Source organism: Aetokthonos hydrillicola CCALA 1050, from assembly GCF_017591665.1.
Lineage (GTDB): Bacteria > Cyanobacteriota > Cyanobacteriia > Cyanobacteriales > Nostocaceae > Aetokthonos > Aetokthonos hydrillicola.
Genome location: NZ_JAAKGC010000036.1, coordinates 1 through 57,671, shown reverse-complemented (window position 1 = coordinate 57,671; position 57,671 = coordinate 1). Strand labels below are relative to the sequence as shown.

45 protein-coding genes, 1 tRNA gene and 1 other annotated feature (1 of these 47 running past the window's edge) are annotated in these 57,671 nt (G+C 41.9%); of the genes, 23 read left to right on the top strand and 23 right to left on the bottom strand.

Annotation, left to right across the window (positions count from 1 at the left end):
- The 3 genes from ppsA to G4P69_RS18975 form a co-directional block, all read left to right on the top strand.
- Nucleotides 1-147, top strand: the final stretch of a protein-coding gene (gene ppsA, locus G4P69_RS18985; protein ID WP_208350857.1) for a phosphoenolpyruvate synthase. It extends 2,292 nt beyond the left edge of the window; 147 of the gene's 2,439 nt are visible here — the last part of the coding sequence; its start codon lies beyond the left edge, outside the window; it ends in the stop codon at nt 145-147.
- Nucleotides 148-353: 206 nt separating this feature from the next.
- Complete coding sequence (locus tag G4P69_RS18980; protein WP_208350855.1) at nt 354-1,520, top strand: FIST signal transduction protein; 1,167 nt, start codon at nt 354-356, stop codon at nt 1,518-1,520.
- A gap of 6 nt (nt 1,521-1,526) precedes the next feature.
- On the top strand, nt 1,527-2,636 hold the full coding sequence (locus tag G4P69_RS18975) for a sensor histidine kinase (protein ID WP_208350853.1): 1,110 nt from the start codon (nt 1,527-1,529) through the stop codon (nt 2,634-2,636).
- Here G4P69_RS18975 and G4P69_RS18970 read toward each other — a convergent pair.
- Nucleotides 2,623-3,366, bottom strand: coding sequence for a copper chaperone (locus tag G4P69_RS18970; protein ID WP_208350851.1), 744 nt, complete (start codon nt 3,364-3,366; stop codon nt 2,623-2,625). The two genes, G4P69_RS18975 and G4P69_RS18970, sit on opposite strands and share 14 nt — an antisense overlap.
- A 15-nt stretch (nt 3,367-3,381) precedes the next feature.
- Nucleotides 3,382-5,043 carry a tyrosinase family protein gene (locus G4P69_RS18965; RefSeq protein ID WP_208350849.1) on the bottom strand — a complete coding sequence of 554 codons (1,662 nt, stop codon included), beginning with the start codon at nt 5,041-5,043 and terminating at the stop codon, nt 3,382-3,384.
- A 431-nt stretch (nt 5,044-5,474) separates the two neighbouring features.
- Between G4P69_RS18965 and G4P69_RS18960 the strand changes: the two genes are divergently transcribed.
- Complete coding sequence (locus G4P69_RS18960; RefSeq protein ID WP_208345786.1) at nt 5,475-5,843, top strand: tautomerase family protein; 369 nt, start codon at nt 5,475-5,477, stop codon at nt 5,841-5,843.
- 67 nt (nt 5,844-5,910) lie between these two features.
- Here the strand turns inward: G4P69_RS18960 and G4P69_RS18955 are convergent, their stop codons facing one another.
- Nucleotides 5,911-6,564, bottom strand: a complete 654-nt coding sequence (locus G4P69_RS18955) for a PAP/fibrillin family protein (RefSeq protein WP_208345788.1) — start codon at nt 6,562-6,564, stop codon at nt 5,911-5,913.
- A gap of 75 nt (nt 6,565-6,639) precedes the next feature.
- The gene (locus G4P69_RS18950) at nt 6,640-7,149 is read right to left on the bottom strand and encodes a hypothetical protein (RefSeq protein ID WP_208350847.1); all 510 of its coding nucleotides are present in this window, start codon (nt 7,147-7,149) and stop codon (nt 6,640-6,642) included.
- A 1,060-nt stretch (nt 7,150-8,209) separates the two neighbouring features.
- Here G4P69_RS18950 and G4P69_RS18945 point away from each other — a divergent pair.
- A complete protein-coding gene (locus tag G4P69_RS18945) occupies nt 8,210-10,624 on the top strand; it encodes a TIM-barrel domain-containing protein (protein WP_243902988.1) in 2,415 nt (804 codons plus the stop codon).
- 24 nt (nt 10,625-10,648) lie between these two features.
- Here G4P69_RS18945 and G4P69_RS18940 read toward each other — a convergent pair whose 3' ends face one another.
- Together G4P69_RS18940 and G4P69_RS18935 are read right to left on the bottom strand one after the other, a co-directional pair.
- A complete protein-coding gene (locus tag G4P69_RS18940) occupies nt 10,649-11,260 on the bottom strand; it encodes a YtxH domain-containing protein (RefSeq protein ID WP_208344132.1) in 612 nt (203 codons plus the stop codon).
- Between the two features lie 251 nt (nt 11,261-11,511).
- Nucleotides 11,512-12,384, bottom strand: a complete 873-nt coding sequence (locus G4P69_RS18935; RefSeq protein WP_208350845.1) for a hypothetical protein — start codon at nt 12,382-12,384, stop codon at nt 11,512-11,514.
- A 1,620-nt stretch (nt 12,385-14,004) separates the two neighbouring features.
- On the opposite strand from G4P69_RS18935, the gene G4P69_RS18930 reads away from it, so the two are divergent.
- Nucleotides 14,005-15,009: a hypothetical protein gene (locus G4P69_RS18930; protein ID WP_208344134.1), complete on the top strand. Its 1,005-nt coding sequence runs from the start codon at nt 14,005-14,007 to the stop codon at nt 15,007-15,009.
- Between the two features lie 105 nt (nt 15,010-15,114).
- Nucleotides 15,115-16,728 carry a DUF4114 domain-containing protein gene (locus tag G4P69_RS18925; RefSeq protein WP_208344135.1) on the top strand — a complete coding sequence of 538 codons (1,614 nt, stop codon included), beginning with the start codon at nt 15,115-15,117 and terminating at the stop codon, nt 16,726-16,728.
- Nucleotides 16,729-17,049: 321 nt separating this feature from the next.
- Here the strand turns inward: G4P69_RS18925 and G4P69_RS18920 are convergent, their stop codons facing one another.
- From G4P69_RS18920 to G4P69_RS18905, 4 genes are all read right to left on the bottom strand, one after another.
- A complete protein-coding gene (locus tag G4P69_RS18920) occupies nt 17,050-18,138 on the bottom strand; it encodes an ATP-dependent 6-phosphofructokinase (RefSeq protein ID WP_208344136.1) in 1,089 nt (362 codons plus the stop codon).
- A 165-nt stretch (nt 18,139-18,303) separates the two neighbouring features.
- Nucleotides 18,304-19,335 carry a dihydroorotate dehydrogenase-like protein gene (locus G4P69_RS18915; RefSeq protein WP_208344137.1) on the bottom strand — a complete coding sequence of 344 codons (1,032 nt, stop codon included), beginning with the start codon at nt 19,333-19,335 and terminating at the stop codon, nt 18,304-18,306.
- A 131-nt stretch (nt 19,336-19,466) separates the two neighbouring features.
- Nucleotides 19,467-23,057, bottom strand: a complete 3,591-nt coding sequence (gene nifJ / locus G4P69_RS18910) for a pyruvate:ferredoxin (flavodoxin) oxidoreductase (protein ID WP_208344138.1) — start codon at nt 23,055-23,057, stop codon at nt 19,467-19,469.
- A gap of 480 nt (nt 23,058-23,537) precedes the next feature.
- Nucleotides 23,538-24,155 carry a DUF1003 domain-containing protein gene (locus tag G4P69_RS18905; RefSeq protein ID WP_208344139.1) on the bottom strand — a complete coding sequence of 206 codons (618 nt, stop codon included), beginning with the start codon at nt 24,153-24,155 and terminating at the stop codon, nt 23,538-23,540.
- Nucleotides 24,156-24,230: 75 nt separating this feature from the next.
- On the opposite strand from G4P69_RS18905, the gene G4P69_RS18900 reads away from it, so the two are divergent.
- Nucleotides 24,231-24,464: a hypothetical protein gene (locus G4P69_RS18900; RefSeq protein ID WP_208344140.1), complete on the top strand. Its 234-nt coding sequence runs from the start codon at nt 24,231-24,233 to the stop codon at nt 24,462-24,464.
- 96 nt (nt 24,465-24,560) lie between these two features.
- Here the strand turns inward: G4P69_RS18900 and G4P69_RS18895 are convergent, their stop codons facing one another.
- Nucleotides 24,561-24,815, bottom strand: coding sequence for a hypothetical protein (locus tag G4P69_RS18895; protein ID WP_208344141.1), 255 nt, complete (start codon nt 24,813-24,815; stop codon nt 24,561-24,563).
- A 2-nt stretch (nt 24,816-24,817) separates the two neighbouring features.
- Between G4P69_RS18895 and G4P69_RS18890 the strand changes: the two genes are divergently transcribed.
- From G4P69_RS18890 to G4P69_RS18880, 3 genes are all read left to right on the top strand, one after another.
- Entirely contained in the window at nt 24,818-26,707 is a 1,890-nt protein-coding gene (locus G4P69_RS18890) for a pentapeptide repeat-containing protein (protein WP_310834383.1), read from the top strand.
- A 314-nt stretch (nt 26,708-27,021) separates the two neighbouring features.
- Nucleotides 27,022-28,068 carry a CHAT domain-containing protein gene (locus tag G4P69_RS18885; RefSeq protein WP_208345296.1) on the top strand — a complete coding sequence of 349 codons (1,047 nt, stop codon included), beginning with the start codon at nt 27,022-27,024 and terminating at the stop codon, nt 28,066-28,068.
- A 229-nt stretch (nt 28,069-28,297) separates the two neighbouring features.
- Nucleotides 28,298-32,620: a trifunctional serine/threonine-protein kinase/ATP-binding protein/sensor histidine kinase gene (locus G4P69_RS18880; protein WP_208350844.1), complete on the top strand. Its 4,323-nt coding sequence runs from the start codon at nt 28,298-28,300 to the stop codon at nt 32,618-32,620.
- Nucleotides 32,621-32,733: 113 nt separating this feature from the next.
- Here the strand turns inward: G4P69_RS18880 and G4P69_RS18875 are convergent, their stop codons facing one another.
- From G4P69_RS18875 to G4P69_RS18830, 11 genes are all read right to left on the bottom strand, one after another.
- Entirely contained in the window at nt 32,734-34,002 is a 1,269-nt protein-coding gene (locus G4P69_RS18875) for a sensor histidine kinase (RefSeq protein ID WP_208342989.1), read from the bottom strand.
- A gap of 17 nt (nt 34,003-34,019) precedes the next feature.
- On the bottom strand, nt 34,020-35,639 hold the full coding sequence (locus tag G4P69_RS18870) for an ATP-binding protein (RefSeq protein ID WP_208342987.1): 1,620 nt from the start codon (nt 35,637-35,639) through the stop codon (nt 34,020-34,022).
- 7 nt (nt 35,640-35,646) lie between these two features.
- Nucleotides 35,647-36,804 (bottom strand): FIST signal transduction protein, encoded by a 1,158-nt coding sequence (locus G4P69_RS18865; RefSeq protein WP_208350843.1) that lies wholly within the window; start codon nt 36,802-36,804, stop codon nt 35,647-35,649.
- A 140-nt stretch (nt 36,805-36,944) separates the two neighbouring features.
- On the bottom strand, nt 36,945-41,480 hold the full coding sequence (locus tag G4P69_RS18860; protein WP_208342981.1) for an nSTAND1 domain-containing NTPase: 4,536 nt from the start codon (nt 41,478-41,480) through the stop codon (nt 36,945-36,947).
- Between the two features lie 316 nt (nt 41,481-41,796).
- Nucleotides 41,797-42,117, bottom strand: a complete 321-nt coding sequence (locus tag G4P69_RS39315; protein ID WP_208350841.1) for a transposase — start codon at nt 42,115-42,117, stop codon at nt 41,797-41,799.
- Nucleotides 42,077-42,325 carry a transposase gene (locus G4P69_RS39975; RefSeq protein WP_310834390.1) on the bottom strand — a complete coding sequence of 83 codons (249 nt, stop codon included), beginning with the start codon at nt 42,323-42,325 and terminating at the stop codon, nt 42,077-42,079. The genes G4P69_RS39315 and G4P69_RS39975 overlap by 41 nt, the downstream gene beginning before the upstream one ends.
- Before the next feature lie 48 nt (nt 42,326-42,373).
- The gene (locus G4P69_RS18845; protein ID WP_208342975.1) at nt 42,374-42,595 is read right to left on the bottom strand and encodes a hypothetical protein; all 222 of its coding nucleotides are present in this window, start codon (nt 42,593-42,595) and stop codon (nt 42,374-42,376) included.
- Between the two features lie 11 nt (nt 42,596-42,606).
- Nucleotides 42,607-42,798, bottom strand: a complete 192-nt coding sequence (locus G4P69_RS18840) for a hypothetical protein (protein WP_208342974.1) — start codon at nt 42,796-42,798, stop codon at nt 42,607-42,609.
- 65 nt (nt 42,799-42,863) lie between these two features.
- Nucleotides 42,864-43,088 carry a hypothetical protein gene (locus G4P69_RS39310; protein ID WP_243902475.1) on the bottom strand — a complete coding sequence of 75 codons (225 nt, stop codon included), beginning with the start codon at nt 43,086-43,088 and terminating at the stop codon, nt 42,864-42,866.
- A gap of 1 nt (nt 43,089) precedes the next feature.
- The gene (locus tag G4P69_RS18835) at nt 43,090-44,277 is read right to left on the bottom strand and encodes a caspase family protein (protein WP_243902474.1); all 1,188 of its coding nucleotides are present in this window, start codon (nt 44,275-44,277) and stop codon (nt 43,090-43,092) included.
- Between the two features lie 245 nt (nt 44,278-44,522).
- Nucleotides 44,523-45,404, bottom strand: coding sequence for an aminoglycoside phosphotransferase family protein (locus G4P69_RS18830; protein WP_208342972.1), 882 nt, complete (start codon nt 45,402-45,404; stop codon nt 44,523-44,525).
- A gap of 505 nt (nt 45,405-45,909) precedes the next feature.
- On the opposite strand from G4P69_RS18830, the gene G4P69_RS18825 reads away from it, so the two are divergent.
- The 12 genes from G4P69_RS18825 to G4P69_RS18770 all read left to right on the top strand — a co-directional run bounded on the left by G4P69_RS18825 (nt 45,910) and on the right by G4P69_RS18770 (nt 57,507).
- Nucleotides 45,910-46,110: a hypothetical protein gene (locus G4P69_RS18825; RefSeq protein WP_208342969.1), complete on the top strand. Its 201-nt coding sequence runs from the start codon at nt 45,910-45,912 to the stop codon at nt 46,108-46,110.
- A 136-nt stretch (nt 46,111-46,246) separates the two neighbouring features.
- A complete protein-coding gene (locus G4P69_RS18820) occupies nt 46,247-46,972 on the top strand; it encodes a hypothetical protein (protein WP_208342967.1) in 726 nt (241 codons plus the stop codon).
- 32 nt (nt 46,973-47,004) lie between these two features.
- Nucleotides 47,005-47,074: transfer RNA gene (locus G4P69_RS18815), tRNA-Ser, on the top strand.
- A gap of 190 nt (nt 47,075-47,264) precedes the next feature.
- Nucleotides 47,265-48,698: a VWA domain-containing protein gene (locus tag G4P69_RS18810; RefSeq protein ID WP_208342965.1), complete on the top strand. Its 1,434-nt coding sequence runs from the start codon at nt 47,265-47,267 to the stop codon at nt 48,696-48,698.
- Between the two features lie 242 nt (nt 48,699-48,940).
- Nucleotides 48,941-48,996, top strand: a sequence feature (23S ribosomal RNA rRNA prediction is too short).
- 93 nt (nt 48,997-49,089) lie between these two features.
- Nucleotides 49,090-49,917 carry a hypothetical protein gene (locus G4P69_RS18805; RefSeq protein WP_208342962.1) on the top strand — a complete coding sequence of 276 codons (828 nt, stop codon included), beginning with the start codon at nt 49,090-49,092 and terminating at the stop codon, nt 49,915-49,917.
- A 128-nt stretch (nt 49,918-50,045) separates the two neighbouring features.
- Nucleotides 50,046-50,726, top strand: a complete 681-nt coding sequence (locus G4P69_RS18800) for a HesA/MoeB/ThiF family protein (RefSeq protein WP_208342960.1) — start codon at nt 50,046-50,048, stop codon at nt 50,724-50,726.
- A gap of 174 nt (nt 50,727-50,900) precedes the next feature.
- Nucleotides 50,901-51,200: a type II toxin-antitoxin system HigB family toxin gene (locus tag G4P69_RS18795; RefSeq protein ID WP_208342958.1), complete on the top strand. Its 300-nt coding sequence runs from the start codon at nt 50,901-50,903 to the stop codon at nt 51,198-51,200.
- Nucleotides 51,184-51,621 (top strand): helix-turn-helix domain-containing protein, encoded by a 438-nt coding sequence (locus G4P69_RS18790; protein ID WP_208342957.1) that lies wholly within the window; start codon nt 51,184-51,186, stop codon nt 51,619-51,621. Before G4P69_RS18795 ends, G4P69_RS18790 begins: the two co-directional genes overlap by 17 nt.
- A 30-nt stretch (nt 51,622-51,651) precedes the next feature.
- A complete protein-coding gene (locus G4P69_RS18785) occupies nt 51,652-51,891 on the top strand; it encodes a helix-turn-helix domain-containing protein (RefSeq protein WP_208342955.1) in 240 nt (79 codons plus the stop codon).
- A gap of 104 nt (nt 51,892-51,995) precedes the next feature.
- Nucleotides 51,996-52,949 carry a class I SAM-dependent methyltransferase gene (locus tag G4P69_RS18780; RefSeq protein ID WP_208342953.1) on the top strand — a complete coding sequence of 318 codons (954 nt, stop codon included), beginning with the start codon at nt 51,996-51,998 and terminating at the stop codon, nt 52,947-52,949.
- 269 nt (nt 52,950-53,218) lie between these two features.
- Nucleotides 53,219-55,750 carry a glycogen/starch/alpha-glucan phosphorylase gene (locus G4P69_RS18775; protein WP_208342951.1) on the top strand — a complete coding sequence of 844 codons (2,532 nt, stop codon included), beginning with the start codon at nt 53,219-53,221 and terminating at the stop codon, nt 55,748-55,750.
- A 383-nt stretch (nt 55,751-56,133) separates the two neighbouring features.
- Nucleotides 56,134-57,507, top strand: coding sequence for a DUF2252 domain-containing protein (locus G4P69_RS18770; protein ID WP_208342949.1), 1,374 nt, complete (start codon nt 56,134-56,136; stop codon nt 57,505-57,507).
- A gap of 40 nt (nt 57,508-57,547) precedes the next feature.
- On the opposite strand, the gene G4P69_RS18765 is transcribed toward G4P69_RS18770, so the two are convergent.
- The coding region (locus tag G4P69_RS18765; protein WP_208342993.1) for a transposase at nt 57,548-57,671 on the bottom strand (124 nt) is incomplete at its 5' end.

Sequence of the window (57,671 nt, the reverse complement as noted above, 5' to 3'; positions counted from 1 at the left end):
CGAAAAATAGGTATTTGTGGTCAAGCACCGAGCGATTACCCAGAGTTTGCACGATTCTTGGTTGAACAGGGAATTGATTCCATTAGTCTCAATCCTGATTCGGTGTTAAAGACTTTGCTAGAAATTGCTGCTGTAGAACAACAATGATCAAAACCCACACCTAATATTAGAAATGAATAGGGTGTAGGGACAACCTACTTAAAACCCTATGCCCTATGCCCCATGCCCCATGCCCCTTGTTGTCTTGTCTAAATGCACAAACTAGATGTGGAACATCTTAGTTAACCTCTGTTGAGATTTTGGGAACAATAATGTTATCAACTACAAGAACATTTTGAGCAAAGGAAGCAAAAATGCTTAAGATTGTCGTTGCTCATAGTGAAGATCCAGATTCTCAAACTGCTATTGAGGAGGTTTTAGAGCAATCTGTTAGGGACTTAGCAGATATGGTGCCTAAAGCAGGTATTTTATTTGCAGCCATTGATTTTCAGCATACCCTTATCCTGAAAGAAATTGACAGAGTATTTCCAGGACTTAATTTGATTGGTTGCACCACTGATGGTGAGATCTCGTCTGTGGTAGGTTTTCAACAAGACTCTCTAACGCTAATGCTGTTTTGCTCTGATACTGTAGAAATCAATATCGGAGTAGGATATGGAGTGCGTGAAAACCCTATTGACGCAGCTTACCAAGCCGTGCAACATGCAATAGAAAATAGCAGTAGTGCAGCCAAATTGTGTATTCCTCTACCAGCCAGCTACATAGGAAATGGTTTATCTACCAGTGGTGAGTCGATTCTCAAGGGACTGAAGCTAGCCTTGAATTCAAATGTACCAATAGTTGGTGGTACAGCGGGAGATCAGTATAGGTTTACAAAAACCTATCAATTTTTTAGAACAGAAGTTCTCACAAATGCTTTACCAATTCTGATCTTTAGTGGAGATATCTTATTTTCTCATGGAATTGCTTGTGGTTGGGAACCAATTGGAGCCAAGGGTACTGTGACCAAAGTTGATGAAACCGTGGTTTATGAAATTGATCATAAACCAGCTATAGAGTTTTATCAGCGTTATTTGGGGGAACATCCGCCGACAATGGAACACCCGTTAGCTGTATATCAAAAAGATAGCGATCGCTACTATATGCGGGTACCCTATAGTTGTGACATAGAAATCGGTAGTGTTAGCTTTTTGGGGGATGTTCCGGAGCAAGCAATGGTTAGGGTTACAGATATTAGTCGGGATGAGGTAGTTGCTGCATCTGAAACTTCATTAAAGATAGCTTTACAAAACTATCCTGGAAAGGAACCAAAAGCAGCTTTATTGTTCTCTTGTTGCTGTCGTCGTTGGCTGTTGGGTACTAGAGCGAAAGAGGAGTATGAGCTTGTCAGAAATGCTCTTTCCGAAGAAGTGCCGATTTGTGGATTTTATACTTACGGAGAATTTTCCCCGCTAGAACCACATGGCTCAACTTATTATCATCAAGAAACCTTTGTCACTTTGCTTCTAGGAACAGACTAGAATCTTATGGAACCCACACACTACGACAGCAAAATCAAACAGTTGGAAAAAACCATTCGGATTCTGAGTAAAAAACTAGAGCGGGCACAAACTAATCTACAACAACTCGAACAAACTAGTGAGATAAGAGAATCTGTTCTAAAAGGGACAATTAGAGAGTTACAACAGTCGCAAATTGCCCTTCAAAAGCATAGTGATGAGCTAGAAACTGCACTGACAAACCTTAAAAATTTGCAGGCAAAACTGGTTGAATCTGAAAAAATGTCGGCGCTAGGAATTCTCGTTGCTGGAATTGCTCACGAAATTAATAATTCTGTTAACTTTATCTCAGGAAACTTAATTTATGCGAATAACTATTTTCAAGATTTGCTAAGATTGATAAAACTTTATCAGTACTATTATCCTGAATCAGTTCCAGCTATTCAAAAAGAAATAAAGAAGATTGAGCTTGATTTTCTCGTTGAAGATTCAGAACATCTGTTTCATTCAATGGATACAGGGGTACAAAAAATTTGTCAAATTGTTGGATCCTTACGAAACTTTTCTCGCTTAGATGAAGCTGAGTTTAAAAATACTGATATTCATCAAGGAATAGAGAGTACACTGGTCATTTTAAATAGTCGACTAAAACCAACATGCAAATGTCCACAAGGTATTCAAGTTATTCGGAATTATGGAAATTTACCGTTAATAGAGTGTTATCCTGGACAACTCAATCAGGTTTTCATGAACATACTCATTAATGCAATTGATGCTTTGGAAGAGAAGCTAGAAAAGCAGGGATTTATTGTGAATGATGAACCAGTAATTCCTACTATTAATATTTTTACTGAGATATTAAACAATAACCAAATTATAATTCGTATTATTGATAACGGGCCGGGAATCGATGATAGAATACGTTCAAAATTATTTGACCCATTTTTTACAACCAAAGATGTTGGAAAAGGAACTGGGTTAGGTTTATCTATTAGTTACAAAATCGTTGTAGAACTGCATGGTGGTCAATTGGAGTGTTACTCTACACCTGGTTTAGGTGCAGAATTTGTTATTCAAATTCCCACTTATCGGCAATCACGGGTTCAGTCTTATGCAACGCCAGCTAATGAGTTCTGAGACGAATCCCCTCTAAAAGAGGAACCTGCCATCGTGCTGGGCGGGCTGGACGGTACCGTTCAACTACAAGGATCAAGCCTGTTGCGATCGCCACCATCAGCATCGAGTATACGTGTACAGTAGCCAAGGGTAAGAGCATGAGTGCCCAGCAGGCTCCTACGCACCACAAACCGTTAGCCATCCCGTAACGGAGACAGTCCCAATTTGCTGCTAGTCCGAAGGGAGAAAGGCGAGGTGTCCAATGACAGTGGTTTAGGCAAGCCTGCTTCCACGGTGTTGTTTGCCACGCGATCGCCAGTGCCAATGCGACGAAAAGCGTAGGAAACCAACTAAAAATCCAAAGCAGGAGCGTGAACAACATTAACACGACGCCAGCCATCATCCAGATGGTGATATAACCAGCTAGGAACAAAACAACTGCAAGCCAACGACGGCGAGGCAAGCTGCGTACCCATAGGTGGCGAATCGGATCAGCTAGCAGTGGGGTCATCATGGCAACCAACATAATCAGCCAAGACCACCCCACCATGACCAGCAAATTAGAATGTAGGAGGGTATGTAGAGCCTGGCTGCTCTGGCTATACCCGTTGCCTTGAATCGCCATGAGAAATTCTGGCATCCCTTGAGCGTGTCCTTCCTGTAACATCACCACCCAACCAAAAAGGGTGACTGTGATCAGCACTGGTAAAGGTGGTTCCGCAAGAGCCGATAAATATGCGCCTAGCCGCATGACTACTTTCCCACCTTATTGCCGCTCGCGATAGACGCTCACCCTTTCCACCGTCACGTTCTCATCGGGTGTCAGATCATCGCGGGAGAAGAACTCCACCTTGAGGTGTGGCACGTTAGCACCCCCTGCAAGATGAAGTGCGTCAACAATATGGGTGATGTCCAACACTTCAGTGACTCCTAGACCCCCATGAGGCTGGTCGATCTGTGATGCCTTGCACACGCCGAACAGGGCGATAGTTCCAGCACGCAGATCGGGATGATCAGTTGGGTTAGCGCCGCTTGGTAGATTGATATAAACATCAATCACTGCACCGTCTTCAGCACTGCGGATATTTTCAATATTTAGGAAGATGCGGTCTGGTTGTTGTTGTTCTACTGAGCGCTCAGAAGATTCAAAAGCGGTGAAACTTCTTTCCACTTTCCTCATCATCGTGTTGTCGAGATCAACCTGCGTCGATGCTCTTCGTCCTGTTAATGCCATCTTGTTACTGTTAGCACCAAGCATTTCTACACTTGTTTGCTGGTCTACACTTCTTTCCTGGTTTTCCATATTGGAACTCCTTGCCGATTCAAAAGGTGATCCAAGCGTGCGAAGTCTGTTGCCAATTGCAGTAGCACCTTCTAACGGATCTGATATGTCATCATACTCGTAATTCAGATTCGTTCCCGATGTCTGCAATACATCCGAAGGGGTATACTCCCAAGCTTGGCCATCAGTCAACGGTACAACGAACTTCCGTTCAAGGGGACCATTCAACCAATTATTTGTCCTAGGATTTTGATGAATGGGGTCACGGCGCAGCCAAACCTCCCAAAGTCGGTCAATATTGGCGTGATGAAGCCAGAATATAGGATCAAGAGCCGCTGTGTCTGGGTTAGTCATTAGGCCGCGCGAGATTGTACCGGTCGGGGATATTAGACGACCACCAATACGCACATGGACAATATTGTGTGGGGTGCTCTCTAAGCCACCATTGGTAGTACCACTATGGGAAAATCTAGTTTGTGGTCCACCGAAACCGAGGACGGCTCTACTCTGAGAGCTGAATGTGGTGATTTGCAAGGCAGTTGTAACGTCCACATCATCTGGCTGTAGTTTGATCGGGAAGGAACCAATTCCATAGCGCTGTTCTACAAAAAGGGGATTAGGGCTCCCGTCGGGCATAGTCTGACTGGCAAATGCTGGGGGAAGTTCCAGCGCATCGGTTTGTGTCGTGTCACTGTAGTTCCAGTAGGGTAGAGCCCAATCTGACGGGCCACCAGCCTTGATAATAGCATCACGCAAAATCGCCTCTAGTGATGCCAGATACCCTCGGTGCCATGGCAAGAAGTACCAGCTCTGGTGCTGGCATTGGTTCCAGTATCTGCTTTGTACTGACTGTGGTGGTAGCTGTTCACCATTGATTAGGTAGCCGTAGTTCCTCCATATTTGGGTATTAATGCCATGTATCGCCGCCAGGAATCGCCAGCTCGTGGGATCGGCGATTGCCCGCTGCTTCAAGTTACCTACTCCCTTGGCGTACCAGAAAAGAATCGGATCGCTAAGATCCCCTCCTGCTGCCCATGCGCTTTTCCTGACGAAAACCATGACACTCCTTGTTACTTTTGTCGAATGGTGAACTGTTTTTTCTGGTAAATACTGCTGATAACAGGAGCTAATTGCTGACAGAACCATTGTCTTGACACTACAAGAACGTATTTGATCAGCAATGTACTAGCCTATACCGCATATACGAGTATAGCTCGATTTTATCGTTGTGCAACTCAAGACACTAGCTCATATAGTACCACCTTCTGTAACAATCAGGATGGCTCTGTTCACCCGTACCCCTGCGCTTAAGCAAGCTACGCGTAGCGTCTCCGATAGGAGAAGGCATCGCAAATTTCTAATGTACGTTTCTTGTAACAGGCCTAATGGAGAGCAGGGTAAACGCATTAAAATCAAAGCAAGGCAGGCAGGGGAAGCAGGGGGGGGCGATCGCAAAACAATAAATCAAGTTTCTCAAAACTGCATAAGTTGTTTTGACTTGGATCTATTTATATAGTTTGGGCTGAGCAAATCAATTTCTGCATATCAGCGTTCAAAAATAGTTTTTTTTCGGACAGATGCCCCACTTGACCTTTCAGTACAGTACGAATGTTACAAATTATCTCGATACATCAGCAGTTCTCGCAAGCCTGCACAATTGCTTGGGGGCTTGCCCATTTGTAAAAATGGAACATATCAAAAGTAAAAAGCAAGGTTTTGATACCGTGTTAATTGCTAATCATATTGAGAAAGCTTCTTTTCTGCATTGTGAAGTAGCATTGTTTGTGGGTAGACCTGCAACAGTACTTAACAGATTGCAGCAAGATTTATTGCGAATTTTACGAGAATCAGCTTTTAGGTGTCCGCTTCCTTGCTGGATTTCTGTAGAGTTAAGAGAAATACCGACCAGTGGTTTAGTAGCTGAAATTGTTCATCCTGAACAGTAGTAAGTTACTTGGAACGGGACGACTCATATTAATTCAGCCATGGCTCTTCGGAGACAATTTTTAAGGCTTAATTTGGGGGAGGATTGCTTTGTAAATCATCAGATTTACGAAGGATAAATAAGCTCTCGTCCCCTCCACGCCCAATTCTTAAGGTTTCATCCAAGTAGGTAATATCGAGGGTGGCAACTCTACCACGAGGATTGTTCGCATTTTGAACTTTAAATGGGTTAAGTTGAGGGGTGACAATGCCAGCAATTTTCTCAATCGATAAGTAGCGTTTGTCAAAATAAACATTGAGCCGTTTGTCTGGTTGAGCCTGAGAATTTTCTTTGGCAGCTTCGAAGGTAGCTGTTACCTTGACGTATCCTGATACTAATCCAAGAGGATGTTTAACATTAGCTAGATTGAAAAACGTATTATCGGCAATATTAATGACCTGATAAACTTTACCTACCTTTAAACCTAATGGTAATTTTGATAAGGAACGGATTTCTCTAGCGGTTGAGTATAGCAGTTGCCAAGTCCCTTGAAGTAAAGAAGGAGCAACTCTCAAAGGATAAAGATTAGGATTGACGCCTTCAAGTTCTTGAGTCAATTGCTCAATTTCTTCGGCTTGAGTGTTGTCTATTTTTAAATCGGTAATAGGAGATCCATCACGCTCAGATTGAATCGAATCAATCGAAGCAAGTAATTTTTCTTTAACTGCCAATGGATTGTTCAAGGCTTATTTTTTAGTTCTTCAGCTTTTACTTTGATTTTATAACATCGCTCGAATATATCTAGCATAGTACAAAGGTCATTCAGAATCATTCCGTGTTTCCCAATGAAATAGTCTGGGTAACTGGGACACATCTAAGGCATAGTTCGCAGTCCACAGTACAATTTCTAACAACAATAGATTTCGTACCCATATCAGTTCAGGTTCATACCCCACAAGATTCAATCCCTCATAAAGCTGCCAGATACGGTAAGGCAAATATACATAAGGAACCATTACCCAAGTCACAGAGTGAAATTGCTTTAATGTCACACTTTCTGATAAAATTTGTAATCCTAGCATGACAAAGTACCAAACCAGTACAGTCAACACGCTGTGGTATCCCCATAAGACACCCCACAACAGCATAACAACTAGCGGCAGCAAAATTCCTCCCACCTGTACGGTACCAAACCAAATTTTATACCACCCTGGTAGTGGTTCAGGAAGATACATAGGCTTGGTGTGTCGATTTACCCAGCCTACAACCACAGTAAACAATGTGGCAAGTATGAAAAATAGCAGGTTTTCTAAGAACAGGTGGATCACTTGGTCTTATCTGATATTTTTAACCCAGACATTCTAGACAAGCTAAAAAGCTGTATACGGCATTCTTGGAAACCAAGAAAGGTGGTATCCCACAAAGACTTGAGTAGACTCAAGTCTCTTAAATTATGATTCAATATTTGCTGGAACCAATGGTTACACTAGCTCAAAATCATGAATCCCCTAGTATTGTAGCACAAAATCAATAATCTTATCGGGAAAGGCAGACGGCATTTATGGACTCGTTCTCATCAAAATTAATGGGTAGAAACCCCGTCCTTGTAGGACGGCTTTATATTTTTTTGTTTACCACTACTGCCTTGGGCTTACTTAACTCGGTGTACTATTGTGTTGTACTTTCAACGGGACAATTACCGTTTCAAATTGTTCAGCCTGTACACATAATGGTTTTGCTCAAAAGAGCCTCCCATTGCTGGGGTGATGTTAGCCTTGCCAAAGTTAGAGGGCGGTACTTTCCAAGCAGCACTGGCTTAACCCGGTAAACCTGTTTAACCACTTGGTTCTAGAGCTACAAACTGGCTGCGCATCTGTAGGTAGGAGCTTAAACGCTTCCCTTTAACGTAGTGCGCTCTTGCACTTAAGCGGGTCAGCTATCCCTAAAGATTAAGGCACGTTCGCCTCCGGCGTCTCCCCTTGGGAGAAGCCCCGTCCTTCAGGTCGGGGTGCTGACGCTCCTTTAGCGCTGAGGCTTTATAAACTGTGCTACTGCAAAATCTTTATTGATAATGCTTGGTTCGGACTTGTAAAGTGCGCAATGCCTTGCGCCCCTACAGGTAGACGCTCGCTAGACTCTCATATCATATCTTATATTTTTTGTCAATCCGTAACTTCTAGAAAGATCTTCATCAAAATAGGTATGTATTTGCTATATACTATCATCGTATAGTAAAAAAGCCTTGTACTCTCTATCACCAGAAGCCTTTTTTCTGTAGCTCACCTGTAGATCTGAACGATAAGTTCATAATCTACTCAAACCCAATCAGTAATTTTACCTGAGCTAGTCTCCCACAGAAATTTATTCAATATCACGAGAGGTTTGTTAATGTTAGGTGCAACGTTATCAGATGTTTACAAGTTTGTAACAGTCGAAGAATATTTTAACTACATCAAAAACTGGCAAACTTTAAAAAAAGTTTCTTCTCATCAATTTAACGACAAAGAACAAACGCTGGTGCTTGAGTTTCAAAACAGCGATGGCAGTATCTGTGCAATGCTGCTTCAGTTCATTCAAAATGACACATTCCGGGTTCGTTTCAACCCCAAAAAACAGGCAAAAGATTACACCAATAACAATACTCGTGCGCTAGTCCAGGACACGTTCACACAGCTAAAAAGCGAAGCGCAGCAGGGAGATCAACAGTTCAGCATATCGTACCAAGACAAAGGTACGGGCTGCGAACTAACTACGAAAAAGCAAGAGAATGATGAAGCTGTCATGAAAGTGATTGTTACCAACGATCCATTCAAGATCGAGGTGATCAATTGTGAACCTGACGGTAGCAACTTTAAAGTTTGGGAAACATCACTACCTGGCATACTATACACACCGAACGGGAATGAGGACTATGCCATTATCCAATCTGTAAAAAATCGGGCAACCTCTAAGTTTATCGGCTTTGGTGAACAAGGTGGTAAGTCACTGTGTCGCAATAACGAGCAACTAAACTATTTCAATTTCGATAACATGCGGTACCGTCAGGTTTATAACTATGGTCCGTTAGATGGACGGGAACCGATGTATCACTCTGAACCCTTCTTCATTGAATTTAACGGCGTTCCTGAAAAAGATTGCGTCACTGGCATATATGTTGACAATCGGGGTCAAGTCCTGATGGATATTGGCTTTTACAACTCCACCCGCTATATGATCGGTACGCGCTTCGGTGACCTTGACTATTATTTCTTCATGGCAGACGATCCAGCTGAGCTAATAGAGAGCTTTACTGGGATTGTCGGACGCTCAAGGTTGAAACCGCGCTATGCCTTAGGATATCACCAAGGATGCTATGGATATGAAGATCGGGGCGCTCTAGAATGGACTGTTCGCAAGCATCGCGACTACCAAATTCCCCTCGACGGTTTGCACGTGGATGTAGACGTACAGAATAAATACCACACCTTCACGATTGATACAAACAAATTTCCCGATCCCAAAGGGATGTTTGCTTATTTAAAAGACCAGGGTGTCAAATGCAGCACAAACATTACCCCAATCATTAGCCGCAACGAACCCCACTACACAACTTATACAGAAGGTCTAGATAAGGGCTACTTTGTAAAAGATAAGCGCTTCTTCGGCGATCTCAATATGAACAACCCAGAAGACCTGAATAAGGGGTATAGCTATCAGAATTTCGATCCTCCTGGGCAAAGAAGTGTTTTCTTTGCATACGACCCAGAGAACAACGCCAATACAGGCAATCCTTATATCGGGGAAGTCTACTATGGAAATGACCGAATTACGGGACAGGAAATGGGTACCCCCGGTCACTACCCTGATTTCGGACGGCAAGAGGTACGTGATTGGTGGGGTAAGCAATATCAATATCTCTTCGATATGGGCCTGGAAATGGTTTGGCAAGACATGACAACACCTGCGATCCGTTCCCGTCGTGGAGATATGCGCGGCTTTCCATTCCGATTGCTGATTACTGACGATTCTATTTCAGGAGAAACTCCTAAACTGACGCCGGCTATTAAGGTGTGGAATTTGTATTCGTACAATCTTCACAAAGCCACGTACAATGGACTCAACAAACTTGTCTACTCAGACCAGTCGGATAAACCAGGACAGCGACGCACGGATCGTAACTTCATTGTCGGACGCGGTAGTTTCACTGGTGCGCACCGTTTTGCTGCGTTGTGGACGGGCGACAATTCTTCTACCTGGGATTTCCTCAAAATGAACGTAGCCCAAGTCTTGTCCCTTGGTATGACTGGTGTTACGATCTGTGGGCAAGATATCGGTGGCTTTGAACAAGAAAACGATGAGCAACGCTGGGTGGGACCAGAACTTCTAATCCGCTGGGTTGCTGCGGGAGCTTTTTTACCCTGGTTCCGCAACCACTACATGCGCAAAGGGCGCAAAGAGTTCCAAGAAATCTTCATGTATGAAGAATGGTTTAAGCAATTTCGGGGTGGTCAGCTACCGGAACCACAAGATTTGTACCGCGCAGTTGTACCTAGTTGCAAGTATTTTATCGAATTGCGGTATAGACTCCTCCAAGTTTTCTATGATGCCATGTTTGAGAACATATTTAATGGGTTGCCCATCTGCCGACCCCTGTTTCTCAACGATCCACAAGACAAGGCGCTTTACAATGACAAAATCTCCTTCCTTAACGACCAGTTCTTTGTTCGTGATGATATTCTTGTCGCTCCAGTTCTAGATCCGCGGTCAAAACTGACAAAACTTGCTCGATTGATAACCGGGCAAGAGGAATTGGAAAGGTTGTAGATTAGGAATCAACAAGTCAACAACTTACTTGTTGTTGTTATCTAGTGGGACTAACCTATATAAGGTCTGGTCATTAGGTAGTTTAATAATCTGATTATTAGATGATAGAGTATCCGTTGCTGTACTTTTAGCAGTACTTTTGACACTGTCAATAGCATCCGTTGCTGCATCTTTAACAACATCTACCGTACTTTTTACAGTTTCGTTCATACCATTAGCTGCACCTTTGACACTATCCGCTGTCTTTTTTACTGTTTGGTTAACATCGGTAGCTGTACTATTAACAGTCTCTCCAACATCTTTTATAGTTTCGTTCACACCATTAGCTACTGTTTGGACAGCATCACCTACACCTTTGGCGGTTCGGCTAAAATTCTCGGATGCACCCTTTACCTTATCTCCGACGTTTTTGACAGTCTGATTAATCTTTTGAGCAGTTCCTTTAATTAATAAAGCTCCTGCAATTCCGCCTACCGTAGCACCAATAAGCCCGCCTAGGAAAACTTTATATAGCTCGTTCTTTGTTTCTTTAGGTTCTGTATCATCAGATTGCTCTGTCGATAAATCAATATCACCAAGTCGATTTATAGTTATCTCATCATCGTCTTGATCCACAAATTGCTGGTTACTGTTCATACTCATCGTCTCCGTTTTAGTAAAAAAATTAATTTTTAAGAGGTTAACTACAGTAGTCCTAATTGATTTCTGAACTGAAGAGCTAATACTGTTAACATATCGAAGAATTTGTTCATAACTCAAATAGGATTGCTATAACCGAAATTTGATATTTAATACCAAGTTGCTTTCTGTGCAACCTGGTATTAATTTCAAGAATGCGATTTCTAATCAACTTTTACAGTTTGATTGATTTCTTCTAATATTCTCCTTTATTTATCTTTTAGCTTTGTCGGCTGTGAAGCATACGTACTTGTGGTTGCATTGTCAGTTGTATTCTTAACAGCGTCAGCACCAGATTGCACGGTAGAGTTAGCACTTTGGGCTGTATCTTTAACAGCGTCAGCACCAGATTGCACGGTAGAGTTAGCACTTTGGGCTGTATCTTTAACAGCGTCAGCACCAGATTGCACGGCAGAATTAGTACTCTCGGCAGTATTTTGTAATGCGTTAGCTGCACCTACTACAGTTTGCTTAGCTACATCAGCAACACCAGCGGCTGTATTTTGTGCTAAATCTGCTCCAGCTTCCACAGCTTGGCTTACACTCTCGGCGGTACTCTGTACTGCATCCAACGTTCCCTCAGCAACACCTTTTACCGTGTCAACTGCACCACCAATGACACTTTCTGTAGTACCTTCAGCGACACTCTTGATCGCGTCTCCTAATCCTTTTCCTGTTAGAGCAAGACCTTCACCTATAGTCTTAGCGGCTTCTCCTAAACCTTTTGTAGCCATATTAAAGCCTAGACCTATTCTTCTACCAGCTAAAGTGGCAAGAACTGACCCCACACTAGCGCCAATCAGTCCACCAATAATTGCCCTACTTACAGCGTTCTTTCTGTCTTGGTCTGATATGTTGGGTTGATTGGGAATTTTGGAAGTATTCTCGTCCACATCCCTCCCTCTGGTTACATTTACATCAGTCCCAGCATAAGGTTGATTGGCACTCGGACGGTTTGCATCTTCTGGTCTGGACACTTCTCTACGGATGTTTGTGTCTATATAATCGGTTGATTGTGGCTCAATATACACGCGGTTAGCATTTTCACGCTGTAGATCTGAAGTCTGCTTACTCTGAACCATGTCAATGATCTCCTTGTTGTAAAAATTTATTACTGAAGCAAAAACAATACATCGCTATTCGCCATAATACGAACCGTGTCGATTTAATAAGTCGCCATAGGGGTCGTGGAAATTTTATCCACCGACTTATTGGGTAGAATCGGCTTGAAATTTAGATGTTAAGTGTAAAACGCGACCCAAAGGGGTGTCTCTTTGCGAGACGTTGGGGGAGTGAGTGATCTCTTCGCAGCACTCGCCTATGGAAGAAACTACGCCCTTCTGAGTAGCCCAGATCCTAGGCATTAAGGTAGTTCCTCTCTTGTAAGGCACGACGGGTACCTCCTCCTCCTGTCGGAGACGCTAAAAGCGTAGCGTGTCCAAGGGACTTATAGGTCGGGATGCAATATGGCTAAACTGACTCGCCTTTTGGAACGCTGCCTCACCGTTTTTATACTTTCTATTTATAATCAGATTCCTGTTTGGCGGCGCGTTTTACATTCTTGTTTGTCGTTTTTGTGTGGATTAATGCGTCGTCTTAGCTAGTTGGGCAAACATTACCTGCTGTCCGTTATCATCAGCGCGATCGCCTTAGGGGTCTTCACTTGCTGGACGGACGTGGCGATCGCCTAACTGAACATCTTGTGCTTTGTTGTACTCTGCAATTAAATCCTTTTAACTGAAAGTTAACTTGTGAGTTGTCTTCTTCAGCTTAAAGTACACTTGAACAGAAACTAATCCGCCAAAAGTTGTATTTAAAATCCTAATACCTCTTACATTTGCGCTCTATTTCTAGCATTTTCAAAACTGGTCTTTCGCACCAGAACTCCAAACCTTTATAACGAGTGATTATATCAAATATAAGTTTATGTACATAAAACTTAATTTAGTATGTTTAAACTAGATTTTTTACTAAAAGCTGCTTCAATAAGCTATTTTTACAAAAACGAAAATATGTCGATGGAGCAATAGAAAAAATCAATTCCAAGCTAAATCTTGAGGCGATAGTTTTTAGTGATTTCTCTTGATTACTTCCAACCGTCCACGGGTAGAGATTGTACTTAAATTTTGGTTTCAAAGCTTTGTTAACATCAAAAACACATTCTACTGAAACAGCACTTTAGCGCATCAAGATATCGGCTAGTGCATTTTTTGTGTTTATCAACACAGAGATTCTTTACTCAGAATCAGACTTTTGGACTAGTCTTAAAGAACAGCAAAATTATGACAGAGAAGTAAAACAAACTTTTTTTCAAGCGAACACTACGTTTACGATATATTTTCTTCAGCGAACCGAATACTTTATATTTATAGTTCTAATAGGTTTTTACTTCAACCAATATTACAACTTAGCATTCTAAAATACAGGTGAACAATGCAATTGTCAAGGATTATACACAATCAATTATTGCATGTATAAACATTAACTATAATTTTCGATTGTTCAACGTAAATTGCATTAGTTTCCCAAATATGTGTTTTTCAATACATCTTTATGTTTCACAGATTAGCGTTTATTATTTATCTAGCGATTAACCTACAACTTACTGGTTAATAAATCGCTGCAAAGATATTCATCTCATGTTGAGACTGAGTATCTAAGGTAGTTTTTGTCACACAATCTTCTCTAAAGGTTTTACAAAAATGGCAGCTACACAATTCACAATTCAAGCAAGTCAGTATTACTTAAACTCAACATCGAAGAATTTATTTCCCACAAATATTGAACTCAATGAGGGAGATTTATTGAAAATAAACTCTCAAGGTATATCGCCAATATCATCAGGGTCTTATAAATATGACAAGAACACTAACAACCTTGATTTTGAATTTCCGGTCGGGAGTTTAGTTGGAACTCTAGACAACGGCAATAGCTTTTTTCCAGTAGCACAACATTTAGAACTCATGTTCTTAGATAACAGCAAAGGTAAGCTTTCGCTTGTTTTCTGGGGTGTTGATGCGACTACTAACATTAGTTCTGTAGCTGTAACAATAGAGGTTCAACAGAACAAAGCTTTCAGTGATTTACAGGCAACTGATGCAATTGATAGCGCCCTACTTAAAGATAGATTTTCATTTGCAGTTCATGCATATGCAAACTCTATGGCCAGAAGAACAAGCCCTGGTTACGGCGGTGATTACCAAGGACCAGAACCTTTTTTAGACACAGGTATTCAATTACAACCAGGAGATTTGCTTAAAATTGATGCATCTCCTAAAGATTTATGGTCTCCAGACGGGGGATTTTTTACTAATGCTAATGCGATCGCGGTAGCTGGGAATCGGGGTTATGATCGCGTAACTTCTAAAGGACAATATTACAGAATAAGCAGTTTAATTGGTACCTTAGACGAGGGTAAAACCTTTTTTCCAGTGGGAACTCATTTAGAAATGACAGTTCTCAAGGCAGGTAGCCTCTCTCTTCTCTACTGGGATGTAGATTGGGGAAATAACTATGGTTTTATCAAAGCATTTGTCCAAATCATTCGCAACGGAAAAATTCTCACTTCGCTAGACATAAAAACGGTTACATCAATTGTGAATGGCAGTTCTAGTGGCACCGCAAATGATTACTCCAACCTAGACTGTTCAACAAATCTACCCAAGTTAAACGCAAATTTAAAGTCTGCTTTGATTTCTTCCAAATAGGTAAATTGGTCATTGATATTCAGGAAAAATTTATCTGCAAATTTTCTGTAAATTCACTGACTCAAATCAGTGACGTAAAATCGAAAAAACTTCAAGGATAAAATCATGGCAACAGTAGCAATTGAAAAAAAGCAATTCACATTTGACTCAAGTAAATATAACTCAAATCAAACTCTATTCAAGATATCAGACACAGATATTGCTCGAATCAAAGCAGGGGACTTAATCATTGTTGATGTCTTAGGTGGAAATCCTTACGGTGTATATGAAGGCACGCATCGCCTTAATCCCTTTTACCAATCAGCAGAAAATGTTGCTAATAACTATTATTATGATTTTCCTTTCGGAAGCCTAGTTGGTACTTTAGACAATGGCAAGACCTTTTTTCCAATAGGAAACCATTTAGAACTCACAGTATTACAACAAGATGGTAATCTTTCTCTGGTCTTCTGGGGCAATGATACCAGTACAAACACTAACTCGGTTACTCTAACTGTAGAAGTTCAAAGGCAAAAGGACTTAGAACAATTTAATATTCCTGTAGAAGTCAGTAATTATATTTTTTCCGACAGATGGCAGTTTGACGTTGATGCAAAAGCTAACGCTATATATCCAAAACTTGGTGTATCCCCTCTTTTAAAGACAGGTCTGTGTTTACAACCAGGAGACGTAATAACTGTTGATGTACATCCTCTGGATTTTTGGTCTTTAGGAGTGGGAGATTCAAATCTGAACTTCACTACTAATGGTAGAAGATCAGATGGAACTTTCTGGGCTGATTTAAACATATTAAATCACATCTTTAAGTTTGGTAGTCTAGTTGGTACTTTAGACGGTGGCAAGACCTTCTTTCAAGTAGGAACTCATTTGCAAATGACATCTCTCAATACCGGTAACTTTGCTCTTGCCTGCTGGGATAGTAGTCCAGATAATAATCAAGGTTTAGTGAGAGCATATATCAAAGTAGTCCGTAATGGGATAACTATCACTCAGCCAAGCAACGCCATTCGCCAAAATATAAATTTAGGTCAGTTCTCAAATTTACCAGAGTTAAGTACAAAAATCCCGTTTGACCCGAATACATGCATTTGGGCGAAAGCAAACTGTAAGATCCCACCATCTTTAGTTGGGGATCCTAGTGGTGTCATTGTCACTGAGCCCGATAAAGTCTATAAGCTTCAGATAACAGTTGACCCTGGAACTGCTAGTTATAAAAATACCTTTGGTCTATTCCCCGTTAATGCTGATGGAAGCGTTGCTGGTGTCAAACCAGGCGATCCTAGCTATGCAGAAACTGCGGTGAGGAATCGGGTTAAGTTACCAAATTACAATGAGATATCACTTAAGCAAACATTTGCATCCGAACTCACCGGTGGAACTAACTATGAGATTTTCCTGATTTCCAATGGAACCCCAGATGATTTCTTAACACAAGATCCGAAAAATCAAACAACAGTACCTCCTAAGGCTTACTTTAGAATTACGGCAGCCAACCCTGATAAGGTATCCCATGTCAAATATTTGTCATCCGATAAATTTGGCTTTGAGGATCTTTACGGTGGAGGAGATCAAAACTTTAACGATCTCATAGTCCAGCTAACAGTTACTTCCGTTGAAAGTACTACTTCATCTAGTACCCCAGCACAGACTAATACCACTGTGACAGAAAATGACTGTCCGCTTTATCCACTCTGTAAATTGTCTCAATTAAATAATTAATGAAGAAGCAATACTATTTGCTAACTGGGCTTACCACAGTATCCACGATGCCATTGTTCCTTTTCGGCACGTGGTAGCTGGAAGCCCATTGTCATGGTTGATACAACTGCCTGATTCTGTCGAAATTCTTTGTTCAACAGCACAAGAAACTGGTAAAATAGTTACAGAATGTTCAGCTACCTGTATTAACTATAAAGACTTTGAAACTAAGAAAATCCGACGCTCATTTTCTTGCCAGTTTCATAGTCTAGCTCTTGAGGAGGGCGGGCGAGTGGACAGCACTGTTAAAAATCTAGCACAGCGCTGACTGCCCGCTAATATTTAATTATTTTCGGCGTTATTTCCAACATAAATACCTGTAGACTTAGCCACTTGCACAAGCTCACCGTAAGGATCTACAAGTAACGGACTTTTAGCAACAACCTCTTCTATAGGAACAGCGACAACTTGCCCATTTTTCCAGCCTATCATATTACCATATTTTCCTTTAGCGACTAAATCAACTGCCGCTTTACCGAAAATTGTTGCTGTCAGGCGATCCAGCGCCGATGGAATGCCACCACGCTGGATATGCCCTAAAATAGAAACTCTCATGTCCATTTTCTTGACACTACAAGAATCTATTTGGTCAGCAATGTACTGACCTATACTGCAAGCACGACCATGGCTCGATTCTGTCGTCGTGGAACTCGAACTATTTGCTGCTATAGTAGCACCTTCTGCAACAACGATGATCGCAAATTTTCGGTGCCAGCGAACGCGCAGTTCTACCAAATGCTTGCATATATCTATGATTGAATAGGGGATTTCAGGAATCAAAATCACATCTGCACCACCCGCAATACCAGAATGCAGTGCTAAGTGACCTGATGTGCGCCCCATAACTTCGACAATCATCACACGATCATGACTTGCAGCCGTAAAAGTGAGACGATTCAGAGCATCTACTACAGTATTAACAGCAGTATCAAACCCAATGACTCGTTCTGTCAATGCAATATCATTATCAATAGTCTTCGGTATCCCAACTATATTCCAATTGCCTTGAGACGCAAGCTCATGAAGAATACCAAGACTACCATCACCACCAATGACAATTAGTGCATCTAACTCTAAAGCTTCATAACTAGCAAGAAGTTCACTAGCAGAAGCTAAAGTATCTCCTTTATTAATGCTTCCCAAAATCGTACCACCCATACTCAGTAACGGATCTATACCTTGCAAATCCATCCCGTGCATACTGAGTTTCATTGCCTTACGCTCTAATAAACCTTGAGTGGCGTAAGGAATACCTAACACCTCCCAATCGTAGGTGAGTGTTGCATGGCTAACAACTGCTCGAATAATACAGTTTAGCCCTGGACAGTCACCGCCACTTGTAAGAATGCCAATCCTTTTTTTGTTGCCCATAAATTGTTTTTTAATAAGAATTCAGGAGTCAGGAGTCAGGAGCCAGAAGTTAGGAGATAGGAGTGAGTATGAAAGAAGGTGCGACTACTGGATGAAAAAAAGAGCATAATTCTCCATACAATAGATTCTGACTCCTGTATTCTGAATTCTGACTCCTTTTCATAATTAGCCAAAGAAGTGCGATGGTTCATAAACTTGCTGCCAATCACCTTTGTAACTTTGAAGCGATCGCATATACTGCGCGCGTTCAAACTCACTAGGGTTAGGACAACTTTTCTGACTCATGCTTCCCTGAAGTAGGCGTACAGAGTCATATTCGTTTTTCTCCATCCATTCCCGCATTTCTCGCTCAATTACCTGGAGATGATCAATGCCATGTCGTAGTAACACAGAACAAAGCATGGTAACATTTGCACCAGCCATGAGCATTTTCAACACATCATGCCCTTTATGAATGCCACTAGTAGCAGCTAGACTCGCATTGATGCGACTATATAGGATTGCCAACCAACGCATAGGTAACCGCATTGCTTGCGGTGTACTCAAAATTATATTTGGTTGCACCTCTAAATTGTCAAGGTTAATATCTGGTTGGTAAAATCGATTGAACAGTACCAAAGCATCCGCCCCTGCATCGTCCAAACGTTTTGCCATATTTGCCATGTTCGTGAAAAACGGACTCACTTTCACTGCTACAGGAATAGTTACTGCTGCTTTAACTCCACGAAGAATGTCAATATATGTCTCCTCAATCTCGGTACTTGTCTGTTCCATATCTGTAGGAACATAATAGATATTTAATTCCAACGCTGAAGCTCCCGCTTGCTGAATCAGTTTAGCGAAGTCGATCCACCCACCTAGCGAAGAACCATTCAAACTACCAATAATCGGGATTCCTACCTTTTCCTTTGCCTTAGCGATATGATTTAGGTATTCTTCTGGTCCCACATGGAAACTTGCTGGCTCTGGGAAATAGGTAAGGGCTTCAGGGTAACTTTCTGTACCATGGGTCAAATGATGATGTAGTTCGTAGCGTTCATGGGTTAACTGTTCTTCAAACACTGAATGCATCACTACCGCAGCAGCACCAGCGTCTTCCATCCGCTTGATATTGTCAATTTCTTCAGAAAGAGGCGATGCAGAAGGCACAAGTGGCGACCGCAATGTCATCCCCATATAATCTGTAGTCAGATCCATAACAACCCCTTTTTCAGTTATCAGTTATCAGTTATCAGCTATCAGTTATTCAGCTATTCAGTTATCAGTTTTTACAGCCCAAAGAACGTTTGATAACTGTTTACTGTTCACTGACAACTGAAAAAGACTGTTTACTGTTCACTGATAACTGTTGAAATTTGTTGCGCTGCTAAATATTGATACATTGCAAAGCGGGTATTCACATCCTGTTGAGCTTCTTTCAGTAAATGCTTCGCTGCTTCTGGGTTGCTCTTAGTCAACATTTTGAAGCGGTTCTCTATATACATCGATTGCTCTACGGGTAATTTCGGTGAACGCGAATCAAGCTGTAGTGGATTTTGCCCTTGCTTAGTTCTGTCTGGGTTATACCGATACAATAGCCATCGACCTGAATCTACAGCAGCTTTTTGATTATGCATCGCCGTACTCATGTTAATTCCATGAGCAATGCAATGGCTGTAAGCGATAATTAACGATGTACCAGGGTAAGCTTCAGCTTCTAAGAATGCCTTAAGAGTGTGTTCATCCCGTGCGCCCATTGCTACGCTAGCAACATAAACATTGCCGTAAGTCATCGCAATTAAACCCAAGTCTTTTTTACTAGCAGGTTTACCACCAGCAGCAAATTTAGCTACAGCAGCTTTTGGAGTCGATTTCGACATTTGCCCGCCCGTATTGGAATATACCTCGGTATCAAGTACAAGGATATTAACATTACGACCACTTGCTAAAACGTGATCTAACCCACCAAAGCCGATATCATAAGCCCAGCCATCACCGCCAATAATCCAGACGCTCTTTTTCACCAAATAATCGGCAATACTCAAGAGTTGTTTTGCTTTTGCGGTAACTTGTGAACTATTATCTACCAATAAACCATGTAAGCGTTGTTTAAGTAAAGCAACTCGTTCGCGTGCTTCCCAAATATCAGCTTCATCTTTTTGCTCAGAAGAGAGGATACTATTTACAAGTTCCTCACCCACCTCTAGTGCTAATTCTTTGAGCAATTGACCAGCAAATTCTGCTTGTTTATCAATAGAAATACGGAAACCTAAGCCGAATTCAGCGTTATCTTCAAACAGGGAATTAGACCAAGCAGGACCACGTCCTGAAGCATCGTATGTCCAAGGCGTTGTAGGTAAATTACCACCGTAGATCGAAGAACAGCCAGTGGCGTTAGCAACAATCATGCGATCGCCAAACAACTGCGAAGCCAACTTAATATACGGTGTCTCCCCACAACCAGCGCAAGCCCCAGAAAATTCAAACAATGGTTCTTGCATCTGTTGCTGGTTAATCCGCTCAAGCTTCAGTTCTCGTCGATCTGGATTAGGAATATTCAAGAAGAAATCCCAATTTTCTCGCTCTTGTTCGCGTAAGGGCAATTGTGGTTTCATATTAATTGCCTTAAGACGTGGTTCCGCTTTATTCTTAGCAGGACAAACATCTACGCAAATTGCGCAACCCGTACAATCTTCTGCTGCGACTTGGATAGTGAATTTCAACGATTTCCAATCATGGTCTTTAGCGTTGACGCTCTTGAAACTTACAGGTGCATTATCTAGTTCGCTTGGTTCGTAAACTTTGCTACGAATAACACTGTGAGGACATACCATCACACACTTACCGCACTGAACACAAACATCCGGATCCCAAACTGGAATTTCCTGAGCAATGTTGCGTTTCTCCCATTTTGATGTACCAGTGGGATAAGTGCCATCTACCGGCAAAGCACTCACAGGTAATTCGTCACCCTCACGAGCAATTATTTTCCCTAGTACATCCCGTACAAAATCTGGGGCGCTGTCGATTAATTGAGGTTTTTTGGTTTCTACCGTCAAATTTTCTATCGTCTTCGGTACCTGCACTTCATACAAATTATCTAATGTTGTATCAACTGCATTAATATTCATTTGTACGATTTCATCACCCTTCTTGCCGTAAGTTTTCCGAATCGATTTCTTAATTTGCTCAATCGATTCCTCTCGTGGCAATACATTTGATAAGGCGAAGAAACAAACTTGCATAATTGTGTTTATTCGTCCTGCCATTCCAGCTTGGCGAGCAACCCTGTAGGCGTTTATGACATAAAATTTCAGATGCTTTTTAATAATTTGTTCCTGTATAGAGGATGGCAATTTATCCCATGTTTCATCCTTATCATAGGGACAATTCAGTAAAAAAGTTCCACCTGGCACAACGTCTTTGAGGATAGGAAATTTTTCTAAAAAGTCCCATTGGTGACAACCCACAAAGTTAGCTTTGGTGATTAAATATGTAGAGTGGATTGGTGTGGAGCCAAACCGCAGGTGAGAGACAGTGACAGAACCAGATTTTTTGGAATCGTATACAAAATAGCCTTGAGCGTAATTGTCTGTTTCTTCTCCAATAATCTTGATAGAGTTTTTGTTTGCTCCTACAGTGCCATCTGAACCTAGTCCATAGAAAATCGCTCGTACTATGTTGTCTGGTTCAATGCTAAATTCAGGATCGTAATTTAAGCTAGTGTGGGTGATATCGTCGTTAATGCCGACGGTGAAATGATTTTTTGGTTCAGCAAGGGTGAGGTTATCGAAGACGGCTTTAATCATTGCTGGAGTGAATTCTTTTGAAGATAAGCCGTAACGACCACCAACAATTGTAGGACGGGGAGATTTTTTGTCCCAAGCTTCATGAATCCCAGTCACAACGTCGGAATACAAAGGTTCACCCAATGCGCCGGGTTCTTTAGTACGGTCTAGAACTGCTATAGTACGAGTTGTTTCTGGCAATGCTTCAACAAATCGTTTCGCATCAAATGGGCGATATAGCCTCACTTTTACAACACCAACTTTTTCACCACAGGTATTGAGGTAATCTACTGTTTCTTGCGCTGCTTCGCAACCGGAACCCATCAATATAACGATTCGTTCAGCAGCCGGATCGCCATAATATTCAAATAATTTGTATTGTCGCCCAGTTATCTCAGCAAATTCGTCCATCACCTTCTGCGTGATTTCTGGGCAAGTAATATAGTAAGGATTAACTGTTTCCCTGGCTTGGAAGTAAACATCAGGGTTTTGTGCTGTACCGCGTAAAACGGGTTTATCGGGAGTGAGTGCGCGTGAGCGATGAGCAAACACTAATTCATCAGGAATAAATGCTTGCAAGTCTTCCTGTGTTAAAAGTTCTACTTTGGAAACTTCGTGGGAAGTACGAAAGCCGTCAAAAAAGTGTAGGAAAGGTATGCGTGATTCTAAGCTTACCCGTGTTGATATTAAACCAAAATCGTGTCCTTCTTGAACTGATGCAGCACACAGCATTGCAAAACCTGTACTACGCGCCGCCATCACGTCACTGTGATCCCCAAAAATCGAAAGCCCTTGGGCTGCGAGCGATCGCGCAGCAACATGAAAAACTGTAGGTGTAAGTTCTCCCGCAATTTTGTACATGTTTGGGAGCATTAATAGTAATCCCTGGGATGCTGTGAAAGTCGTTGTCAACGAGCCAGTTTGCAAAGCGCCATGTACCGCACCAGCAACACCTCCTTCACTCTGCAGTTGTACAACAGAAGGAACACTACCCCAAATATTTGGTTTTCCTTCACAAGCCCAAGCATCAGCCAACTCAGCCATGGGAGATGAAGGAGTAATGGGATAAATAGCAATAACTTCATTCAGCCTATAGACAACATGAGCAACAGCCTCATTACCGTCTATTGTTGCAAAGGTTCTTTTTTTCATAGTAACTACTTTCCGCAAGATATCCCGGTTTGAGCGTACCTTACACAAGAGGTGCTTTTGGTCAGATCTAGGATAACCTCATAGATCTAACAACGTCCGGGCTGGCAACATAATTAAACCTGTGCTTAGCTGTATTATTCCGATTGTGTTGACAGAAGGGATTTTTCAATCTCCTCTGTCTCAATATTTACCACAACAATTTGAGGAACTTGTGAGGATGAGGGGGAACAGTCCCTTTGGGGAAGTCAAAAGTCAAAAGTAGAGCGATAGCGAAACCCAACAAATTTCCCACTTAATACGGTTCGGATAAGTATATGGATTTTTGTTATTCTCAAAGCCCTCACCCCCAGCCCCTCTCCCAAAGTTGGGAGAGGGGAGAAATGGTTAAATGGTTTTAGCTCCCCTTCTCCCAAGCTTGGGAGAAGGGGTTAGGGGATGAGGGCTTTGCATTGACTGTTTCCTTCCTCGTCAGGACGCTTCCTATTCCTGCTGTTGAAGATTGGCTAACTCTTCAGTTAAAGTCTCTTCAAGCGCAACTATTACCGCGTGGGGATCAGCAGCTTCCTTCATCATTTCAGCTTCTGGGTCATAGCGATCCTTGACATTCGGGAGATCCTGACGTAATTCCTCGACTAAAGCAATTAGCTTTGCAATTTTTTGTTCAGAAAGTAAGTTCAATTGTAAGCTTAACTGTGCTCGTTGTTCTGCGAGCTTTTCTTGGCGATTTTGCTTGATCAGTACCCCTGTTGTCATCAGCAATGAGCCGATGGTTAGCGAAAATTGCAGCCAGGAAAACGGAGGCGGGTCAAATCGCAGTAAACCAAAACGCCTTGGCAAAATATTTGGTGTAATCCATAGGATAATCACTAGTAGGATGCTGTAGAGGAAAGATGGACGACCGAAAAAACTAGTCACCACTTCTACTAACTTCTGGTGTTTGGGTACATCTTTTTCGTGGCGTGCGTGTAAGGCTATAATCGCTTCAATATTTTGACTGATAGGTTCTGGTAGTGGGGCTGTAGGCAAAATAGTCTTCCGGTGCTTTTCTGGTAATTCTTGGAACGATTGTTCAAAATCCAATTTGCTGCTAGCTTTCATTATCTATATCACCCCTTAATAATATTTTAATATTCACTTACACATTTTCATATACAATCAGAAAGAATTTGCGTTTTGTTACAAAATTACTTTCCTTTAATTATGTACCAAATTAAAAAACCACTAAAAAAAGCTGAACCACAAGTCGAACAAGATCTGTCAGATGATTTGCCATTAGAATCAGAATTAGAGCCAGTATTTACACCAATCTCGCAAACATCAATATTCGGCCCACCAATTCAGACGGTGGCTAATAGTGGTTGGGAAATTTCAAAACTACTGAAAGAATTGCGTCTCGACGATTTTTAAGCAGGGTTTACTCCCTTGCGAGTCCTAATTACAATAACCCGTGATTGTTCATGGGTTAACCATGCAAATCCGGAAATTTTGTGTGCGAATAAATTTCTAAAAGTTTACAACGACGGCTTGTCCTTCACAATAGCTTAAAACCGGCAGCATAATCATAATTTTTAACCAAAATTGTGCAAAAATTCTGTTGTAGGGGCGAACGGCGTTCGCCCTTAGGATTCCGAACAGACCATCATCTGTTAACACACGATCGCCACAAGCAAAGCTATTGGGTAAAGAGGAAATAACAGTAGAATCCTTGTACCTGTCGCAAAAGTTTTTAGCCTGCTGAATTTCTTGATATAGAACCAATTGTGTTTTTCGTTAAAAACCCGGAAAATATTCTACAGCATCTGTATCAAGATGTACGTGGAGTTTACCTTACAGGAGCTATGGCAGAAGACTACTCCGGGCAAAATCTTAGAGGGCGATCGTTTCGAGGGAAAAACCTTGAGGGGGCAAACTTTAGTGATGCAGATATCAGGAGCGCTGATTTTAGCGGCGCTAGCCTTAGAGGTGCAAATTTCAGTCATGCTAAGGCTGGATTGCAAAGGCGATGGGCTATTCTCTTGGTGCTTGTTTCGTGCGTGCTAATGGCTCTAGCAGGAATTCTTTCAGCTTTTACTGGCGCTCTTGTGGCATTCCTAGTGTTTAGCACAGAGCAAAATGACAAGTTAGCATATCAAATTGCAGGCTGGGCTACTATAGTCCTATTAATTATCTTCCTTTTCATTACAATTCGTCAAGGAATACAACAGGGTTTTGGAGCCGTAGCTGGAGCCGGAGCCGGAGCCTTAGCCTTAGCCGGAGCCTTAGCCGGAGCCTTAGCCGGAGCCGTAGCCGGAGCCGGAACCGTAGCCTTAGCCTTAGCCGGAGCCGGAGCCGTAGCCTTAGCCGGAGCCGTAGCCTTAGCCGGAGCCGTAGCCTTAGCCGGAGCCGTAGCCTTAGCCGGAACCGTAGCCTTAGCCGGAGCCTTAGCCGGAGCCGGAGCCTTAGCCTTAGCCGTAGCCGGAGCCGGAGCCGGAGCCGGAGCCGTAGCCGTAGCCGTAGCCGTAGCCGTAGCCTTAGTATTATCTAGCATATATATCAGCTGGCGTGCATTGAAGGGAGATCCAAAACACGCTCTGATTCGCGATATCGGTATTGCTTTCGCAGCTTTTAAAGGAACAAGCTTTCGCAGTGCAGATTTGACTGATGCTAATTTCACAGAAGCCACACTCAAAAGTACAGATTTTAGAAAAGCTAATCTGACTCTTGCCTATTGGTTCAATGCGCAAAAACTTGACCGTGTTCGTTATGGTACAACTTATCTTAAAAATGCTTTACTTCGTCAAGTATTAGTGACAGGACTGGGAGAAAAACAGATTTTTGACCAACAGAGTTTACGCGGTGTTAACTTACAAAAAGCTAATTTAAAAGATGCTAGCTTCATTGCAGCTGATTTGAGTGAATCTAATTTACAAGATGCGGATTTATCAAGAGCCAAGCTTGTACAAACTCAGCTTGACAAAACTGATTTAACTGGTGCTACTCTGACTGGTGCTTATATCGAAGAATGGAATATCAGCACTGATACTAAACTGCATGGGATTAAGTGCGATTATATTTTCATGCGCCTACCACCGGAGAAAAGACCAAACTTTTTAGCTTTACCACCCGAAGAAAAACTTGACGAGAACCCACGACGCAAACCAGATGACTGGAATAAAGACTTTGAAGATGGTGAATTTGCTGACTTTATCGCACCACTGGTACAAACCCTTGATTTATATCATAACAAAGTCGTTGACCCTCGTTTTATTGCAATAGCTTTTCAGGAGTTGAAAGAAGCACACCCAGAAGCCGATCTAGAAATTATCTCTATTGAGAAGAAGGGCAAGAATAGAGACAAGACACACATTAAAGCTGAAACTTCCCCTCAAGCTGATGTCTCTACTTTACACGCTGATTATTTCTCTAATTTAGAGTATTTACAATCATTACCTCCAGAAGCGCAGCAAGTACTTTTAGCAGAACGCGCTGAAATGATCAAACTGCTTGCTGGACTTTTAGGAAGCAGTAGTAAAGCAAATCCAGAAATTTCTATTGTTACCAATAACTCTCTAAATCAAGAGAATGAGCCTCGTAATATTAATATAGATGAAGGGAATTATAATGAGGATATCAAAAGAAATTATATTCAAGGAGACGCTTCAAATGAGTAAAAATTGGTGGGAGCATCCCAAATGTGTAAATTCATTTCATTTTGTAGTGCGGGCATCTTGACCGCTATTAATAAAGTAGGGAGAAAGATGCTCCCACTACCATCTTTTTTGCAAAATTCGGATGCTCGTACTAAAGATCAATACGGCTCAGTTAAGGTTAGTGGTAGGTTGGGTTGAACGAAGTGAAACCCAACAAAATCCTAAAAATGTTGGGTTTCGTCCCTCAACCCAACCTACGTGATTTTAGGCTTTAAGTTTTAACTACCGTCTTTTTTGCAAAATTCGGATGCTCCTACTAAAGATGATATTTTTTTATGAAAAAAGTCCTGATTCTCTCGGCTAATCCCAAGAACACGAACCAGCTTCGTCTAGATGAAGAAGTGCGGGAAATTGAATTGGCTTTAGAACGTTCTAGAAGTAGAGAAGAGTTTCAAATTATTACCAAATGGGCTGTGAGGATTAATGATTTACGTCGTGCTTTGTTAGACTTTGAACCACAGATAGTACATTTTTCAGGACATGGTATCGGTACTGCAAATACACGGCTGAATAATCATCAAGAACAAAGGAGTCAGCGTGAAACTGTTGGTCTAGACTCTGCGCCTAGTGGCATAATTTTAGAAGATGATTTTGGACAGGAGCAACTGGTTGAAACAAAAGCAATAAAAGAACTGTTTGAGCTATTTAAAGATAGTACTGACTGTATTTTGCTGAACGCCTGCTATTCGGAAACTCAAGCAGAAGCTATTTACCAACATATTGACTGTGTTATTGGCATGAACCGCGCTATCCCTGATGGTACTGCTGTTAAGTTCTCTGTAGGGTTTTATGATGCTATTGGTGCTGGTAGGAATTATGCAGATGCTTTTAAATTTGGTTGTAATAACATTAACCTGAATAATATTCCTGATGATCTAATTCCTGTTATTAAAGTCCGAAATTTTTCTAAAACTTTCTTTGTACCTCATTCAAAGAAGAGAAAAGCAAATATGAGTGGTGATGGGCATACGATACACATCCGTAAGGGTAATTACAACGAACGTATTGAAGGTAACTACATACAAGGTAATTACTATGCTGGGGGTGGAAAACAAAGCCTCACCCAAGTAGCAGCTGAAATTCAGCAATTGCTCAAGCAGTTAGAACAATCTAATCCCAGCGATACAACTCTTGGGAAGATGACAATTGCAACTCTTGCAATCCAACACATCGAAAATGAACACACTCTCAAAAAACGGGTGAGCAGTGCGTTAAAAGCAGGTGGTGTTCAAGCTTTAGCACAACTGCTTAATCATCCTGCTGCTAGTTTTGTGATTGCTGCTTTAGAAGATTGGCAGCAAACTAAAACTAAAGAGCGCTAGGCGAGTATAAATGTGGTAGTAATTTAAAATCGTTATGGGCGTAGCCTATAACTTCCCAAAATGAAAATAGCGAACGGTAAAACTCTTCCTTTAATGGAGCGATCGCCAGTTGCTCGCGCAAACTTCACAACTTTTTTTTAAATCTACAAGAAGAAAGTGTTGTATCGAGACAATTTGAGGGAAATATAAGCTTGATAACAATTTTCCTACTAAATCCTGTGTAAGAACTATGAGGCTGGCGAACAATACCCACACAAATCCGTTACCCGTCCTCTCTGGCTATGAAATTGTAGAACAACTTTATGCGGGTAATCGGACAATAGTTTATCGAGCAGTGGAAGAGTTAAGCCAGCGTCCTGTAGTGATTAAATTGCTGCAACAGGATTATCCCAGCTTCTATGACTTATTACGTTTTCGCAACCAATACACGATCGCTAAAAATCTTAATCTTCCTGGTGTGATTCGTCCCGATTGTCTCTTACCCTATGGCAATGGCTATGCACTGGTAATGGAGGATTTTGGCGGTATAGCCTTATCAGAATATATCCAAGCTCATACATTAAAATTATTAGATTCCTTGGCGATCGCCCTCCAACTATCTGAAATTCTACATGACCTTTATCAAAATCGGGTAATTCATAAAGACATTAAACCCGCAAATATCCTGATTCACCCAGAGTCGAAACAAGTTAAACTGACTGACTTCAGCATTGCCTCACTTTTACCGAAAGAAAATGGTGAAATAAAACACCCAAATGTCTTAGAAGGAACATTAGCCTACATTGCACCAGAGCAAACTGGGCGAATGAATCGGGGTATTGACTACCGTACAGACTTTTACAGTTTAGGGGTGACACTGTTTGAATTGTTTACAGGAGAGTTACCCTTTGCTTCAGATGATCCCTTAGAACTGGTACATAACCACATTGCCAAGCCTGCACCCACGGTAGATGAACTTAACCCAGAGATACCACAAGCGATCGCCCAAATTGTTGCTAAATTAATGTGCAAAAATGCGGAAGAGCGCTATCAAAGTGCCTTGGGTTTGAAGTATGATCTGGCAGTTTGCGTAGAACAATTGCAGAAAACAGGTAAGATAGAGTCATTTGTAATTGGGCAACGAGATATTTGCGACCGCTTCACTATCCCAGAAAAACTCTATGGAAGAGAAGCAGAAGTCCAAACACTTTTGAATGCTTTTATACGAGTCAGTAACGGTACCTCAGAATTACTCCTAGTAGCTGGCTTCTCTGGGATTGGTAAAACGGCGGTTGTGAATGAAGTTCATAAACCCATTGTGCGGCAGCGGGGGTATTTCATTAAAGGTAAGTTTGACCAGTACAATCGTAACATCCCTTTCTCTGCCTTTCTCCAAGTATTTCGGGATTTAATAGGACAGTTGCTGTCTGAATCTGATGTCGATCTGCAAGGTTGGAAAGCCAGTATTCTTGAGGCTTTGGGAGACAACGCCCAAGTAATTATTGATGTCATCCCCGAATTAGAACGCATCATTGGCAAACAACCACCCGCCGCAGAACTATCAGGTACAGCAGCGCAGAATCGCTTTAATTTGCTGTTCCAGAAATTTACTCAAGTCTTTACCACAAAAGAACATCCCCTGGTGATGTTTTTAGATGACTTGCAATGGGCAGATTCAGCATCTTTAAAGTTGATGCAGTTGTTGATGAGTGAGAAAGAACAGGGGTATTTGCTACTAATAGGAGCCTATCGCGATAACGAAGTCTTTCCGGCTCATCCGTTCATGCTAACCTTAAATGAGGTCAGCAAGGCAGGAACCACGGTAAATACAATTACCCTAGCACCTTTAAGTAAAACCAGCCTGAATCAGTTAGTGGCAGATATGCTCAAATGTTCTGAGGTATTGGCGCAACCTCTAGCAGAGTTAGTGTATCAAAAAACCCAAGGAAATCCCTTTTTTGCTACGCAATTTCTGAAAACTCTGCATCAGGATCAATTCATTACCTTTAATACTCAGGTTGGACATTGGCAATGTGATATTACTCAGGTACGCGAAGCCGCATTAACTGATGATGTGGTGGAGTTTATGGCTAAGCAGTTGCAAAAATTACCTAATGAGATTCAAAATATCCTGAAACTGGCAGCATGTATCGGTAATCAATTTGACTTGAATACTCTTGCCATCGTCTCTGAACAATCGTCCCAGCAGGTGGCGAATGATCTGTGGAAAGGATTACAGGAAGGATTAATTTTACCGATCAGTGAAACCTACAAGTTTTTTCAAGGGCATGATTTAAATGATAGCGATCGCGCTGATGCAATTACCGTTGGTTACAAATTCCTTCATGATCGTGTCCAGCAAGCTGCTTATTCCCTCATTCCAGACGAGCAGAAACAGGTTTTTCATCTCACCATTGGTCGTCACTTATTAAACCATACATCTGCTGAACAACTAGAGGAGCAAATTTTCGATATCGTCACCCAATTGAATATTGGGTGTGTGCTGATAACCGATACAGTAGAGCAAGCAAGGCTCATAGAACTGAACTTAAAAGCCGGACGTAAAGCGATCGCCACCACCGCCTACGACACTGCAACCTACTGCTTACAATATGCCTGGAATTTGCTACCAGCTGATAGCTGGCAAACCCAGTACGATCTAGCATTAGCCTGCTATAGCAGCGCAGCTGAAGCTGCCTATCTGAGTACAGATCTGGCGCGTATGGAAGCATTAGGGGAAATTGTCCTCCAACAAGCTCGCAACTTGTTAGATACTGCCAAAGTCTATGAAATCAAAATCGATGCTTACACTAGCCAAGGTGAATTTACAAAAGCTGTAACCACAGGTTTGAACTTTCTTCAATCTTTTGGCATTGAATTTCCCAGTCAGCCTAATAAACAAGATTTTGCAGATTTTCTTCAACAAACCCAGCACCAATTGGCAGGGCGTTCTACAGATGAGCTGTTAACCTTGCCTGTGATGAGTTCACCCCAGTTCCAAGCACTTCTGCGAATGTTAGCCCAGATTAGTGGAGCTACCTACTTAGCATCTCCAGCCCTTTATCCCTTGATTTGCTGCAAGCAGGTGCAGCTATCAGTCACCCACGGTAATATTCCTGCCTCAAGCTTTGGATATGTTGTTTATGGATTATTACTTTGTGGTGTAGTTGGTGATATCAAAACAGGCTATGAGTTTGGTCAACTCGCTTTACAGTTAGTAGATAAATTCAATAACCAGGAATATGCTGCTAAAGTTTTATATATGACCAGCAAGTTCACTGTTCACTGGTTAAAAAATGCGGCGACGACGTTACAGCCGTTACAAGAAGCCTATACCCTAGGACTAAAACTTGGCGATCTTGCTTTTGCTGGCTATTCTGGATATACCGATCTACCTGTGAAACTGATTCAGTATGTCAAGAACACTCAGCAAGTTGTGATGATTGACAATCTCAAAACTAATTTACCCGTCATAGATGAATATCTCACCCGTAAACAACCCAAGAGTTTGTTATGCTTGCCAATTATTAACCACGGACAGTTAATCGGTATTGTGTCTTTAAAAAATTCCTCAACTAGTGGGGTATTCACTGGCGATCGCATCCTGATACTTAACTTCCTGTGCACCCAGGCGGCTATCTCTCTGGAAAATGCCCAGCTTTATCAAAAAGCACGAACTTATGCCCAACAATTAGAAAAATCACAATTGCAAATAGTCCAAAGTGAAAAAATGGCTTCCTTGGGTAACTTAGTAGCAGGTGTTGCCCACGAAATCAATAACCCCATTGGCTTCCTCCATGGTAGTATCAGCAATGCCCAAGAATATGTGCAGGATTTACTCGACTATATAGCCCTTTATCAGCAATATCATCCCGACGCTGCCGCACCTGTGCAAAAAAAAGCACAAGATATTGATTTAGAATATCTACGTGACGATTTACCAGAGTTAGTTAATTCCATGCAGCGTGCAAGCGATCGCATCACGTCTATCAGCAATAGCTTGCGTACATTCTCCCGTGCTGATACCGAGTATAAAGTCAGTGCTGATCTCCACGAAGGGATCGACAGCACGCTGTTAATCTTGAAATATCGCCTCAAAGCTAATGACTATCGCCCCGCCATTCAAGTCATTACTGAGTATGGTGATTTACCAGCAATCAAATGCTTCCCAGGACAATTAAATCAAGTATTTATGAATATCCTCGCCAATGCGATCGATATGTTTGATGAGATGGCAAGAACTTTATCTTATCAAGAAATTGAAGCTCATCCGCAACAAATCAAGATTCGCACCGCAATGGTTAAAAATCAAGTTCTTATCTCGATTCGGGATAACGGCAAAGGTATGAGCGAAGATGTGAAAGCAAGAATCTTCGACCATTTGTTTACCACTAAAGGCGTTGGTAAAGGTACAGGCTTAGGTTTGGCGATCGGCGCTTCGCCGCAGCGCTTCGCTATCGCTCGTCAAATTGTAATCGAAAAACATGGCGGAAGCCTAGAAGTGCAATCCCAGTTGAGTCAAGGTACTGAATTCTGCATTCAACTTTCCACTGAAGAAAGCGGAGAAATCTAGGGGTAAGAGTTCCCATCTTAATAGGTAGCTTTAATTAGGAGTAAAATGGAGTTAACCGTAATATTTAACTCGATTTATGCAGTCTCTATCACGGCAACAAGTTTACAAACATCTCAAAGTAGCGGTAAGCGGATACAAAACTCGGTGCCTTTTCCCAATTGAGACTGCACATCTAGGCTACCATTGTGTTTTTCAACGACGATTTGACGGGCGATCGTTAATCCCAATCCTGTACCTTTTCCCACAGTTTTAGTAGTGAATAAATGGTCAAAAATCCTGTTTTTTACTTCATCAGACATTCCATTACCATTATCGCTGAGCCGAATTTCTACATGCTTCTGAGTCAGTGCGGATTGAATCGTGATTGTTTGGGGATTTGCTTGCAGGTAAGCAAAAGAAGCTTGCTGTGCACCTTCATTCAAGATATCAATTGCATTGGCTAAAATATTCATAAAAACTTGGTTTAACTGTCCAGGAAAGCATTTAATTTCCGGTAAATCAGCATAATCTCGAATCACTTGAATCGCTGGACGAAATTCGTTAGCTTTGAGGCGATATTTGAGGATTAGCAAGGTACTTTCAAGACCTTCATGCAAATTCGCAGGGACTTTATACTCGTGATCAGCACGGGAAAAAGTTCGCAGACTTGTGCTAATGGACTGAATGCGATCAATCGCCCCTTTCATTGAGTTTAACAGTTGCGGCAAATCTTCAACTAAGAATTCCATCTCAATCTCTTGTGCATGATCTTGCACAGGTATCGCTGGATGAGGATGGTATTCTTGATACAGTTCTAAATGCCTCAGTAGATCTTGGACATATTCTTGAATGTTGTCGATACTACCGTTGAGAAAGCCCAGGGGGTTATTAATTTCGTGCGCTACTCCAGCGACTAAGTTACCTAAGGAAGCCATTTTTTCACTTTGTACTATTTGCAATTGAGAATTTTGCAGTTCTAGTGTTTTTTGCGCAACTTCGTGTTCCAGTTTCTGCGTAAAACGCCGCAATTGCAGATGAGTTTTTACCCGTCCCAGCACCTCTTGCTCCTGAAATGGTTTAGTAACATAGTCTACGGCTCCCAAATTTAGTGCTTTGACTTTGTTTTCCATATCGGAAAGAGCAGTCATAAAAATGATTGGAATATCGCGGGTGAAGGGATTTGCTTTCAAGCGTCGGCAGGTTTCAAACCCATCAATTCCTGGCATCGTAATATCCAACAGAACTAAATCCGGGATTTCTCGTTCAATTTGCTGCAGTGCTCGTTCTCCACTGGTGGCGATCGCCACTTCTAACCCTGCATCCTGCAAGGCTTCACAGATGACATCTAAATTAGTTGGCATATCGTCAACAATTAGAACTAGCCCCGTTAAAACACTATTCATAAGTTAGCCTCTCGTTACTACTGGGAATTTTCAACAAGATTCTGAGCAAGAGATTTTTCGAGCAATTGCTCAATCTGCTCGGTTTGAAATTGTTTTGCCAGCCCTACAATTGTTTGGGCAAATACACGATAACGATCATCCTGCTGAGCAATTTCTTCAGCCATATTCGCTACTTGCTTGAGTCGTCCTTTTTGTGTCAGTGCAAATAATTTCTGCAAATCCTCAACAGATGGTAAAATCAAGTCTGGAGTGTGGGAATTTGAAGATAAATGTGCGCTGACGTTATCTTCCTGCTTCTCATACTGCCATGTGAGTTCTAGATGTTTTTCTAAACATTGAAATAAATCATTCGCACAAACAGGTTTGGCTAAAAAATCATCGCCACCTGCATCCAAACTCATTTGTTCATCCATTTGAGCCACAGATGCGGATGAAACAATTACTTTGAGCGATCGCACAACTTCATTGTCCCGAATCTGTTTGAGCATTTCAAAGCCATCCATCACCGGCATTGACAAGTCCGTAATCACCAAGTCTGGACGAAATTGGTGAATTTTCTCCAAACCTACTTGTCCATTTTCAGCTTCTGCGACTATAAAACCAAAACTTTCTAGCAGGTTGACTAAAACCGAGCGATTTTCCCAGCGATCATCTACTACCAGAATGAAATGTTGCCGACCTTCATAACCGATAATATTCCCCATTGCAGAAATTTGCTGATGCTGCCAATCTTGCGCGAGGGGCAGGGTAATTTCAAAGAAGAACTCACTTCCCATATGGAGTTGGCTCCTGAATTGAATCTGACCACCCATCAATTGCACAATCTCTTGGCTAATGGTCAAACCAAGACCCGTTCCTTGAGTTTTACGGCTTTTATCACCCACTTGTTCAAAGGCATGAAAAAGTTTGCTTACGTCTTCTGGTGCAATCCCCACACCGGTGTCGATTACTCTAAACCGCAGATGTGTATATTGATGGGAAGCGCTAATTTGTTCCACTCGCAGGCTCACCCGACCTTGATCGGTAAATTTGATTGCATTGCCCAAAAGATTAATTAAAACTTGCCGCAGTCGTTTTTCATCTGCCTTTACTCCAATCGGTAAATCCCGATCGGGTTCATAATGGAATTCAATCCCTTTTTGTTCGGCGCGAATCCGACAGATTTCCACAACCCCTTGCACAAAAGACGGGAAATGAATGGCTTGCGGAATCAGTTCGAGTTTACGGGCTTCAATTTTGGACAGATCCAGCACATCATTGATCAACGTCAAAAGGTGAGAACCACACTGGTGAATCACATTGATACCATGACGTTCTTTTTCCGATAAAGCTTTTGAGCGTTGCAGAATTTGCGCGTAACCCAAAATCCCATTGAGTGGTGTCCGTAGTTCGTGACTCATATTAGCTAAGAATTCGCTTTTGGCTCGGTTGGCACTGTCCGCGTTATCCTTAGCCACTTCCAAAGCTTTACGGGATTCTTGCAACTCCTCAATTACTTTTGAAAGCATTAATTGTCGCCGTTCATTTATGGTTTGAAGTTCAGCCAGATTTTTCCCAGAACGCTCAAGCTGCTTGTTAAGTACCCGATTGGCTTTTTCAAGTTCTTTAATTTTTTGCTGATAATTGATTGCATCCATAGGGGGTCTACTTCGTTCCCATCAGGACAGCTGAGAAGGTTTCATTATGAAAATACGTTGTTTCCCCACTGGAAAAGGGTGAAATTTCTCCAAAGGCGTAAAACCCGATGTTTGGCAGATCTCGACCTAAAATAGTTTGCACGATCTGATACTCTTTAGCAGACTGCACTCCTATAATTTTTAAGCGGCTAGCACAAGATACAATGAAAGCTGCGGCGGGTGAAGTGCCAGGATACTGACTTTTGGCTGCCTTGAGAGCAATTTCTGCTCCACTTAAAATGTGAGACTCGTTGGTTCGGGTTAATTGAATGATGGATTGTTCTGGCACCTCGCCAAAGAAATGAACTGCTCCCGTTTCTGGATCATTGCCACTGGGAGACCTAAGATAGAAATTTCGACCACTGGGTTCAAATACCGCTAGGGAGCCACCTATTGCACCACCTCCACCTAAGAAAATCTCACCAAAGTAATCAAAGAAGAACTCAGCCGCTGGTCTACCATCAATTTCCAGGATGCTTTGCTCCATTGTTTTGGTGGCAACTCCCTGTTTGCTCACCGGGAATTGCCCTGTGGCTACGGCACACGATACCAGTAAGTCGCCAGAAAACAAAAGAATCGGGGCTGCATCTTGAACAACTTCGGTGCGGAAGAACTGATAGGTGAATTGAAATTGGTTATTATCTCCCGTCATTCCACCAAAGACTGTCACTCCCTCACCAACTGCTTGTTGCAAGCCTTGGGCAACCGCTCCACCATTAACGCCTATTGATTCTGAAAGTGTTAAGCAAAGGCGAGGTCGCTTATCTGTTCTGGCTTGATTGATGGCGGATGCAGTAGCGGCGATTGTGTCTTGAGAAAGATTGCGTGCGATCCCAGCCCGAATATCAATCTCGTCTGAACAAAACAACATTAATGTGGCAGAATCTTGCTGGAATTGTAGAACAGAAGACATTTCCCCTGTGGAAGTGCCACCAATTAAGTCAATATTGGGATAGGCGAGGTGAATTTGCTTCAGCATTAGCGCGTGATCAAATTCCATTGCTGCCATCAGAATCCCTGCTTGGGGACTATTTCCAGCTAGATCCTGATCGGACTGCTCTAAAATTTCAGCGATCGCCGAATCTGAGTCAGGGTCATTACTATGCCCAACCACAACTTTTAACATGATTTGTTTGCTTTTAGACTATTTTCTTCTCTAGTTTTCCCTGATACTTCTCCTTGAGAAACAGCTGACTAAATAATTTTACAAAGATTAAACTGAACAGGATCTGCATAAGCAACACTCTGAGTATCGTGAGATATCACCTACGGGGTAGTTCTTGTAGTGTTTTGATGGCTGTCACAAAAATGCCGATCCCTCTGATTCACATTGGATTGAATCTGCAAATATTCCTGTAGGCGATCGCAACCCTTAGCAAGTAAAGCATCTAATTTACCAATTTCCCACAAATTAGCACTCCCATCCTCGCTAATGGTAGCCAAGGTACTACTGTCAGGACTTAAAACAACGCTTTTGATTTTGCTGTTATAGACTTTAATTTCTCCCATCTTGAGTCCCTCCATATACCACAAGCTAACAGTATTGCCTTGTTGAACAAAAGCGGCTAAGCTACCATCATTATTAGCGCTGATACTATTAAATTCTGTTTCACTTCCAAGATCAGGGATAGTTTGTAATTGCCTTCCCGATTTCAGATCTAACTGTACGATACTTTTGTAGGCTTTACTCGGTTGATCTAAACCAACTAACAGAGTTTCGTCTTTTGATGTCCAAATGATATTATTAATAATAATAGTTTTTGCATAAGGAAATGGAGCGCGATTTTGCCTACCTGAAGATACATCCAAAAAATAGACTTTTTTGTCATTTCCAGTAACCGCTAGCAGTTGCTGCCTATTAGGTTTAATGTTAGGTTTAAAACGCAGATCACTTGTAGGGTCATATTTTTCAACCAATTCTCTGTACTTTTGACTTGCTAAATCTATTATACCGACTGTTCCATTTTTGCTTAGAGTTGCTAATTGTTTGTTGTTGGGACTAAACCGTAAACTCTTGAAGACAGGGAAATTCAAGTTAAATTGCTCAACTAGATTGCCAGATCCATTTAACAAATGGACAGATCCATCTACTGCTTGAGTTGCTATCACTGTACCGTCGTGATTAAATGTAAGAGTATTTACTTTTTCTGGAAGTTTTTGCAAGTGAGTTGGCTGTTGTTGTTGCAAAGTCCAAAGACGGAGAGTACCATCAGCACTAGCAGTAGCTAGAAGTTCACCATCTGAGCGAAAATTGAAACTTGCGATTTGACCTTTATGTCCTTTGAGTTCGCTAATCTTGTTGCCATTTGAGTCGAACAAGTGTATGGTACCATCGTTGAATCCGGCAGCAGCAAGCTGTTTACCATCTCGGCTGAAATTAACATCAATATTCCGACCAAGTAACCGTTGCAAGTTGTTTTTGTTTTCTTGCCATTTCCACAAATAACTTTCGGCACCTAGTGCGCTTCTACCTCCTCCATATATAATTGCTATTTCCTTGCCAGTAGCACTCAGTATGACTTTATCAACCTCAACAGCAGACTTGATGGTTTTACGTAATTGTGGAAAAGAGGTATTAAACACCCCGACGGTTTTACTATCTAGAGTTTTAGTGACTAACAATAGCTGATTATTGGATTGGAAACCAGCAGTGACAATTTTGTTTTGAGGTATTTGGAATTGTTTGTATCCGTTGTTCGATAAACTCCACCAACGAGCAATACCGTCTTGTGCAACGCTAACAAGTTGACTACCATCCGGATTAAAACTGAGACTTGTAATCGCACAGGAGTCTTCACATTGCTTTTTTTGTAATAATTTTGCCTCCTTTTGAGTTTGCCAATCCCAAAGCAAAATACTACCTTTATTTGTCCCGATAGCAAGTTTACTACCATCAGGACTAAAAATGATCTGTTCGACTAAGTATTGATTTCCTGGTAACTTAGCTAATTCCTTAGCTTGTTTGTTGAACATTTGGATAGTACCATTATTGTCAGTACTAACTACTAATAGTTTGACATCATTACCATTTTTCTGCCAAAAAATATTTCTAACTCCACTAGGAAACCCTCCTATTTTGTTGGATTCTTTGACTGTATAAACTGCCTTTCGCAACGTTCTGATGACTTTAGTTTGTTCTTCTTCTTTTGGTGGAGGTACTTTTAATAACAATTGAGTCTTAAGGGATTCTCCTGCCGATACACTATTGATTAAGGGATCTAAAGTCAATTGATTTGAACGTAAGTCAGCATCTGCGGATTCGCTATGGGTAAGCATTTGATTTATCTTTGCTTGTCTAAGATTTATTAATGCCCAAAGTGTTAATCCGCTCAATCCCAGTATGACTGCGATCGCAATGCGCCACCGCCAGCTAATGTTCCGACGCTTTTGTAAAACACTTTGCTCTACAAACTCAGTTTCTATATAGTTAAACCAATTTTCGTCCGAGTGAAGTTTCTTATTCAAGATATCAAGATAAGGATTAGTACTCCAAAGAAACTCTACAGGTTTCCCTCTAGAAACGTTTTGCTGATTCTTTTTTCGCAACCATTGTTTAAAAACCCGATCATTGACTTTATCAAATAATTTCTCAGCTTTGTAGAGTTTACGATCCAAACAATCAATAACAACTTGAATATTAGCTTGATAATTGGATAATTGTTTCTGATTTTTAACGCTGTTCCACTCTTCAGCCGCAGGTGTTAGCCGTCGCTGTAAAATTATATTTTCTTCCTCTTGTTTCTTCCACATCAATAACTTATTCCATCCCTGCACCAAAGCATCATGCGCTGGCTCAACATAAGGTTGACCTTGGGGATTGGAACCTTCAACGATTAAGCGGGCATCAGAAAAGCGTCTGATAACCATTTGTACACGTTCGTTTTCTTCTTTGTCTGGATACTCTAGTTCAGACTTAGGCACTTGTCGCTTTGTTGACTCTCCGCCTTGCAATGAAATCATTCGCAGCATGACTCGACGTACTGTGTCTTTGTAGGCAGGGTTTAGCGCAACTAATTGATCATATTCCTGGTTAGCACGTTGCGTCAGAGAACCTACAACTCTTCCCAACTCTTCATAATCTTTCTTTGTTAAAGCGCGGTTATTTCTAGTGCGATCACCTAAATACTTCAGGTACAATTCGCTAAGAGTAAAAGAAAGCAAGGGTAAAGCACCTGGCATTTGTACAACTTCGTTGATTAACTCGTCTACCAAGGTCGGTGGATCAAAGTAAACTACTTTTTCCGATGCTGGTTTCTCAATAACTTCCCGGAATTCATCCTGAGTCATCGGTGGCACAACAAATCGTGTATCCTCATTCCAGAATTCCTTAAGGACAGAGTTTTGAAATTGGGCTTCAAAATCGAGGCGCAGCGTAATAACTACATGAATTTTTTGCGGATATTGGGCGATAGCATTTTTGATCACCTTCAAAAACTGTTCTCGTTCTTTCTCACTCTTACAAAGAGTTATCAACTCTTCAAACTGGTCAATTGGCAATAATAATTTTGTTTTGGGATAAATTTTACTCCACGCTCGAATGCTTTTTGCCAAAGCTAGTTCATCTTTTGCCAGTTCTGAAACTGCTATTGATAAACCCACTTGTGCCAAAGCCTTTAAAGGACTTTCCCCTGGTCGCATTGGGTCTAAAATCTTAAATTGATGCTCTTGAGAATTACGCAAACAAGGCAATAACCCAGCTTTCATTAGGCTAGATTTCCCTGTTCCAGAAGCACCCACAATTAATGTTAATGCCCGTCGGTTATTATCAATTGCTTTATTGCACAGCTTTTCGATCAGATCTTGTCTACCAAAGAATAAATGACTGTCTTTCTCGTCGTATGACTGCAATCCTCGGTAGGGATTATTTTCTAAGTTTAGCGGTGGTGCATCTCCCAATCTATCGCGGTCAAAGCCAGGTAACAAAAAGATGAATTCGCCTTTTTCATGTTTTTTTAACGGATACAGACCAGGGGTTTGTGGCTTAAAGAGATTTTCTGTGAGGACTTCAACCTTATCCCGTAGATATAAGTAAAGTTCAGTTGCCGTGATGATAGTATCTTGATTTAAATCAGCACTTTTTTGAGATCTTCCTCCACGTAAGGCGTCAAAAAGAGCTGTTGCAAAGGGAGAGTGAATTTCGTTTTGGTCTATTACTTTTCCTCGGTATCCCAAAGAATCTAAAGCTTTCTGATCGTCAGCAGCTGAAGTAATAACTTGCCAAGCGCGATCGCTAATGAACCTGTCGTAGCGTTCCTTATATACTTTAAGTTTCGGTTCAATGTCTCGCTGAACACTTGTCCAACGGAATGCTCCCGCAAAGCAACAATCTAAAATTACTAACATATGCCGACAAGGAAGTGCGTTTAGAGCATCATGTAAGTCCTGCATCGGCAAATAGGTACTGTCATCATCTAATTTAGCATCTTGAGGAATGAGATAACCTACTGGCCCGTCTTGACTATCCAAAGCATCTTTGGCAATTCCATGTCCAGCAAAGTAAAAGAAGATGCGATCATCTTCAGTAACTGTCACGTTTTTTTTGTCAAAAAGTATTTGTGCTTTTTTGAAGTCTTGAATTAGCCTCTGAAAATTGTTGAGGGTTGCGCGTTGATTTAGTATCAACTGGACTTGATACTTATTTTGTGCTTGATATTCCGGTTTTAGACCCCGATGTTGCTGTTGGATGATTTCAGCAAGTTTGAGAGCATCTGGAACTGCTGTTTCTAACTCTCTTATGCCATTTTGATACTTATTAATACCAATGATGATAGCGTAATTACGGTTAAAACTAGATTTACGCATTAATACCCTCCTATGTGCATGAATTCCTATCGGGAGAAAAGCACTCATCCTAAGTAGCGCTGAGCTGGGAGACAGCGCTACTACAAACAAAACCGTACAAAGCCCCTTCCGGGCGGGGGTAGGGTGTAGGGCAAGAATTAGCCCGCGAGCGTGAGGTTTAAAGCCTCGCTTTGAAAGTGGGCGAAAAAATCCTTGTATTACACTTCGGTTGAAACCTCACTCATATTGTGGGTGGCTTTATGTTTTCCCTACACCCTATCCCCTACACCCTACACCCTGTGCTTGTTGCTCCAATGCTGCTGGAATATAGCGGTTCTCAGTTGGGTGCAATATAGTAGCAACAGTGGGTAAACCATCCAATAATGTCTTGATTCGTGACTGTTGTTAGGGCATCTGTAATGGCTCGATCTAATTCTTCATAGGTTCTGGCGGCAAGCGATGCCTGCGGCGGGCTGCGCCTACGTAAACACTCTTTTACCTTAGACCAACAGTTTTCAATTGGCGAAAAATCAGGAGAGTAGGGAGACAAATAAACCAATCTTGCCCCGACAGCTTCAATTGCTTCTCGGATACCTGCCACTTTGTGGGAACTGAAATTATCCATAACAACGCAAGCACCAGTCCAAAGTTGAGGCACTAAGACGCTTTGTGACATAAGTATAAAATGCATTTGTATCTGTGCCACCTTGAAATGTCATAGATGCTATCATCCCTTCTATGGACATAGCCCCAATCATTGTAACATTTTTTCCACGTCCATCAGGCCGATCACCGTAAGCACGACTGCCTTTGCTCGCACGAGCAAAGTGTCGAGTCATAGCAATATTAACTCCTGCTTCATCGATAAATACGATTTGCAGCTAGGTTTACGGTTCCAATAGTTGTCCAATACTCTACTCTAAGTTTTTGTACTCGCTCAGTGTATCGCTCACTGGCATGTATTGTTTTTTTTTGCGTGTTAAATTCAGCTTTTGGGTGATTCTCCCCATTGTGGCTCGACTTATTTTTACTCCAGCCTTTTCTTGTAGGCGATACCTTCGGTGAGCTTCGCTAACGCACAACTCAACCAGAATAGCATCGTTATCTTCCTCCACCAAGAGTACAACCAAAGCCATTTGTTCGCTGTTTAATTTGGGTGATTGCCCTCCAGAGTGTGGCTTTGCTTCAATTGTCCCACATAAACGCTCTGCGCCTCAGTAGGCTCTGAACAAAAGTTAAACTCACACGCTTCTCGTTTCGCTAATTGGCGTTGAGAGCCTTCTCCATTATTGTAGGCATCAATGAGTTTTTGGCGTAGATCGGTGGAGTAAGGTTTCATATTAATACACACGGTTATTGATATACTCCATCTTCCCACACTGTATTTCACTCAAGTGAGAACCGCTATAGTTGTTCGTGTTCCTGAGAAATAGGGGTAGAATCTAAGGGTCGAACTGTAGTGATTGTGATTTCTTCAGCGTACCAGTCGTCATATTTCGCCGTACTTTTGGGTTCGATTTCGCGATTTTGGGTTCGATTCATCAAACGCCCAAGACTGCTTTGATTTTGAGAATCTACATCCCGTGATATGGGTGGACGAGGTGCATCTAGTTTGTCTTGAGTTAGCAATCTAGTCTCCTTCTAAGTAGACTCCTAAAGGCGGTAGGGGTAAACTGGTAACAACCGCTTTAAATGTGCTATCTGTAGGTGGGTTTTGTATACCTTCGATATCTATTTTACTCTTGGTGGGCAATACCTGAGTGACTTTTGCCGTAGCTAGTGATTTTGAAGGATCGTGTAAGTCGTCAAGATTGGCGTCAAAGGGAAACAGTGCAAGTAAAGTTGTTTCGCTGCCTTTTGGTTGCTGAACTCCGTGAACAGATCCGCCTTCAATCACCCACCCATAGGTTTTGTCGTTCTTAACAATAAAGTAGGGTTGAAGTGGGGCGATCGCGCCATCTAAGAAAAACTTATTTTCATCGTCTGTATTAGACATCTCCAACTGAGGAGACTGCTCTCTAATTTTACTGCGGATAATGGCGTTTGTTCGCCCAAACAAATCACGATAAGTTAGCTTTCCGTTAGCTTTAGAAAGCGTATCCATTAAAAAATAAGAGAAACCACCTCGGTGTTGATCACCACCGTAATACTCTTTAGCTGTTTCATAATCTCGACAAGCTGCTAAAAGAACATGACGACCTTTCGGCATTTTCCAGCCTGTGGGGTTATCTTCTGGCTTAGAACGCTGAGGATCTAATAGGCGCGTTAAATCGTCTTTCGTAAAAATAAAACTTTCTAATGGGCGTTCTCTTTTATCCGCAGGAAAGCGACGTACTTGTGTTTCTTGCATTGGATCTTTTGTCCCAGATCCAGAGTGGCAGCAGTCCATAATGATTGTTATATGCGGGTTATTTTCTGCCACTTCAGCAATCAGTAGTGCCAATTCTTTATCTGCTAAATCCCAGCCATTCTCGTTGCGACTGTCATAACACACTAAAGTTTCATCAAGGTGGTCTGGTTCTAGTTCCCAAAATTCTTTGGGTGTTAATTCTTGCGAACCATGGCCACTATAATAAAATAAAACTATATCATCTTGTCCCGCTTGATTAAGATGCTTGCGGAAGCCATCAATAATTGCCTGACGGGTTGCTTTTTCATCTTTAAGGGTTTGTAAATGCAACTGGTATTCCCTCTTATCAAACCGTTCGTTAAGATATTCCTCTACTGTTGAAATGTCATTAACGCAGCCTTGTAGACGGTTAACTGGGGTAGGATAATTGTCTATACCAACTAATAATGCGTATAAATTACGACTCATTATGATTTTTCTCTCCTAAGTAGAGCAACTCAGATAAGTCCTGAAATAAATACTGGCAGTCTGTCTGTACCCTTCAAAATAAAATGACCCTGTGATGTTAACTTTCCTAAACGGAAAGCCTGGAGAACTGTCCTTTCGTTTTCTTAATAGGTGTCAGCACATATCAACTTATGCACTTTATGGGAAAAAGCAGAAAACTCCTCCTTTAATGGAGCGATCGCCCCTAAGTACCCTAATAAAACCTACTATCCATGTAGAGCAAGGCGAGGAAATATTTTCTTACCCATAAGCGCGTGTCTTGGGTTATCAACTAACCCCGTGTCTAGTAACAACACACCAAAAACTATTGCCCATCCCAAGGCTCTTTGCAACGTCGCTTGAGAAATATTTCCATATTCAGCTATAACTTGCTCACGCGCAGTTCGGGAGGGAAAAAGCATCCATATCGAAGCAAGATCGGTAGCAATATCACCAGATGTTATGTCTCCCCAATCGATGATCCCTGTGATCGATCCATTCTCAACTAAAATATTCCGTGGGTGAAGATCGCCATGCAGCCATGTTGGAAAAACATCAATTGGCGTTTGTAAAGCCTGGTTCCAAATATTTTTGATTTCTCTTGTGATCAGGTTTGTTTTTACTTCCAAACGCTGCATCCGTTCTTCGATAGTAGTTGCTCGCTGATATAGAGGTACACCCCGTACCGGATTTTTTGGTGCATCGGGTGGTGCGGGTATGTGGAGGGAGCGTAAAAATAAAGCAAATGATTTTGCTTGTTCCTCATCAGGTTCTTGCTGATCGGCACTTACACCAGCCAACCAGGGCAATATACTCCATTTCCAAGGATAACGCTGTCCGGGTTTTCCAATTCTACAAGGTGTCGGAACAGCAAGCGTTAAATGCGAGGCTATTCGTGGGAGCCAAGTTTGCTCGTGTTCGATGAGTACTGCTCCGACTTGGCGACGGGGTAGTCTTATACAGAGGCGATCGCCTAATCGAAATATAGCATTATCCCAACCCGCATCAACCATACTAATTGGCAGGTGAGCTAAATCTGGGCACTGTTCCTCCAATAAACTCCTAACCAAGGATATATTTATTTCGACCTCTGATATTGGCGTTCCCATGACATCTCTCCGTTTTATTTTGATAGTTTAGCGATCGCTCCAAGGACGGCACCAAGGACGATCGCCACTCCATATAATATAAGACCAAGCTTTTAGAGCAGCTTGGTCAGGGTTAAGTATAGTGATTTTTAAGTTAATTAGTTATGGAATAAGCTACAACATTAACGGACTAGATTCCGGAAAAGTCTAAATATTTTTTTTCGGTGTAAGCTTTTTACTACAATCCCCGTCAGCAAGCGTGTGGGGAGGGGTTCAAAAAAATTTGTAGTATCCCCTTGACATTATTTGGAGTGTGTATTACATTTGTAGTGTACCAAGAAAAGTTAACAACGAAAGGCAAAACCAAAACTTTTTAAAACCTTAAGAATCCTATAGATGCGGCTTTTGGGGTCGCGATTGGCGTTCGACTGCTCCGAAACCAACAAACGGACGGCTGCAGGATTCGGGTTCGATTCCCGACGGCTCCATTAATATCAGTTCGTAATTAAAACAAGAGGTGATTGCAATGATTCATATTCGATTCGAAGGACGTTCTGTTGATGTCCCAGAAACACAATTGGGAATTGCAGCAGGGATGAATGATGTAGCAGTAAAGGAGCGGGTTGCTCAGCATCTAGATGTGAATAGCGATCGCCTCTCTGCTTACATAATTGATCGCCGTCCTAGCGGGGATTTGATTATTCGCCCTGAAGCTGTATACGGTTAAATTTCCGGGTATTTGTTTATAACCTTTACTCAATGTTTATAACCTTTACTCAATACAGAGGTGAATTCAATGATGTTAGCTAACTCATGTTTAATAACAACTCAATTAGTAAAACTGCATTTAAACAACGTGAGATATGAGCGAACATCGTTTGAGCGAAATTGTGATTGAACGTCCTCGCAATGGAATGAGAATTAGCCTCAAAAAGCTGAAGGGTTTTAAAAAGCAATTACACAAACTTACTGAGGAAGCGAGTCAGGATGGATTATTGAATCCCTACTTGATTAAAGCTAGAAATAAATCGAAGTATCTTTCAGATCATCTCGGTCCCTTGCGTCGGTTTTTGCGTTCAAAAGTCGGGCAGCCGTGGAATGAAATTTACAGCGAACTGTGTCAACGATTAAAGACCAACACAATGACTGGAAAGCATGTTATCGATCATGTGTGGGACTATGTCGAACGGCATGTAGAAATCATTGATGGTCGTTTTTACCGCAAGCCTTATCGAGGTTATCGAATTCAGCTAGAGGTAAACCATCGCGATCAGTTCTATATCCATCCTGAAACTGGAATTCTTTGTGCTGCCGAGAAAATACCTAGAAAGCAGAAGTTAAAGCAGAAGCAAACTGATCTCGTCATCATTGATAATTATCATCAATACCATAAGCTAAACGAGATTTGGTATTTAATTACCTTTGAAGATTTTCCACCCCCACCAACATATTATGTGGCGGATGCTGTCAAAGGTATAATTCATCGTTCTGCTGCAATGTCTAGAGGTAAAATGATTTACGCTGTTAGAAAACAACAGTGTAACAAGAAGGAAATTAGATTTATTTTAAATCAACTTTCTAAAACATAAAATTTTCACTTCGTGCCCTAACTGAAAAAGCTTACATACTAGCCAAATGGAAAAGGCACTTGACTTGAGATCAAGCAACTGCGGGTTCAAATCCCGTGTGTGAATCAACAGCTTTTTCGACTTGCACGAGGTGGTCTTATTTCTTAATTGGCAGTTGTTGCCGCGCCCTGATCACGGAAGCTTACATAGCTCTGCACAAGTTATACACAATGCTTTCGCAACTTGCGCGGTGACTTAATCGCCTCGCGTGCAACATCTGCCTCCTGCAACACTTGGATTAAAGGAGGCTCTTATGACAACCGCAGAACGTGATCTGCGTCTTGAAATGCTCAACAGTTTGCTGACAACTCCTCACCGCAAGCTTGAACAAGTCGCGGAAATTCATCAGTTGATTGTTGAACTTGATCCGATCTTCTACGGACACCTAGCAGTTTGGTATCAGCGTTATGGTGATGTCCGCGACCACAAGGAAGTCTTTGTTGCTCATCTGTTAACTAGCAATTTGGTTGAACACCGAGATGCTGGATTTATGATGCTGCAGGAGTTTCCTCCTTATGAGGTGGCTCGTGTGGTAGACTTCATGAAACAGCAGCAGAATAAACTACCTCGTTCGGCGAGAACTGCGGTACGACGTTACTTGAAGACACGGGAGACCAATCCCGCTGTATTTGATCGCGCAGCGCTACGAGGTCGTAAAGCAATGAAGCACTTATATGCTTCGCTGCACATCAAACCAAATGAGCGAGCAAATGCGATTTTGTTCCGCGATACTCCTCCAGAGGGTTCCTTAGCAAATGTATTGAAGCAGCTTGCTAAAGCAGAAAATGCAGCAGAACAAGCACGGCTGATTGTCGAGTTTAACATTCCTTACACGATCGCAATTGGTGCTATCAAGCAACTTACACCAGTTGTATTGGTGGCTTTAATCAACAGTATGACTCCTGCTGAAGTGATCAACACCCTCAAGTCTCTCCAGGCTAGAGGAGCAATGGATCACCCAGAAGTCAAGAAGCTAATTGATTCCAAGCTAGAAGAAGCGTCTAAAAGTAAGCGTGTCTCAGCATTCAAAGCACAAATTGCCGCTGACACAGCAGATTTTGATGCAGACACCGTTGCTCAATTGTCCAAGGTGACAAACGAACAGGTAAAACAGCGTGGTGAGATTGCACGTCCAACCGCCTTACTGGTGGACAAGTCTGGTTCAATGGAAAATGCGATCGCGACGGGTTTGCAACTCGCTGCTTTGATCTCTGGTATTACTAAGGCAGAACTATTTGTCTACGCTTTCGACACCATTCCTTACGCTATTACGGCAAAAGGCAAGGAGTTAACCGATTGGGAACGTGCTTTCGAACACATTAAAGCAGGTGGTGGTACTAGCATCGGTTGTGCATTGGAAGCAATGCGGAAGAAAAAGCAGGTAGTTGACCAGATAATTGTGGTCACGGATGAGGGCGAAAATGCTGCTCCTTACTTCAGTGAAGTCTACAAGACTTACTGCCGAGAGTTGGCGATCATGCCCAATGTGGTGATTGTCCGCGTTGGTACTCATTACAACTGGGTGGAGACTCAACTCAAGCAACAGCAAGTACCTGTAGATACCTTCACTTTTGCGGGTGACTACTACAGCTTGCCAAACCTCGTTCCACTGTTAACCCGCCCCTCTCGTTTGGATTTGCTGATGGAGATTTTGGATATGCCGTTACCTGTGCGAGATGATAAGTAAGATGTTCCACATCTAGTTTGTGCATTTAGACAACAAAGGGCAAGGGGCATAGGGCATAGGGCATAGGGTTTGAAGCTTTTCCGAAAAATAGAGCAAAATGCAACTTAAATGTGGAAAAGCTTAGCATATAGTATAGTAATATTTTGCGTGCCCTAACTTGTGGAGCCTACATACTATAGTACGAGAGGAAAAGTAACACTGTCGAATACAGTGGGCGTGTGTGAAAGGGGAGTACGAAGAACCTGGGAGGTAGGCTTAGAAGTAGCCATCCTTGAAAGAGTGTGTAAAAACTCACCAGCGGAGTCCCTCTAGTAACTGAGAACGCGCAATGCTCCACTAACTTGCACGCAGAATTATTTCATCCGGAATCAAGAGATCTAAGAGGGTACATATGGCTGATATCCGTAAGCTAATCGATCAAATTGCGATCGCACAAGCACAGTTATATGCCACCCAATTCCTTGCGCCTTGTGTCAAAGGTGGACGAGTCCGCACACGAGTAGCCGGGATGGTCTACACTTTCACGCCAAAGCCCAGTAAATTTGAAGGCTGGGGTATCTTTGAGCCTGTTGATGAAAAAACAGCAACCGTTGTAGAACAAGCAGATTTACCCGAAATTGTAGAATACTTACAACAGTTTTCCCAAATACGACTGCGGTTAGTACACCAACTGCGCTCCCGAACTTGGTTAGCATATCCTGTTAATGAAGTAGATATGCGTCAACGGTTGAAGGTAGTTAAGCCTCTCGCAGTGCATCTAGTAACTGAGGGTGTCACCTTTGAGCAAATTATTGCTCGCCTTATTGGTCATTCTTGCTGGTTTGAGGAAGTAGATCGCCGTAGTGATCCGGCAATTTCTGAAACTTTGCAATCTGCTGTTACGCAACTCATTCCTCCTTCTGAATTACACTTTAAGGGTATAACTCCAGAAATCCGCACAGTTTATGAGTTAGCAATCCAGCGCATTGAGGGATTTGCTCAACCTCAACAGGATGAAAAGCGCTTGAGAAAGGCTTTGCAAATGGGCGGTGGTACCTTAACTCAATTCTATGATCGCGGTGATTATTGGACAGTCGATTGGACAACTGCTGATGGTGTTCGCCATAGTAGCGCGATCGCTAAAACTGATTTGACTGTGATCAGTTCTGGTATTTGTCTAAGTGGAAGAGATCGGGATTTTGACTTGCAATCCTTAGTGGGTGTTATGGAACAACAGTAGTAGTGAGGACAATAATACCCAATTAAAGTTGATTCTGAACGCCAGGTGCTACAACGGGGGGAACCCCCGCAACGCACTGGCTCCTCCTGGATTCTGACTTCTGACTTCTTCTTCAATTACGAATTATTATGAGTATTTTTTTTCACGAACAGCTTCACCGCACTAATCCTGTGATGGCAAAGTTAAAAAACTATAGTGTAACAATTTGTGGAGCTGGAGCATTAGGAGCTAACATAACTGAAAACTTAGCTCGGTCTGGCTTTGATAAACTTACAGTGATAGATCGCGATCGCATTGAAGAGCGCAATCTTTCAACTCAGCCCTACTACCGTTCTGATGTGGGAGCATTCAAGGCGAAGATTTTAGCTAACAATTTATATCGAGCAATTGGTACTAAAGTTGATGCTAAGACAGTTGAGTTAACATCAGCAAATACAACTCGACTACTCCAAAACAGCCAGCTAATTATTGATGTCTTTGACAATAGTGTAGCACGTCAAGCAGTGAAAGATTATGCTGAACAATCAAGCATACCTTGTCTTCATGCTGGACTATCGGCTGATTATGCAGAAGTGATTTGGAATGACGTTTATCGCGTTCCTTCTGAGGTTAATGATCATGTTTGTAATTATCCGTTAGCACGAACCTTGGTGATGTTAACTGTTGCTGTGGCGTGTGAAGCGATTATTTCATTCATTTCCACAGCACAACAGCGTAACTTCAGTATCACTCACAAGGATCTCAGTGTTCAAGCTCTGTTTTTTTCTAGAACTGCAAAACTTGCTAGAGCGCCGGTCAAGTACAAGTAGTTGACCTAAAGTGCAACATATGCGTTTTATGTAAACCGAACTTTTAGGCACTGAGTTTTAATGAGATCTGCGCTCCCTTGCACTACAAGGGAGCTATCGCCAGTCTAACTAGCCAATATTTTGACTATAGCTTTCTGTCTATACTATAATTAGTGAGAGCTTCTAAATTTATGAATGCACGTAATCAGCAAAGTTAAATTGCGGGAATTTTGCGTTAAACACGCTGATGCTGAAGATGCTCTCAATGACTGGTACAAGTTTGCCTGTAAAGCAAACTGGTCTAATTTAGTAGAAGTTCAGAAAAGGTATCCAAAGGCAGAAGCGGTTGGGAACTTTACAGTGTTTAACTTTAAAGGTAATAACTATCGTTTGATTGTAGATATTAGATATTCCAGCCAGACAATTTTTATTAAATACATTCTTACACACACAGAATACGATAAAGAAAGGTGGAAAGATGACCCCTACTTCTAGTCAACAAACCTATACTGACTTATTGATTCAGTATGAGCCTAAGCGAATTAAAACACAACAGGAGTATCAAAGAGCCTTAGCTATAGTAGAGGGGATGATGTCTGGTGAGTTGACAGAGGCTGAAACTGCACTTTTTGAGTTGTTGGTTCTTCTGATTGAGAAATATGAAGAAAGCCATTATCCGATGGGTGAATCTACACTTGGTGCTACCTTGTCATCTTTGATGCATGAGTTTGATGTGGAACCAACTTCTTTAGTTGAGGTTTTTGGCTCTGTTGAGCTTGTAAGGAAAGTGGTTAATGGTGAAGGGAAAGTTAGTCAATCTCAAGCGGAGTCCCTAGCTAAATTTTTTAATGACCATTATTCTGGGTTGTCCCTAACGGCTCTTGACTTTGGACACTCACAAAAGGATAAACAATAACCAATCAGGCGATAAATAAGAGTACAAACTATGCAATCAGCTTTACACATTACAACAAAAATTTTACCAGGGAACAAAATAGAAATTCAAGTCCCAGAAGCTGAGATAGGCGATAGTGTAGATGTATTTGTGGTTTTGCCTCAAAAAGCTGAACCAAAACGTCGTTCTGTATTGGAAATTATAGAAGAAAGCCGCACGAGACATCCTTCTCGAACTGCTGAGGATATAGATAAGCAACTACGAGAAGAACGCTCTTCATGGGACAGCTAATACTTCCATCCGCTAGCATTATTACTAATGATAAACAATTTCGTAATATTACCACTTTACCTGTCATTATCCTAGGTGAAATCTTAACGTCTTGACACTAGATAATGAACAACAAGCTAAAACCTGATTGGGCTGGTGAAAATCTGCTTTCTCAGTTCGTGAATTTGCTCATCCAAACTGAACCTATATACAAGGTGATGAAACATCAGGCTCGGCAAGTTATTATTAAAACTGCTGAGAAAAACGGTATTCCTTGGCGCAAGAATTACGATAGGCTTGCTGCGTCTGGTGTAAAGGACTACCTAAAAGCTCTTACCAATCCCCAAGTTACTTATCCCGACTATTACAAAGTACCATTTCATGCGTACGATGAAGGCAATCTTTGCTGGCAAGCTGCTTTAGAAGCACCTAGCGCTACCTATTCCATGGCTTTGCGGGTGTGGAAAAATGAAAAGTTAACTTGGGAAGCTGCACATAACAGACTTAGAAGCAGCTTTCACAATGTCTTAGAAATCCACGCACCGAAGGAAGTTCGAGATATTTTAGATATTGGGTGTTCGGTGGGGATTTCGACACTCGAATTACACCGCTACTACCAGAAAAAACAAAATTACTCGATTCGTACTGTTGGTTTAGATTTATCACCTTACATGCTAGCTGTTGCAAAAGCGTTAGATACAAATAACGAAGTATCCCAATGGCTCCACGCAAGGGCTGAAAATACGGAACTTCCCGATAATTCCTTTGATTTAGTGACGCTGCAATTTCTTACCCACGAACTACCGAGTGAAGCATCAACAGCAATTTTTCGGGAAGCTTATAGATTGGTACGTCCTGGTGGTGCGATCGCACTAGTCGATAACAATCCTAAATCAACCGTTATCCAAAACCTACCTCCGTTTCTCTTCACTCTGATGAAAAGCACTGAGCCTTGGAGTGATGAGTATTATACGTTTAATATTGAGGAAACTTTAGAAAAAGTTGGTTTCGAGACTCCGGTGACTGTAGCTAGCGATCCGCGTCACCGTACTATCGTTGCGAGAAAACGAGGAAACTAACAATATTTTTAGGATCAGGGTGAAATAGACACGTGCAGGACTTGCGCTCGCTCTGCACGTGTCTGGCTATTTATGGTTGGTATAATCCAAGCTATCAATTTAAGCGTGTTAAAATTTACAATAATTGTGGTTCCTAGTTCTCTATACTCACTTGCCTGTGCAATAGCAGTAAATTGACCGCTGATAAACTTGCTCGGATGTGTACTTTGACTGGTAGAAAAAGTTGACTGTCTTTATTCCACCTACTACCTAGGAAAACTGAGGACTTTATGAATCCACCTGTAGAAACTGTACAACAAGAAAATGTCCGCGTTGAAGATGATCGCACAGGGTTAAGTGTCGAAACCTTAAAGCGCGCGATCGCCGATCATCTATTCTACATGCAGGGTAAATTTCCTGAGATTGCCACCAAAAATGATTTCTATATGGCGTTGGCTTATACCGTACGAGATCGGCTGCTGCGACGCTGGCTCAATACAATCCAAGTCCTCAACAAGCCAAACGTTAAAATTGTTGGCTATCTATCTGCCGAATTTCTCATGGGTCCACATTTGGGAAATAATCTAATCAATCTAGGGATTGAGCATCAGGTACGACAAGCAGTGACAGAGGGCGGTCTAAATCTAGATGAGATCATTGAGCAAGAAGAAGAACCAGGTTTGGGTAATGGTGGCTTGGGGCGTCTAGCAGCTTGCTTTCTAGATTCTCTAGCAACACTAGACATTCCAGCAATTGGCTACGGTATTCGCTATGAGTTTGGGATCTTTGATCAAGAGATCTGTGACGGTTGGCAGGTTGAAATTACTGACAAATGGCTGCGCTATGGCAACCCTTGGGAAATTCAAGATACACAAGCAACTGTTGAAGTAAAGTTTGGCGGACACACAGAAGTCTACACCGACGATAGTGGACGGTACCAGGTGCGCTGGATTCCCAATACAATTGTTACAGGGATTCCCTACAATACACCTATTCCTGGATACAAAACCAATACATCTGCCACTCTAAGGCTTTGGAAGGCTGAAGCTCCAGAATCCTTTGATTTTCAAGCATTCAACACTGGTGACTATTATCGTGCTGTTAACTCTAAAGTAGTTTCTGAAAACATCACGAAAGTTCTTTACCCTAATGATGAGCCAATGGCAGGGAAACAGCTACGCCTAGAACAGGAGTTCTTTTTCGTCTCTTGTTCTTTACAGGACATCATCCGGGTGCAATTGCAGATCGGCAATACTTTAAGTAAGTTGCACGAAAAGTTTGCCTTACAGTTGAACGACACTCATCCTGCGATCGCCGTTGCTGAATTGATGCGTCTTTTAGTAGACGAGCATCAGATGGACTGGGATGAAGCTTGGCACGTTACCCAAAATACGTTTGCTTACACAAACCATACTTTGCTTCCAGAAGCACTGGAAAAATGGCCAGTCAGTATATTTGGTAGCCTGTTACCGAGACATCTGGAAATTATCTACGAAATCAATCGCCGTTTATTGGATGAAGTGCGACTGAAGTATCCTAATGATACAGAGCGTGTGAAACGGATGTCACTAATTGACGAGACAGGCGAACGTTACGTGCGCATGGCGAATTTAGCTTGTGTAGGTAGTCATGCAATTAATGGGGTGGCAGAACTTCATACGCAGCTATTGAAGGAAACTACTCTGCGCGATTTCTATGAATTCTTCCCAGAGAAATTTAGTAACAAGACTAATGGGGTAACTCCCAGGCGATGGATGGTATTGAGCGATCGCAACATGGCAAATCAGATCAGCCGCAAGATTGGGGAGGGCTGGATCAAAAACTTGGAAGAACTCAGGAAACTGGAAGCATTTGTAGAGGATGCTGAGTTCCGCGAAGAATGGCAGCAGATCCAGCATAGTGTCAAGTGCAAGCTAGCAAGTTACATCCACAAGCAAGTTGGTATTGTGGTGAACCCAGAATCGCTGTTTGATATTCAGGTGAAGCGAATTCACGAATACAAGCGGCAACATTTGAATGTGCTGCACATTATTACTCTGTACAATCGTATTAAGCGCAATCCTGATATTGATATTACCCCACGCACATTTATCTTTGGTGGGAAAGCTGCACCAGGCTACTATATGGCTAAGTTGATTATTAAGCTGATCAATTCAGTGGGTGAAGTGGTCAACAAAGATCCAGATGTGCGCGATCGCCTGAAGGTAGTTTTTTTACCAGACTATAACGTAACTTTAGGTCAAAAGGTTTATCCTGCGGCTGATCTGTCAGAACAAATCTCGACTGCGGGTAAAGAGGCTTCTGGGACAGGTAATATGAAGTTCTCCATGAATGGCGCACTGACTATCGGCACGCTGGATGGTGCAAATATTGAGATTCGTGAACAAGTAGGGGAAGCTAATTTCTTTCTGTTTGGTTTGACATCTGCCGAAATAGCAGACTTAAAAGCCAAAGGTTATAACCCTTGGGATCACTATCATTCTAATCCTCAGTTGCGAGAAGTTATTGACCTGATTGCCTCTGGTCACTTCTCCCACGGCGACACCAACTTGTTTAAACCTCTGGTAGATTCTCTACTTTACCAAGACCAATACATGCTGTTTGCAGATTACCAGTCCTATATTGACGCTCAAGATCGGGTGAGCCAAGCTTACCGAGACCAAGAAAACTGGACACGCATGTCAATTTTAAATGTAGCACGAATGGGCAAGTTTTCCTCTGACCGTGCCATTCGAGAATATTGTCAGGACATTTGGAAGGTAGAACCAATTCAGGTGGAACTACAAGATTACGTGCAATCAAAAGCAAGCTTGAAAGCATAACCGTAATCTTCAATACTGCTCGGATAAGAATTTTTGTAGGTTGGGTTGAACGCTCGTGTTACCCAACAAAACCTTATAAGTGTTGGGTTTCGTTCCTCAACCCAACCTACATTAAACTTAACTTTTTGCCTTAACCGAGCAGTATTGCCATAATCTTTCACTATTCATGACGGTAGTAAATTGATCAAGGCGCTCAGCGTTATTCACCTTCTGGAGATTATGTGAACCCCTGATCGCCTTTGATACACAGTGTATTTTCTCGAAAATAGTAATTAATTGTATTTTCAAGCACTTTCTAAACTACTGCTGGAGGTGTTAAAAGAATTGTGGTTGGATGATTGTCCTTAAACAAGAGTTATTTTTTTTACTGCCCAAAAACCATCATGCTAAAACAGTTATCTAAGAACTTCTGCGTTTTGCTCTTAACTTTAGCTTTTGCATCTACGTCTCAAGCTGCTACTCCCCGTTCAAGTTGGGTACAGAATGAAATTTATCAGTACAACCATCCTTATGCTTCTCAATTGCCTCAAGAACTGGCAACGAAAATGCAAAAAATGACGGCTAGCCCTTTTGCCTTTTATCGAGGGACGGATCACATTTTTTACCGCGATATGTCAACGTTACCAAGTTCTCAATTTGTTAATTCCTCTACCTCAGCGATTTGGTTAGAGGGAGATATGCACATGCAGAATCTTGGGGGGATGAGAGATAGCAATGATAATAACGTCTTTGACACGACTGATTTTGACGAGGGTTATCTTGGTCCCTATGTTTGGGATTTGCGGCGTATGGCAGTTTCTATTCTCTTAGCGGCTAAAGAGAATGGTTTGAGTTCCGCTGATGCTCAAGATATTGTGCGGAATTTTTTGGATGCTTACTTGAACAAAATGAGTGATTTTAAGGGAACTAATGATGAACTATCATACCGTTTGGAACAGAGCAATACAAGCGGGGTGGTGAAGGATTTAATTCAGAAGGCAGCCGGTCAGAGTCGTTCTAATTTGCTCAATAAATACACGCAGTTAGATAGCAGTAGCCATCGGGTTTTCCAGACAACTTCTGAACTACAAAGTGTATCGAGCACTACCTACTCAGCTATTGCTGCTGCTATGAGCAGCTACATTGCTTCAATTCCTAGCAGTAAGCGATACAGCAATAGTTACTATACCTTGAAGGATATTCGTCTCAAATTAGGTTCTGGTACTGGTAGTCTTGGTAAGTATCGGTATTACGTACTCATTGAAGGACCTAGTACAGCAAACGATGATGATCGGATTTTGGAAATGAAGCAGGAAGGTAGTAGCGCAGTGGCGATCGCCGCTCCATCTCTGTTACCAAGTTCCGTTTATGATGGTCATGAAGGAAAAAGAGTAACTATTGCCACCAAAGCAATGCTCTCTAATACTGACCCCTTAGTTGGTTACACTACTGTTAATAGTATTCCTTTTTGGGTACATGAAAAATCTCCTTACCAGGTTGACTTTGACTATAAATTGTTAACTACCAAGTCAAAGTTCATGGATGCCATGGGTTATGCAGGGAAGGTCGTGGCTAAAAATCATGCCATTTCTGATCAAGACTATGATAGTACTATTGTTTCTGTAAGTGTTGATAAACAAGTCACTGATATTACAAGTGGTAATAAAGGTGCATTCAAAGATGAAATAGTTAACTTTGCTCTAGATTATGCAACTCAAGTGGAATACGACTACACAAGTTTTGTCAATGCTTACAATCAGGGGGTGACACTCTACTAAAGGGGACTCCTGGCTGATTCAGTTGACGGAGATCGCCCTTTTACAACCTACCACCGGACTGATTTTGGATGTATTGCTTGACAGTTTCCAATGGTGCGCCACCACAAGAAACAATACATTTTGAATCGTGCCAGAGTTTAGCTTTTCCCCAGTAGTACTGATCG

Excerpts from the sequence above, each read along its gene's own strand:
- G4P69_RS18960 (WP_208345786.1), top strand. The coding sequence starts at position 5,475 with ATGCCCCACTTGACCTTTCAGTACAGTACGAATGTTACAAATTATCTC.
- G4P69_RS18830 (WP_208342972.1), bottom strand. The coding sequence starts at position 45,404 with ATGGGAACGCCAATATCAGAGGTCGAAATAAATATATCCTTGGTTAGG.
- G4P69_RS18785 (WP_208342955.1), top strand. The coding sequence starts at position 51,652 with ATGCAATCAGCTTTACACATTACAACAAAAATTTTACCAGGGAACAAA.
- G4P69_RS18965 (WP_208350849.1), bottom strand. The coding sequence starts at position 5,043 with ATGGTTCTGTCAGCAATTAGCTCCTGTTATCAGCAGTATTTACCAGAA.
- G4P69_RS18935 (WP_208350845.1), bottom strand. The coding sequence starts at position 12,384 with ATGGTTCAGAGTAAGCAGACTTCAGATCTACAGCGTGAAAATGCTAAC.
- nifJ (WP_208344138.1), bottom strand. The coding sequence starts at position 23,057 with ATGAAAAAAAGAACCTTTGCAACAATAGACGGTAATGAGGCTGTTGCT.
- G4P69_RS18795 (WP_208342958.1), top strand. The coding sequence starts at position 50,901 with ATGCACGTAATCAGCAAAGTTAAATTGCGGGAATTTTGCGTTAAACAC.
- G4P69_RS18905 (WP_208344139.1), bottom strand. The coding sequence starts at position 24,155 with ATGAAAGCTAGCAGCAAATTGGATTTTGAACAATCGTTCCAAGAATTA.
- G4P69_RS18925 (WP_208344135.1), top strand. The coding sequence starts at position 15,115 with ATGGCAACAGTAGCAATTGAAAAAAAGCAATTCACATTTGACTCAAGT.
- G4P69_RS18930 (WP_208344134.1), top strand. The coding sequence starts at position 14,005 with ATGGCAGCTACACAATTCACAATTCAAGCAAGTCAGTATTACTTAAAC.
- G4P69_RS18885 (WP_208345296.1), top strand. The coding sequence starts at position 27,022 with ATGAAAAAAGTCCTGATTCTCTCGGCTAATCCCAAGAACACGAACCAG.
- G4P69_RS18820 (WP_208342967.1), top strand. The coding sequence starts at position 46,247 with ATGAGCGAACATCGTTTGAGCGAAATTGTGATTGAACGTCCTCGCAAT.
- G4P69_RS18780 (WP_208342953.1), top strand. The coding sequence starts at position 51,996 with ATGAACAACAAGCTAAAACCTGATTGGGCTGGTGAAAATCTGCTTTCT.
- G4P69_RS18790 (WP_208342957.1), top strand. The coding sequence starts at position 51,184 with ATGACCCCTACTTCTAGTCAACAAACCTATACTGACTTATTGATTCAG.
- G4P69_RS18840 (WP_208342974.1), bottom strand. The coding sequence starts at position 42,798 with ATGAAACCTTACTCCACCGATCTACGCCAAAAACTCATTGATGCCTAC.
- G4P69_RS18835 (WP_243902474.1), bottom strand. The coding sequence starts at position 44,277 with ATGAGTCGTAATTTATACGCATTATTAGTTGGTATAGACAATTATCCT.
- G4P69_RS18865 (WP_208350843.1), bottom strand. The coding sequence starts at position 36,804 with ATGTTAAAAGTTGTGGTTGGGCATAGTAATGACCCTGACTCAGATTCG.
- G4P69_RS18825 (WP_208342969.1), top strand. The coding sequence starts at position 45,910 with ATGATTCATATTCGATTCGAAGGACGTTCTGTTGATGTCCCAGAAACA.
- G4P69_RS18980 (WP_208350855.1), top strand. The coding sequence starts at position 354 with ATGCTTAAGATTGTCGTTGCTCATAGTGAAGATCCAGATTCTCAAACT.
- G4P69_RS18920 (WP_208344136.1), bottom strand. The coding sequence starts at position 18,138 with ATGGGCAACAAAAAAAGGATTGGCATTCTTACAAGTGGCGGTGACTGT.
- G4P69_RS18805 (WP_208342962.1), top strand. The coding sequence starts at position 49,090 with ATGGCTGATATCCGTAAGCTAATCGATCAAATTGCGATCGCACAAGCA.
- G4P69_RS18915 (WP_208344137.1), bottom strand. The coding sequence starts at position 19,335 with ATGGATCTGACTACAGATTATATGGGGATGACATTGCGGTCGCCACTT.
- G4P69_RS18810 (WP_208342965.1), top strand. The coding sequence starts at position 47,265 with ATGACAACCGCAGAACGTGATCTGCGTCTTGAAATGCTCAACAGTTTG.
- G4P69_RS18975 (WP_208350853.1), top strand. The coding sequence starts at position 1,527 with ATGGAACCCACACACTACGACAGCAAAATCAAACAGTTGGAAAAAACC.
- G4P69_RS18800 (WP_208342960.1), top strand. The coding sequence starts at position 50,046 with ATGAGTATTTTTTTTCACGAACAGCTTCACCGCACTAATCCTGTGATG.
- G4P69_RS18775 (WP_208342951.1), top strand. The coding sequence starts at position 53,219 with ATGAATCCACCTGTAGAAACTGTACAACAAGAAAATGTCCGCGTTGAA.
- G4P69_RS18970 (WP_208350851.1), bottom strand. The coding sequence starts at position 3,366 with ATGCGGCTAGGCGCATATTTATCGGCTCTTGCGGAACCACCTTTACCA.
- G4P69_RS18875 (WP_208342989.1), bottom strand. The coding sequence starts at position 34,002 with ATGAATAGTGTTTTAACGGGGCTAGTTCTAATTGTTGACGATATGCCA.
- G4P69_RS18870 (WP_208342987.1), bottom strand. The coding sequence starts at position 35,639 with ATGGATGCAATCAATTATCAGCAAAAAATTAAAGAACTTGAAAAAGCC.
- G4P69_RS18940 (WP_208344132.1), bottom strand. The coding sequence starts at position 11,260 with ATGAACAGTAACCAGCAATTTGTGGATCAAGACGATGATGAGATAACT.
- G4P69_RS18770 (WP_208342949.1), top strand. The coding sequence starts at position 56,134 with ATGCTAAAACAGTTATCTAAGAACTTCTGCGTTTTGCTCTTAACTTTA.
- G4P69_RS18860 (WP_208342981.1), bottom strand. The coding sequence starts at position 41,480 with ATGCGTAAATCTAGTTTTAACCGTAATTACGCTATCATCATTGGTATT.
- G4P69_RS18880 (WP_208350844.1), top strand. The coding sequence starts at position 28,298 with ATGAGGCTGGCGAACAATACCCACACAAATCCGTTACCCGTCCTCTCT.
- G4P69_RS18845 (WP_208342975.1), bottom strand. The coding sequence starts at position 42,595 with ATGGCTTTGGTTGTACTCTTGGTGGAGGAAGATAACGATGCTATTCTG.
- G4P69_RS18945 (WP_243902988.1), top strand. The coding sequence starts at position 8,210 with ATGTTAGGTGCAACGTTATCAGATGTTTACAAGTTTGTAACAGTCGAA.